The sequence below is a fragment of the Kutzneria sp. NPDC052558 genome (assembly GCF_044547355.1).
GTDB lineage: Bacteria > Actinomycetota > Actinomycetes > Mycobacteriales > Pseudonocardiaceae > Kutzneria.
Map to the genome: position 1 here is coordinate 1 of NZ_JBIUAG010000029.1, position 54269 is coordinate 54269.

The following is a 54269-nucleotide window of genomic DNA, read 5'->3' on the forward strand; positions in this document are numbered from 1 at the left end:
CCGCCTGCCTCGATACGCAAGAAGCTTATGCCATCGCCCCCCTCCACACAAAATCCACCCTCCGATTGTCGAAGTGGAAAGTCTGTGTTGCCAGTCGCTTTCGCAGGTTACCGGCTTTGTGTTGTTGGAGGGGGAGTTTCGGTCCGCTGTGGAATTGTCAAAGAACGAGTGCGACGGGGGGCGGTAGGGCGGGGTGGGACTGCGTGGTGGTCAGTACTGGTGGGGTTGGGTGGTGTAGTGGCGGCCCTGGGGAGTGACCCAGTGCAGGGTGCCGTCCTCATCCAAGGTGACGGTGTGGTTGCCGTGTTTGATGTGGTGGTGGTGTTGGCAGTAGCCCTTGAGCTGGTCCGGGTTCGTCTTGCCTTTCGGCCAGGGGATGGTGTGGTCGATTTCTTGGATGGGGTTGATGCAGCCGGGGGCGCAGCAGGTGCCGCCGTCGCGGAGTTTGGTGAACTCGCGGCAGCGGGCTGGGGGTTTGTAGAGGTGGGTGGCCATCGCAGCGGCCCGCTGGTACTCATCGAGCAGGACCCCGCGCCACGGGCCGAGCATCGCCAGTTCGCGGGCGGAGTCGGCGGCGATGGGGCCGTAGCCATCCAGCAGGCCCGGGTCCTCGGTCAGGCCCATCAACGTCTCCATGGACAGGGTGACGTGGACCTGGACTTTGCGGTCGATGCCGTAGCCCAGGAACCGGTCCAGGAAGGCGTCGACTCGTTTCTGGTCGGTGGTGCGGCAGTCCTTGCACAGGGCGCGGGCATCAGCGGTGGCGATGTCGTAGCACTGGCGGGCGTCGATCGCGGACATGCGGATCCGCAGCTCGGCCATGCCGTTGGGCAGGGGGTAGAACTCGATCCGGCGTTCCTTGTCGCGGGCCTTCTGGCGGCGCTGCTCGTAGCCGAGCGGGTCGGCCTCGGCGACCAGCTTGGTGGTCCGGCGGGCCAACTGGGTGCGGGTCAGCTCAGCAGCAACATCCACCAGCTGGTCTTCGATCTGGGGGATCGTGGCGGGGTCGAGGTGGACCACCCGCTCGTCCACGGTCTCCAGGCGGCGCAGGTCGATCTCCCCGCGTCGCAGCTGCTCACACAGCCGAGGCAGCCGGTCCAGGACCTGGGCGCGCTCCTGCTGTCGGAACAGGGACTGTTCGGACTCGTGGGTGGCCATGGACATCTCGGCCAGGTCGTCGAAATTCCGGAGAATGCACAGCCGAGCGTGGTCGGCAACCGCCGTGATCTTGCGGGCCATGACGAACGCGGTGACTTGTTGCTCGGGTGTGAGGGTGGAGAGATCCGCGCCAAGGAGCAGGTCCAGTATCGCTCCCGAAGGCTCAGCGGATTCCAGCTCTCGGGTGATTTCTTCCATGCCTCAATCATACGCCCGGTCAAGATCCAAATCGAACCACTAATGGGTGAAGTCCCGTTTCATGCATAATCGCGACGACCCCCTAAACAGCATCACGACCCCACAAACAGCATCACGACGACCCCACCCACAGCACCACGGCGACAATGATCTACACCTTCAGGCTCCGGAGGGTGGATTTTGCGCGGAGGGGGGCGATGGCATAAGCTTCTTGCGTATCGAGGCAGGCGGAGCCTGCCCGATAGCGCCTTGATACGCCATCGCCCAGAGGTCTCCGCGCAAAATCCACCCGGAGTCACTAACCAAACTGCCCCCGGAGTAGCCTGGATAACGCCCCCCTCAAACACCCCTCACCCCATCCCCAATCCGCCGCTTCGACCACCAAGGTCACATCGGCGGCACGAGCGTGAAATAGCGGTTGAGCACCGCGCGGGTTCCGACTATGCCGTGAAGGTCGTCGGCGGGGATTCGGCGCCAGAGGAAGAGCATCAGGTCCGAGGCGGTGCCGAACAGTTCGACGTGGCGGGGCTCGGTGGGGTCGATGAGGCGGACGGCGTCGCCGTCGAACTGCACGGTCCAGACGTCCGGGCCGTCGGTACGGCGGAAGCGGAGGGTTTCGCCCAGCCCGGCCGGGGCCTCGGATTGGGCGCGCCGGAACGCGGCCATGACGGTGAAGGTGTGCTCGATGGCGTCGGCGGCGAGGTCGCCGTCGATCGGCTGGGCCGCCCCGATGGCGTTCTCGGCGTCCCAACGGTGCACGGCCGCTTCGATGGTCTGCATCCGTGACCAGAAGCCGACGGTCCCCTCCGGCGACCACGTCCACACCGGCTCGTCCGGGTCGCGGCTGCTGAACAGCGTTTCCAGCGTCGAGGCCCCGTCTGCGAACCAGTCGACCAGGCCTGGCGGCACGGGACCCTGGTTGGGCGCATGCTCCGGCGCGGGCCAGCCGCTGGTGTCGGCGGGCAGGTTGAGGATGGCGCGGTCGGCCGGGTCGGGGGGCGCGGCCAGCCGCCGCTCGATGATGTGGATCACGAATCGTTGCACGCGGCCCAGGTGTGCCAGCAGGTCCGACGTCGACCAGCCGGGGCAGGACGGGACCGGGGGAGCGCCATCGGCGCCCGCCCGGCGGATCGCGTCCTGGAAGGCCGCGATCTCCCGTCTGAAGTGGGGGACGTAGTCCATGGACATCACTCTGCCACTCGCGCGGTCTCCAACTCGCGCAGGCAAACGGCTCGGCGCGCGGTGATGTCCTGGGGTCGGGTCAGCGCTCGCGGAGCGCCGGAAGCAGTTCCTGCTGGGCGAAGGTGAAGAAGTCGTCCTGGTGGTCGCCGCCGATCTGGACCAGGGCCACGTCGGTGAAGCCGGCGTCGAGGAACGTCGACACGGCGTCGACGATCGGCTTGACTTCCGGTCCGCACGGGATCGAGGCGGCGACGTCCTCGGGGCGCACGTGCTGGGTGGCGCCGGCGAAAGCGGTCGGCCCGGGCAGTTCGGAGTTGACCTTCCAGCCGCCGCTGAACCAGCGGAACTGCTCGTGGGCGCGCTGGACGGCCGCGGCCTCGTCCCGGTCGAAGCAGACGGGCACCTGGCCGATGATCCGGTCGGCGTCCGGCGCGGCCTGCCGCCAGGCCTGGCACAGCGCCTCGTCGGGCTCGACGGCGATCATCAGGTCGGCGCTGGGCGCGAACAGCTCCACCGACTGCTGGCCCGACACCGCGACGCCGACCGGCACGCGCTGCTCGGGCAGGTCCCACAGCTTGGCCGAGTCGACCCGGAAGTGTCGCCCGGCGAAGTCGAGGTGGCCGCCGTTGAACAGGCGGGAGATGATCTCCAGCGCTTCGCTGAGCATCTCGTGCCGCACGTTGACCGGCGGCCATCCCCGGCCGGTCACGTGCTCGTTGAGGTTCTCCCCGGAGCCGAGCCCGAGCGTGAACCGGTTGTCGGACAACAGTTGCACGGTCGCGGCCTGCTGGGCGACGACGGCGGGGTGGTAGCGCATGGTGGGGCAGGTGACGTAGGTCATCAGCCGAACGCGTTCGGTGGCCTGGGCGACCGCGCCGAGCACCGCCCACGCGTTGGGGGCGTGTCCCTGCTCGGCCAGCCATGGGGAGTAGTGGTCGCTGATCACTTCGAAGTCGAAACCCGCCCGCTCGGCGCGGACCGCGTGTTCGACCAGGTCACGCGGGCCGGCCTGTTCGGTCATCAGGGTGTAGCCGATCATGATCAGTGTCTCCTCCGATGGCGAGGGTGTGGTAGCCGTACGTCATTTCGCCGCGATCCCGCGCTTGCGCTGCGCGGCGGTCGCGCCCACGGTGATGGCGATGACCAGTGCGACGACGGCGATGCCCAGGTGCAGCCAGGAGTCGGCCTGGTTGAACTGCCAGCCGTCCGGGGTGCGCTGGCCCTGGATGTTGGCCCCGTAGAGAAAAGCGGCGCCGTAGGCCAGCAGTTGCAGCACGGCGAAGGGAAGGACGAGTCGGCGGCGCACGCTCACCAGCACGGCGAGCAGGCCGGTGATGGCGAGGGCGATCGCGTGCAGTTGGTTGATCTGGAAGCCGGCGACGACGGCGACGTCCCCGGGCGGGGTCGGCACGAACCCCGCTACGACGCCGAGCAGCATCAGCAGGATCCCCTCTGCCAGCAGGATGAGCCGGCTCGCGTCGGCGCGGCTGCGGAAGCTCGTCTCGGTCATGACGGGGGCTACCCGCTTCCGTTCGGGTTATCCGGGTTGTGACGGGGTAGTGCCAGTGGAGGGGAAGCCGACGTCGCCCCGACCAGTGGACTACGACAACGCGAAGGATGCCGGCGATGACTCGGGAACAGAACGTGCGGACCCTCCGGCTGCTGCTGGACCTGGTGAACAGGCAGGCGTTCGACCGCCTCGACGAGGTGTACGCCTACGACCTGGTCGACCACGACCCGGCGCCGGACCACGGCGGCGGTTTCGAGGGCCTGCGGCGGTCGTTTGTCGGTTTGAGCGAGTGCTTTCCGGATCTGCACCTGGAGGAGGACGTCGTCATCGCCGACGGCGAGTTCGTGGCGATGGTGTACCGGCTGAGCGGGACCCAGCGCGGCCGCTTCCACGGCGTGGCCGCCACCGGACACCGGGTGGAGACCCGGGGCATGGTGATGGCGCGGTTCGCCGACGGGAAGATCGCCGAGCGCTGGGGCGCCGTCGACGATCTGGCCATCCTGGGCCGCCTCAACGTCTCCGTCCCGTCATGAGCGCTCGCCGTCGAACGTCTTCGGCCAGGCGAACCACAGCAGGGCGAACAGCAGCCCGATGACCCCGCCGAGCACGGCGCCGACGATCCCGCCGAACACGACGTAGCCGATCAGCAGCACGGCGCCGGACATGGCCGCGGCCAACAGGATCAGGCCGATCACGACGAATCTGCTCGCGTGGTTGACGATGGACTCGCGGGCGCCCCGTCGGAACAGCAGTCGGTGCCAGGCGGCCGGGGCGATGAGGAAGCCGACCGAGGCGGCGGTGAGCAGCACGACAACCACGTGCGTGACGTGCACGAAGTCGCCGGCCTTGCGGTAGCTGTCGGTGAACACGACCGACAGCAGGAAACCGAACAGGACCTGCACGCCGTTCTGGGCGACGCGCAGCTCCTGCAACAGTTCGCCGACGTTGCGGGCCAGACGCTGCTGGGTGTCCCGTTCCGGGCTGCTCTCGCTGGTCATGGGCCTCCTCCGGGGTTGCCGGCCGGATACCCGCTGCGCGTGGCTTCTCACCCGCTGGGGAGGCGGGCGGCGCTCGCTCGGGCGTTTCGGATCGTTCGAACCGGGCAATTCCCTGACCGGGCCCCGCCGCCCACCGATCCGCTCCGACCGGCGACGGCGGGGCTTGTCGACTTTCGGGAGGAGTCAACCGTGACCACCGACGCCATCGTGTTGCTGAAGGAAGACCACAAGACCGTCGAGGGCCTGTTCAAGAAGTTCGAGCAGGCCGGCGACCGAGCGTTCGTCACCAAGCGGCGGCTGGTCGACTCCATCGTCAGGGAGCTGACCACGCACGCCTACATCGAGGAGACGATCTTCTATCCGGCCGCCAGGGAGGCGGTGCCGGAAACCGAGGATCACGTGCTGGAGAGCGTCGAGGAGCACCATGTGGTGATGTGGATGCTCTCGGAGCTGGACAAGCTGGCGCCCGAGGCGGAGAACTTCGACGCCAAGGTGACGGTGCTGATCGAGAACGTCCGCCACCACGTCGAGGAGGAGGAGCAGGACTGGTTCCCCCAGGTGCGCAAGGCCATGGGGCGCAAGCAGTTGCAGGAACTGGGCGCACGCATGGCCGACGCCAAGGCGGCCGCGCCGAGCGACCCGCTGGCAGTGGGGAGCGCGTGACGAATCGCCCCATGAGGACCGGAGTCGGCGTCACGATTTCTGTGGCGTGACGGTGTATTTCGGGTCCTCGGCCGACTGCACGCCGGCTTGGAACACTCCGAGCCGGGTGCAGACGGAACCGGCCAGCAGGGCGGCGCCGGCGACGGCGGCGGCGAGGCGACTGCGGCGGCCCAGCACGGCGCCGGTGACCGCGCCGCCGATCGTCAGCACCTCGGCGGCCTTGAGCAGTTTCCCGGCGGCGCCCTGGTGGTGGGTCTCGGCGATCATGCCCAGGCTCGACCGCATCCGGTGCATGGCAACGGTTTCGAGAGCCGCGCCGAACACCGCCGCGCGGCGGGCCGGACCGGCCTCGGCGGGGCCGGCGGTGATCATGCCGAGCCCGGCGGCGGCCGCTGCGGCCGAGCCGACGAACACGAACGGCATCTCCCGGTAGCCGCCGTGCCAGGCGGGCGTCGCGGTGTCGGAGATCAGCACCGCCGTGTACGAGGCGACCGCCGGCCCGAGCAGGGCCGCGCCGACGGTGGCGGCGCGGCCGACGCCGGGGAACAGGCCGGTGACCGAGGTCGCCGCCGCCACACCGGCCGCCGGGCCGTAGCCGGCGAGCAGCCAGGAGCCGACGCTCATCGGCGAGGTCGGCTTGAGGACCCGGAGCATGTTGACGAACCGGGCCGGCCGGCCGAGGTCGTGCACCAACGCCGCCGCCGAGGCCGAGATTGCCCCGAGCGCGGCGATCTTCCCGGCGCGTGCCAGCACCGGCCGGCCGGTGAGGTCGGCCCCGGCGGCGAGCACCGAGGACGCGCCGGCCAGGCCGCCGAGGAACAGGTAGCCGCCGATGTCGACCGGGGACCAGACGGCCGCCTTCACCACCGGTCGGCCGTAGTAGGAGTCCGGCGTGGCCGGCTGCCGGAACGGGCTGTGGTCCCTCATCGCCGGCCTCCGAAGAACGTCGCCGCCAGGCCGGCCAGCAGAGTCGCCGCGGCCACGCCCGCGTGCCGCCACATCGACGGCAGATCCCGGGTCGTGACAACGGGATCCGGCGGCAGTCCGTACACCTCGGGCTCGTCCAGCAGCAGGAAGAACGCGCCGGCCCCGCCGACCCCGTCGTCCGGGCTCTCGCCGTACAGCCGGGCCTGCTCGACCCCCTGCGCACGCAGTTCTTCGACGCGGGCGGCGGCCCGGTCGCGCAGCTCGTCGAGCGGGCCGAACTGAATGGACTCGGTAGGGCATGTCTTGGCGCAGGCCGGTTCCTGGCCGGCGCCGAGCCGGTCGTAGCACATCGTGCACTTGAAGACGCGGCCGTCGTCCTCCCGCTTGTCGATCACCCCGTAGGGGCAGGCCGGCACGCAGTAGCCGCAGCCGTTGCAGACGTCCTGCTGCACCACGACGGTGCCGAACTCGGTGCGGAACAGCGCGCCGGTCGGGCACACGTCCAGACAGGCGGCGTGGGTGCAGTGCTTGCACACATCGGAGGACATCAGCCACTGGAAGTCCGGAGTGGACTGTCCGATCGTCGGCATGCCCAGGTCCACGGCCGGTTTCTCGACGAACGCCACGTGCCGCCAGGTGTCGGCGCTCAGCCCGCCGGTGTTGTCGAAGGAGTTGCCGGTGAAGGAAAGGCCGTCCTCCGGCACCGCGTTCCACTCCTTGCACGCCACCTCACAGGCCTTGCATCCGATGCAGACGCTGGTGTCGGTGAAGAAGCCCATCCGCTCCATGCTCACACCTCCATGCCGGTGTGGTCGGTGATGCCGGCCTGCCGCTGGTATTCGCGGACGAGATCCAGGCGGGCCCGTCCGCGCGGGCGGCGGCCGGGCTGGATGTCGGCGGTCAGCGCCTTGTCCTCCTGGATGTGCGCGTTGGGGTCCAGGGCGATGGCGGTCAGCTCGTTGGCCGCGTCGCCGGTCGTGAGGCCGTTGGGGCCCCAGTGGTACGGCAGGCCGATCTGGTGCACCTCGCGCCCCTGCACGGTCAGCGTGGGGACGCGATCGGTCACCAGCACCCGCGCCTCGATGGCGTTGCGGGCGGTGACGATCGTCGCCCACCCGCCGTGCTCGAGGCCGCGTTCCTCAGCCAGCCGCGGCGACACCTCGCAGAAGAACTCCGGTTGCAGCTCGGCCAGATACGGTGTCCACCGGGTCATGCCGCCGGCGGTGAAGTGCTCGGTGAGCCGATATGTCGTGACCACGTAAGGGAAAACCGGCGACCCGGTGGGGTGGTAGCGGTTGTGTTCGCTGTCGAGCACCAGCCGGCTCGGGTCGCGCTGCTGCGGGTAGAGGGCATTGACGAACGGCGAGTCCTGGGGCTCGTAGTGGGTGGGCAGCGGGCCGTCGTCCAGGCCGGCCGGGGCGTACAGCCAGGCCTTGCCGTCACCCTGCATGATGAACGGATCCCGGCCGCCGAGGGCGTCCGCGCCCCGGGCGTCCTCAGGCGGCTCGTAGTCGGGCCGCTTGTCGGCGTCGAAGTCGGGCACGTCGTGGCCGGTCCACTTCCCGCCGTCCCACCAGATCAGGCGTTTCCTTTCGCTCCAGGGCTTTCCGTCCGGATCGGCGGACGCCCGGTTGTAGAGGATCCGCCGGTTGGCCGGCCACGCCCACGCCCACTGCGCCGCGATCCAGTCCTGCTCGTGGCCGGGCTTGCGGCGGGCGGCCTGGTTGACGCCGTCAGCGTGCACCCCGCAGTAGATCCAGCAGCCGCACGAGGTCGAGCCGTCGTCCTTGAGTTCCTTGTAGGAGCCCAGATGCCTGCCGTCGGCGTCGAAGCCGTTGATCTCGGCCAGCACCGCGGCGGCGTCCGGCTCCGCCTGCTCGCCCAGCAGCGGGTAGTCCCAGGTGAGGTCCAGCACCGGGCGGTCGCGGGGATCGGTGGACCCGGCCAGCTTCTCCCGGATGATCCGGCCGAGGTGGAACATGAACCACAGGTCGCTGCGGGCGTCGCCGGCCGGCTCGACGGCCTGCTCGTGCCACTGCACCCAGCGGTTGGTGTTGGTGAACGTGCCGGACTTCTCGGTGTGCGCGGCGGCCGGGAAGAAGAACACCTCGGCCCCGATGTCGGCGGTGCGCAGCTCGCCGGACTCGATCTCGGGGCCGTCCTGCCACCAGGTGGCGCTCTCGATCAGCGAGAAGTCCCGCACCACCAGCCACTCCAGGTTGGCCATGCCCAGCCGCTGCATCTTGGCGTTGGCCGAGCCGACGGCCGGGTTCTCGCCCATCAGGAAGTAGCCCTTGCAGTTGCCGGCGATCTGCTCCATGACCGTGTCGTACGTGGCGTGCGAGCCGGTGATGCGCGGCAGGTAGTCGAAGCAGAAGTCGTTGTCCGGCTGGGCTTTGTCGCCCCACCAGGCCTTGAGCAGGCTCACCAGGTAGGAGCGCATGTAGGCCCAGTAGCCGGTCTCGGCGGCGTCGGCCTCGACGAAGTCGTCCAGCGTCTCGTCGGCGTGCGCGTGGGGCATCGGGATGTAGCCGGGCAGCAGGTTGAACAACGTGGGGATGTCGCTGGAGCCCTGGATGCTGGCGTGCCCGCGCAACGCCTGGATGCCGCCGCCGGGCCGGCCGATGTTGCCCAGCAGCAGTTGCAGGATCGAGGCGGTGCGGATGTATTGGGAGCCAACGGTGTGCTGGGTCCAGCCGACGGCGTAGGCGAAGGCGCTGGTGCGGTCGCGGCCGGAGTTCTCGGTGAGCGCGTCGCAGACGGCATGGAACTTCTCGATCGGCGTGCCGCAGATCTCGGAGACCAGCTCGGGCGTGTAGCGGGCGTAGTGGCGTTTGAGGATCTGGAAGACACAGCGCGGGTTCTGCAGCGTCGGATCGGTCTGCGGCCTGCCGGTCAGGCCGACGCCGCCGGAACCCCGGCCCTCGGCCTTGCCGGCGCGGTGCTGGCTCTCACCGCCGCTGCTGTGCTCGTTGTAGCCCTGGTCGCGATCACCGGTGGCGGCGGTCATCTCCACGCCCTCGTACTGCCAGGTGTCGAAGTCGTAGTGCCGCGTCTGCTCGTTGAAGCCGGAGAACACGCCGTCGAGGTCCTCGGTGTCGCGGAAGTCCTCCCGCACGATGGTGGCGGCGTTGGTGTAGTTGACCACGTAGTCGTGGAAGTGCTTGCCGGTGCTGAGCACGTGGTTGATGACGCCGCCGAGGAAGGCGATGTCGGTGCCCGGCCGGATCGGCACGAACAGGTCGGCCAGCGCGCTGGTCCGGCTGAACCGGGGATCGACGTGGATGATCTTCGCGCCGCGGGCCTTGGCCGCCATCACCCACTGGAAGCCGACCGGGTGCGCCTCGGCGAAGTTCGAGCCCTGGATGACGATGCAGTCCGAGTGCTGGAGGTCCTGGAGGAACATCGTCGCCCCACCCCGGCCGAACGAGGTGCCGAGGCCGGCGACGGTGGCGCTGTGGCAGACCCGGGCCTGGTTCTCCACCTGGACCACGCCCAGCGCCGTGAGGAGCTTCTTGATCAGGTAGTTCTCCTCGTTGTCCAGCGTGGCCCCGCCGAGGCTGGCCAGCCCCATCGTGCGCGCCACCCGGACGCCGTCCTGCTCGTCCTGCCACCCCTGCGCCCGCGCCTTGAGCACACGGTCGGCGACCATCTCCATGGCCTGGTCCAGGGGGATCTCCGCCCAGTCGGCGGCGTGCGGGGCGCGGTAGAGCACCTTGTGCCGACGGGACTCGCCGGTGGTGAGCTGGAGGCTGGCCGCCCCCTTGGGGCACAGCCGGCCGCGACTGACCGGGGAATCGGGATTGCCCTCGATCTGCACGACCTTGTCGTCCTTGACGTACACGTTCTGGCCGCACCCCACCGCGCAATACGGGCATACCGACTTGGCCACGCGGTCGGCCGTCTCGGTCCGGGCGGTCAGGCCACGCGTGGCGGGGGAGGTGACTGCCGAACCGCGGCCCAGCGGGTCGTCGCCGTGCAGCTGCCGGTACACCGGCCAGGACCCGATCCACCGGCGAACGCCCACTGTTGGCTCCTCGGGTTCGACAACCGATGACTCCGGCTACCCGGCGCGCCGGCGGACTATGCGGGCAACGCTGCCCGGGATCCGGTCACGCCGGGTGCAGCGCGGCGCTCACGGTCTCCTCGAGCTGCCCCCAGCTCTGCTCGAACTTGGCCACGCCTTCCTGTTCGAGCTGGTCGGCGACCTTGTCGACGTCGATGCCGTAACGGGTCAACAGGTCCAGCAGATGCCGGGCCTCGTCGTAGTGCGGCCGGATGGTGTCGCCGAGGACGCGGCCGTGGTCGGCGAAGGCCTCCAGGGTCGCGCCCGGCATGGTGTTCACGGTGTCCGGCGCGACCAGTTCGGTGACGTACATGGTGTCGGGGTAGGCGGGGTCCTTGACACCGGTCGATGCCCACAGTGGACGTTGCGGATTCGCGCCCAGCTCCGCCAGCGCGCGCCAGCGGTCGGAGGCGAGCAGGTCTTCGTAGGCCTGGTACGCCACGCGTGCGTTGGCGATCGCCGCTCGGCCGCGCAGTTCCTGCGCCCGCGGGTCGTTCGTGCGGTCCAGCCGGGCGTCGATCTCGGTGTCGACGCGGGAGACGAAGAACGACGCGACCGACCGGATGCCGCCGAGGCTGATCCCGGCCTCGTGGGCCCGTTCCAGCCCGGTCAGGTAGGCGTCGACGACCGCGAGGTACCTGGCCACGGAGAAGATCAGCGTCACGTTGACGCTGATGCCCGCCGCCGTGGCCTCGGTGATCGCCGGCAGGCCCTCGTCCGTGGCCGGAATCTTGACGAACAGGTTCTCCCGGTCGACGGCTCGCCACAGCAGCCGGGCCATCTCCACCGTCGCGTCGGTGTCGTGGGCCAGGCGGGGAGCCACCTCGATCGACACCCGGCCGTCCTTGCCGCCGGTGCGCAGGTAGGTGTCGACGAGGGCGTCGCAGCCGGCGCGCACGTCGTCGGTGGTGATGGTGAAGATCGCCTCGTCCGCGCTGACCCCGAGCTTGGCGAGCTCGCGCAGCTGGTCGTCGTAGCGCTCGCCCCGGGACAGCGCGGAGGCGAAGATGGTGGGGTTGGTGGTGACGCCGACGACGTGCCGGTCGGCGATCAGCGAGGCCAGCCGGCCGCCGGCGAGCAGCTCCCGGGACAGGTCGTCGAGCCAGACGGAGACGCCCTCGGCCGACAGGTCGGCCAGTGGGTCATGGATACCGGTCATGGCTATGGGCTGCCCCGGACAGTCGGGCCGAAACCGCCCCTCCCTACGAGACGAGCTGGCGGCGCCACACCGAGGTGCCCACCGCCGACCCGCGGGGCCAGGCCCTGCACGACTTCGCGCCGTTCCTCGGCGACCTGCTGCTCAAGACCGGCCTGACCAGCAGCCTGGCCGTGCTCAAGGGTTCGATGGTGGTATTCACGCATCGCGTGCACGGCCACGGCGGGGCGTGGACGCCCAGCGACGAGAACGGCTGCGAGCGGGCCGCCGACACCGCGGCCGGCCGGTTGCTGCTGGCCTACAGCACCGAGGCGTCGCGGCGCCAGTTCGACGATTGGGGCGACAATTCGGATCAATCCGCACAATTGGTCCGGCACTTGCGCAAGATTCAACAGCAGCCCTACTCGGTGCGGGTCGGGGCCACCACCACCTGCCTGGCCGTGCCGCTGTACCGCAACGACGAGGCCCCCGACGTCGCGCTCGTGGTCAAGGGCCGCAGCAAGGACTTCGACCAGCGCCACGTCCTGTCGCAGCTGCTGCTCGTGGCCGACGCCGCGGCCAAGTCCGTGCGGGCCCGCTGCTAGTCGGGTGAGTGTCGCTCAGCCGCCGGCCGGCGCGTCCCGATCGGGATCGGCCATTGCTGGACTGCCGTCCTGACGATAGTGTGGACACGTGTCCAGTCAGATGTGTACGAAGCGATGAGGTTCCAGCATCCCGACCGCCGGCCGGCCGTGGTCACCGGGGCGTCCTCGGGTATCGGCGCCGCCGCCGCGCTGGCCCTGGCGGCCGCCGGGTGCCCGATCGCCCTGGGCGCCCGGCGCGTGGACCGGTGCGCCGAGGTGGCCGAGCGGATTCGGGCCGCCGGCGGCGAGGCCGTCGTGCACGCCCTCGACGTCACCGACCCGGACTCGGTCAAGGCCTTCGCCGAGCAGTCGACCCGGTCGCTCGGCGACATCGAGGTCGTCGTGAGCAACGCCGGCGGCCTCGCGGTGGGCGCGGTCCACGAGGTCGACACCGACGAGTTCGGCCGCGAGATCGACGTGAACCTGATGGGCGCGCACCGGTTGGTCCGCGCGTTCGTGCCAGCCATGGTGGGCCGCCGGCGCGGCGACATCGTGTTCGTCTCCTCCGACGTTGCGCGACGGGCCCGGCCGTTCACGTCGGCCTACACCGCGTCGAAGTGGGGCCTGGAGGGCATGGCCCACGCGATGCAGATGGAGCTGGAGGGCACCGGCGTGCGCGCGTCGATCGTGCGTCCCGGGCCGACACGCAGCGAGATGGGCACCGGCTTCTCGGCCGAGGAGTTCGAGTTCCTCATCGCCAAGTGGCAGGTGTGGGGCCACGCCCGCCATCCCCGGGCGCTGCGGGCGTCGGCCATCGCCGACGCCATCGTGTCGGTGGTGTCCGCGCCGCGGGGCGTTCACCTCAACGCGGTCGAGATCTCGCCCGAAGCCTCCGTCGTCGACCCGGAAGAGCCGTGACCCGTGGGCCGCGCCTGGCCTGGTGCGAGGACGGCGACACCGATCCGTGTCGCTCAGGTGGGCACCGGGAACGCCGGCCGGCTGGCGCTGGCCTAGCTCATCGAGGACCCGAGGTTCGACCTCACCGGGGTCTGCGTGTCCGCCGAGGCCAAGGCCGGCCAGGACGCGGCCGCGCTCGCCGGCCTCGACGCCGCCACCGGCGTAGAGGCGACGCTCGACCTCGCCGCCGTGCTGGCCGCCGAACCGGACTGCGTCGTCTACTGCGCCTTGGGAGACAACAGGCTTGCGGCGGCCCTGGCCGACTGCCGGCAGATCCTGGCGGCCGGCTGCAACGTCGTGGGAACCGCGCCGACCGTGCTCGTCCACCCCTGGGGCGTTCTTCCCGACGAGTACGTCGAACCCCTGGAATCCGCCGCACGGGCGGGCGGTGCGAGCCTGTTCGTCAGCGGCGTGGATCCGGGATTCGCCAACGACCTGATCCCGTTCGCGCTCACCGGCACGTGCCGGCTGGTCGAACAGGTGCGTTGCCTGGAGATCGCCGACTACGCGAGCTACGACGGCGCAGCCGTGCTGTTCGACGTCATGGGCTTCGGCGCGCCGCCGGAGCGGACGCCGATGCTGCTGCGTCCCGGCGTGCTCAGCCTCGCCTGGGGCGTGACCATCCGCCAGCTGGCGGCCGGTCTCGGCGTCGAACTCGATGACGTTGTCGAGTCCTACCAGCGTGAGCCGGCGCCGGAAGCCTTCGACGTCGCCGCCGGCCACATCCCCGAGGGCGGGCTCGCCGCCCTCCGGTTCGAGGTCTGCGGCATGGTGAACGGACGGCCCGCCGTCATCGTCGAGCATGTGACGCGATTGCGCGGGGATCTCCGTCCCGACTGGGCTCAGCCGGCCCGGCCGGGCGGCTCCTACCGGGTCGAGATCGTGGGAGAGCCCTCCTACACGGTGGACATCTGTCCCAGCAGTCGCTTCGGCGACCACAACTACGCCGCCATCCTGGCGGGTGTGGGCCGGGTCGTGAACGCGATTCCCGCGGTGGTGGCGGCCGAGCCCGGCATCCGCACGACGCTCGATCTGCCGCTGGTCACCGGCAACGGGCTGTTCGTCGACAACGAGAGGTGAAGGTCATGGGACGTGTTGGCGGCAAGGTCGCCCTGATCAGCGGCGGAGCGCGGGGCATCGGCGCGGCGGACGCCCGCCTGCTCGTCGCCGAGGGCGCCAAGGTGGTGATCGGCGACATCCTCGACGACGAGGGGAAGGCGCTGGCCGAGGAGCTTGGGCCCGACACGCGCCACGTCCATCTCGACGTGACCCGACCCGACCAGTGGGCGGCCGCGGTCGACGCGGCGGTGGGGGAGTTCGGGAAGCTGGACGTCCTGGTCAACAACGCCGGCATCGTCAACGGAAGCTCGCTCCAGAAGTTCGACCTCGGCCAGTGGCGGCGGATCATCGACGTGAACCTCACCGGCACGTTCCTGGGCATGCGGGCCGCCGCCGACGCGATCATCGCGGCCGGCGGCGGCTCGATCGTCAACGTCTCGTCCATCGAGGGCCTGCGGGGGACGCCCTGGGCCCACGGCTACGTGGCGTCGAAGTGGGCGGTGCGCGGCCTGACCAAGTCGGTGGCCCTGGAACTGGCGCCGCACGGCGTGCGGGTCAACTCGATCCACCCCGGCCTGGTCCGCACGCCGCTGACCGAGGGCATCCCGGACGACATGATCACCATTCCGCTCGGCCGGCCCGGCCAGCCGGCGGACGTCGCCAACTTCGTGCTGTTCCTGGCCAGTGACGAGTCCTCGTACGCGACCGGCGCCGAATTCGTCGTGGACGGCGGCGCCGTGCAGTGCATCCCGCACAAGGCGGGATAGCGACGGGGACGAGGCCGCGGCCACCGGTCTAGGAGTCCGTGTCTCCTGTCCACTGCCGGATCACCTCGGCCAGCGCCGCGGTCCGCGAACCAGGCGGTGTGGGCTGCGCACAACGACTTCGGCCGAACATCTGGGCCGGCATCGTCTGGGCCGGCATCGTGTGGGCCGGCATCGTGTGGGGCGGATCGGCGAAGAGCCGCCGATGACGAAGCTGTTGTTCTTCGAGGGCGTCGTCCATCGACAGCACGGGAGTGAGGCAGGCGTCGGCGCCGGCGAACCGCGCGCACCAGGTGTCCCGTGGCTCGGCCTTGAAGGTCTGGGCGAATATCTGCCGCAGTTCGGGCCAGCGGCGGCGGTCATCGCGGTCGGGAAGCGCGGCGGCGTCGAGTCCGAGGCCGGCCACGAGGATCTCGTAGAACTTGTGTTCCAGGGCTCCGACCGCGACGAATTCCCCGTCGGCGCACTCGTACACGCCGTAGAAGGGGGCGCCGCCGTCGATGAGGTTGGCTGACCGCTGCGGCTCCCACACGCCCATGGCGCGCAGGCTCCAGATCTGCTGCGCCAAGGTGCTGATCCCGTCGACCATGGCCACGTCCAGCACCTGCCCGAGCCCGGACCGCGTTCGCTCGTGCAGCGCGGCGAGGATGCCGGCGAGCAGGAACAGCGAGCCCCCGCTGAGATCGCCGATCAGGTTGAGCGGCACCGACGGCCGGTCAGGTTCGCCGATCGCGGCCAGCACCCCGGTGACGGAGACGTAGTTGATGTCGTGGCCCGCGGTCGCGGCGCGCGGACCGTCCTGGCCCCAGCCCGTGATGCGCGCGTAGATCAGCTGTGGGTTGACGGTGGTGACGGTCCGCGGGCCCAATCCGAGCTTCTCGACGGTTCCCGGCCGGAAACCCTCGATGAGCACATCGGCGAACCGAAGCAGGTCAAGGGTTTCCGCCACGTCGTCCGGACTCTTCAGATCCGCCGCGACCACCGTCCGGTTCCGCAGCTGCGCGTCCCCGACCAGGTCCTGCGGTGTCCCGTCGGCGGCCTTGCGGACGATGCGGACGACGTCGGCGCCCCAGTCGCCGAGCATCATCGCCGCGTGCGGCCCCGGTCCGAACCCGGCCAGTTCCACGACCCGGACTCCTGCGAGTGGTCCCATGGTCACCCCTCGACAAGTCGTTGCCGCACCGCGAACCGGTGGATCTTCTCGCTGGCGTTGCGCGGCAGCGGCGTGTCGGTCAACGTGATGTGTTTGGGCACCTTGAACTTCGGCAGCACCGTGCGCAGGTGCCGGCGCAGCTCCGCTTCGGTCAGATCGCAGTCCGCGAACGGGTGGCAGACCATCGCGAGTTCCTCGCCCATGGCGTCGTCGGGGACGCCGACGACGGCCACCTCCTTGACCCCGGGATGCAGGTACGCGGCGTTCTCGACCTCGACGGGCGCGATGTTCTCGCCGCCGCGGATGACGATCTCCTTGCTGCGCCCGCTGATGTGGAGGAACCCGTCGTCGTCCAGGTGTCCGAGATCGCCAGTGCGCAGCCAGCCGTCGCTGGTGAACGCGTCGCGGGTCAGCGCGTCCGCTCGCCAGTACCCCGGCGTCACCGTGACGCCGCGCAGCTGGATCTCGCCGTCTCCGGACAGCGCCGGCGATCGATCGTCGAGCGGCTCGACGCGGATTTCGATGATGGGGGAGGGGATCCCGCACGACAGGGGTTTGAGATCGAACACCGCGCCGCTCATCGTCGCGCCCACGGTGGTGGTCTCGGTCAGGCCGTAGCCCGCGGCCCGCGCGACGATGCCCAGTTTGTCGCGCAGCAGGTCGGGCAGGTCGACCGGGGTGGCGGCGCCGGCGGCGGACACGCGGATGAGCGTCGAGAGGTCGTGGCGCGCGACCGCCGGGTGGGTCAGCAGGTCCTTGACTATCGCGGGCACACTCGACAGCGTCGTCACGCCCTCGGTCTGGATGAGCGTCAACGCGGTCGCGGCGTCCCACTTGCGCATGAGCACCACCTTGTGCCCGAGCACGCACGGCAGCAGCAGGCCGCTGAACAGCCCGGTCGCGTGGAACAACGGCACCGTGATCAGCTGCGCCTCGCCGCCGGGGCTGCCCAGTCCGCCGGCTCCACCGAGCCGCATGTTCACGAACCCGGTGAGAAGCATGTTCATCAGGGTTTGACCCGCGACGACATTGCGGTACACGACGCCCTTGGGACGGCCCGTGCTGCCCGAGGTGTAGAGCAGCATCGCCACATCCGCGGGGTCCGCGACCACCCGCGGGACGGCCCCGTCCGAGCCGGTGGTGATCAGCTCGCGGATCGGCGGCAGAGTCAGGCCGGACCGCGCGGCGGGCCCGTCGACCGCGCTGAACAACACCGGAATCGCGGCGGCGACCGGCGAATCGGCGATCAGCTCGGCTCTGCGCAGATCCACGGCCAGCACCGATGCGGCGCAGTCGTCCAAGGTGTACTCGAGCTCCGCCCGCGAGCCCCAGCTGTTGATCAGGACGACCACCGCGCCCACCTGCACGGCCGCGGCGAAGACGATCAGCCAGTCGGGACAGTTGCGCATCGCGATGGCGACCCGGTCGCCTGGCGCCACGGCGAGGCGGTCGTGCAGCACGGTGGCCAGCGCGTCCACGGCGGCGAAGAACTGCTCGAAGGTCCAGCGTTCGTCCTCGAAGACCAGGAAGTCGGCCGCGCCGCGGCCGCGTCCCGCGTCCAGCACATCGAGGACGGTGGCCGGCGCGTTCGTGTAGGCGCGGTAGGTGCTGCCGTCAAGCTGAGTCTCGCTCACCTCGAACGCCGCGCCCGATGCGGTCAACTCCGCGATGATGTCGTGCACCAGTGCCGCGGTGACGGTCGGTTGGCTGGTGTCCGGTGCGGTCATCGCCTTGCTCTCCCTTCGATCGTCAGGAGGGGCCGTCGTCCGCGCGGAACGCGGCGAACGCGTCCGCCAGGTCGCCGGTGCAGGTGCACATGACCTGGGTCCGGTTCTCCACGTCGAGGGCGTGCCGGAGGCTGGGGGCGTCGACGTTCTGCCACATGGTCTCCTTGGTCATCCACACCGCGAACGGCGGGTGGCCGGCGATCTCACGGGCCTTGTCGATCGCGCGCTCGACGAGTCCTTCGCCGTCGACCACCTCCAACACCAGGCCGATGGCAGCGGCTTCGGCCGCGTCGAAGACCCGCCCGGTGAGCATCAGCTCAGCGGCCCGGGAGGCGCCCACCAGCCGCGGGAGGTGATAGCTGGTGCCCATGTCGCACGCCGAGACGCCGTAGCGGATGAACACCGCGCCGAAGCTGGCGTTGGCGCTGGCATAGCGGATGTCGCACGCCAGCGCGAGCGCGAAGCCGCCGCCGACGGCGGCGCCGTTCACGGCGGCGATCACGGGCTGGCGCAGGCGATGGATCTTCTCGAACGCGGAGGCCATCAACTCCTGCGCGGCCATCGTGACGACAACGGGCGCGGCGGCGCGAGCCTGGAGCGACGCGTGCGGGGTGGCATCGGTGTCGGTGAAGTCCTCGGCCGCGGCCTTGATGTCGGCCCCGGCGCAGAACACCGTGCCGTTGCCGGTCACCACGACGGCGCGGACCGCGGGGTCGCCGTTGATCGAGTCGAGGGTTCGGTGCAGCGCGGCCAGCGTCTGGGAGTCCAGCGCGTTGCCGCGTCGTGGTCGGTCGATGGTCAGGACGGCGATGGCGCCGCCGTCGAGACGCTCGACCGTGATCGCGGAGGACATCAGCAGGCCGCCGTCGGTGCTGGCTTGTCCACTATCGCATCCTTCCCATCGATTTCGCGGCTTTCCTCGATCGCACGGAAGCGACGACGCCGCCGTCGACCAACAGATCGGCGCCGGTGATGAAACCCGCGTGCGGCCCGAGCAGGAACGCGGCCGCGTCGGCGATGTCGTCGGGGGTGCCGGCCCGGCCGGCGGCGGAGTCGTCGATCATCCGGCGCATGACATCGCCCTGCTCGCCCGCCAACTCCTCGTGGCTCATCGCGGTGAAGACGATGCCGGGGCTGATGGAGTTCACCCGCGCCCGTCGCGCGCCCCAGCGCACGGCCGCGTGCTGAACGCGCAACATGTTGCCGCGCTTGGCAATGCCATAGGCGGCCGCGGGGTGGTCGATCCGATCGGGCCCGAGGAACTCCAGGGCGAGCAGTTCGGAGGTCGGCGTGATGGCCAGGGCTCGTTCGTGCTCCTTCGGCAAGGGCGGCAGGAGGTGACCGGCCATGCTCGCCACCACCACGGCGGCGCCGCCGGGTGCGACGACCCGGGCGAATTCGTCCAGCACGAGCGCGGTGCCGACCAGGTCGACGCGGAGGATGACGTCGACCGGCGCCTGGGCCGGCGACAGGGCCGCCGTGTGCGCGATGGCGGTGACCGGGCCGAGTTCGGCCGCCGCGTCCGCGAGGGCGGCTACCGACTCCGGCGTCGACACATCCACGGCGCGAACGTGCACACTGTGGCCTTCGCCGCGAAGCGCCTGGGCCGCCCGGTCCAGCGTCTCCGGGTTGGCGTCGCCCAGCAGCAAGGTCTTTCCGCTGCCGAGCCGGCGGGCGATGGCCAGGCCCATGCCGCCAGTGCCGATGATCACGACGATCTCTCGCCGCATGACGCCCCTTCCGCTGATCAAGAGACCGGACCTGGACACGTGGTCGACGATCCCGGGATCCGAAGCCACCGCCCGAGGGAGAAATCTCGGCCGACTGCGATACGCCGCACGTCCGGAACGGTGGTTGGACAGTTGTCTGGACAGTACTGCGGTCCACTGCCCGTCACAAGAGTCCACTCAGGAGCAGCGGGCCATCGCGCCGTCGAGGCCGGTGGTGACGAAATCCAGGCAGGCGCCGACGTAACGCTCGCGGGACGCGTCGTCGTCGGCCGGCGCCATGGCGAGCACCTGCGTCAGCGTGGCGAAGGCGATCGCGAAGCGCAGCAGCCGATCGCCGTCCGGCACGTCCGGGTAGGCGCGGGACAGCAGCCGCACCTGCATCTCCCGCATCTCGGGCCAGATCCTGGACGAGTCACGCCAGGTCAAGGTGGAAACCACCTTGAGCCAGCGCGGGCCTCGCACCGGGTCCGCGGTGACGGCCGCCAGCAGCGGCGTCGCGGCCAGGTCGACCAGCTCACGCGACGTGGGCGGCTCCGCGCGGTCCAGCAGCGCCTTGGCCTCCACGGCGATGGCCTCGTTGACTGCCGTGCCGAGCCGGCCGATGACCGCGTCGAGCAGCGTCTGCTTCGAGCCGAAGTGGTAGTGCACCGCGGAGGGCGCCAGCCCGGCGTGCCGGTTGACCTCGCGGATGGAGACCGAATCCACGCCACGTTCGGCGAACAGCTGCTCGGCCGACTCGACCAGCCGCGCCCGGGTCCGGTCGCCGTCCCAACCGGTGCCGCCCTTCGACAACGAGCCACTCCTCCCGAACCGACCACACAGGTCACCAGTATCACCCACATCCCGGCACAGCGACGTCGACCGCGCCGACGAAGCCCGTCGGCTCGGTCAGGGGCGCGTAGAAGTCCAGGTTCGCCGTCGCCACCACGTACAGCGTCCGGCGGTGCGTCCCGCCGAGGGCGACCGCCAGCGGGTGGCCGCCGTCGATCGGGAACGCGTCGGTGAGCCGCCCCCGCGCGTCGATCCGAACCACCCTGGCCCCGATCGGATCGGCGATCCACAGCGCGCCTTCGACGTCCAGGGCGATGCCGTCCGGCACGCCGAAGGGGAGCTGACTGCCGGGCGCGGGCGGCACCCGCACATGCTCGCCGTGATCCACCACCGCGCCGGCGTCGTCGAACCGGAGGAAATACACCCGGCCGGCAGCGGGTTCGGCGACGTACACCGTCTTCTCGTCCCGGCTGAGCACGATCCCGTTGGGGCCCATCAGGTCCGGGCCGACGGTGTCGACCTTGCCGTTCGGACGCACCCGGATGACCGGCACCGCGCGCGGCGGCTCGCCCTTCCAGTGGTCGTTGCCCAGTTGCGTGACGTACGCCGTGCCGTCGCGGGCAACGGCCATGTCGTTGCAGAACGACGGCGAGTACGGGGAAAGGTCGGCGACCACCTCGACGCCGTCGCCGATCGCGAGCAGCCGCCGCCCCGGCATGTCCACCGCCAGCAGCCGGCCGTCGGGGGCGAAGCCGATGCCGGACGGTTCGGTGTCCAGCCGGGCGAATTCCTCGCCCGAACCGTCCTCGAGGTACCGTCGCACGACCCGGCCCGTGATGTCCACGACCCACAGGCGACCGTCGTGCCAGCGCGGCGACTCGGGAAAGAACAGTCCGTCAGCGAATCTCAGGATCTCAGCCACGTTGCTGAACCCCTTTCACGGTGGGCCGTCAGACGCCGAGCGCTCGTCCGATCGCGTCGCGGTGCCGCGCCGGGTCGCCGAACATCAGCTCCGAGCTCTTGGCGCGCTTGAGGTACAGGTGTGCCGGGTGCTCCCAGGTGAACCCGATCCCACCGTGGATCTGGATGTTCTCGTTCGCGACCCGGGTGTAGGCGGTCGAGCAGAACGCCTTGGCCAGGCCGGCCGCCAGCCGGAGGTCGTCCGCGTCGGTCGCGGAGGCCGCGATCGCGTGGTAGGCGACAGCCTTCGCCTGTTCCACCAGCACGAGCATGTCCGCGCACCGGTGCTTGACCGCCTGGAAGGAGCCGATCGCGCGGCCGAACTGGAACCGGCTCTTCGCATGGTCCACGGCGAGTTCCAGCACCCGCGCCGCCCCGCCGGCCTGTTCCATGGCGAGTGCGGCGGCGGCGTGGTCGAGCACGGTGCGCATCACCTCCCCGGCGAATGCCGGGTCGCCGACCGGCGTGGCCGCAACCGCGTGAAAACTCATGCGCGCCAGCCGCCTCGTCCGGTCCAGCACGGGAAGGCTCTCCCGCACCAGTCCGGGCGCGTCCGTGTCGACGGCGAACATGCCGAGGCCCTGCGGCGTTCGCGCCAGCGTGAACACCACGTCCGCGTCCATGCCGTCCAGCACATAGCTTTTCGTCCCGGTGAGCGACCATCCGGGTGTCGCGGCGAGCGTGACGGCATCCCAGCCCTCGTCCTCGGCGACGGCGACCGTGGCGACGAGTTCGCCGGACACGATCGCCGGCAGATACCGTTGCTGCGCGGCCCGATCGCCGCTGCCGAGCAGCGCCTGGCGCGCGAGCACCGCGGTGGCGAAGAACGGCGCGCACACCAGCGCGCGGCCCATTTCCTCCAGCACGACGCCCAACTCGACGGCGGAACCGCCCGCGCCGCCGAACTCCTCCGGCACCGCGAGCCCCAACAGCCCGAGCTGCTTGGCCATCAGCCGCCATGCGTCGCGGTCGAACCCGGAGTCGGCCGCCATCCACTCACGGACCCGGGCCTGCGGGGAAGTGGCGGCCAGGAACTCGCGCACCGTGGCCCGCAGGGCCTCGTGTTCTGCCGACAGGACCAGTGTCACGACGCGCTCCCCGGTGTCGGGCGCGCGCGGCGCGGCCGGTTCTCGGACGTCATCCTCGCCGCCTTCGTCTATCGGGGAATCTCGTTCCAGGGCACGTCCTTGTCGAGCCGGACCTCGCCGGGCAGGCCGAGGATCCGCTCGCCGACCGTGGTGCGCATCATCTCGGACGTCCCGCCCTCGATGGTGAAAGCCCTGGTGCGCAAGTACTTCTTCGACGGGGACCGCAGGTCGTGGCCCTCGGCCCGGCGCATCGGGTAGCCGTCCGGGTGCAGCAGGCCGGCCGGGCCCTGGAGATCGAGGATGGCCTCGGCCACGCGCTGGCCCATCTCGGCGGACGCCAGCTTCGCGACGGCGCCCTCCGGCCCCTGGACGCCGGCGTTGCTCATCGCCGCGGCCCGCTGCACCGACAGCCGGACCGCCTCCGCCTCGACCCAGAGCCGTAGCACGCGGTCCCGCACGGCCGCGTCCACCGCCGGCTCGGTCCGCTTCCGCTGCCGCCACGCGTCCAGCAGCTCGGCCGGCTGGGACACGTCGGCGCCGCCGATGGCGGCACGCTCGTTGGCCAGCGTGGTGATCGCGACCCGCCAGCCGTCACCCTCGGCGCCGAGCAGTTGGGCGGCGGGGACCCGCACCTGGTCGAGGAAGACCTCGTTGAACTCGGCCTCGCCGGTCAGCTGGTACAGCGGCCGGACCTCGATGCCCGGCGATCGCATGTCCACGAAGAAGTACGACAGCCCACGGTGTTTGGGCCGCGTCGGATCGGTTCTGGCCAGCAGCAGCCCGTAGCGGGCCCGGTGCGCCAGGGTGGTCCAGACCTTCTGGCCGGTGATCACCCAGTCATCGCCGTCGCGGACCGCCCTGGTCGCGACGCCCGCGATGTCCGAGCCCGCGCCCGGCTCGGAGAACATCTGGCACCAGACGTCCTCGCCGGTGAAGATGCGCCGCAGCAGTCCCGGCCGGAACTGCTCGGCGGCCCACTCCCGCAGGGTGGGGGCGGCCATGCCGAGCCCGATCGGGTTCACCACCAGGTCGAGCGGCGGGATCCCGTTGGCGTGGAAGGCGTTCGCGATCACGGCCTGCGCGGCCCGGTCCAGCCCCAGCCCGCCGAGGCCGACCGGGAAGTGCGCCCAGGCCAGTCCCGCGTCGAACTGCGCGCCGCGGAACCGGACCCGGTCGGCGTGGTAGTCGTGGGTGGCGAGCAGGTCCTCGACCCTGTGCTCCAGCTCCACAATGGACTCCTCTGGAGTGTCCGCGGAACATCGGGAAGTCGTCGGTCGGTGATCCATGTCACGTTAACAAGAGCACTTGATTGAGTCAACTGATTGGATCACTTGATACAGAGGGCGTGGAGCGGCGCCCGCGTCGCCGGCGGCGACCTGGCGCCCGCGGATCACCGCGTCACCGCGCGCACCGGCAGCGCGGCGAAACCGCGGACGTTGGTGGAGTGCACGCGCACCGCCCGGGACTCATCGATGTCCAAAGAGGACACTCGGGACACCAGTTCGGTGAGGGCGACCCGGGCCTCCAGTCGGGCGAGGTGCGCGCCGAGGCAGAAGTGGGGGCCGCCGCCGAAGCTGGCCAGTTGCGTCGGCTGGCCGCGGTCGATGTCGTAGGTGTCGGCGGCGGGGAAGACGCGGCTGTCGCGGTTGGCCGACCCGAGCAGCAGCAGGAGTCGCGCACCGGCCGGCACGGTCCGACCGTGGTACTCGACCTCCGTGGCGACGGTGCGCGCGATGAGCTGGCTGGAGGTGTCGTACCGCAGCGTTTCCTCGATCCAGTCGGGGATTCGCCCCGGATCGGCGAACGGCTTGGCCAGCTGGTCGGGATGCCGCCAGCCCCAGTACACGGCGTTGCCGAGCAGCTTGGTCGTGGTCTCGTTGCCGGCGACCACCATCAGGAACAGGAAGCCGATGATCTCCTCGTCGGTCAGCCGGTCGCCGTCGATCTCGGCGTCCAGCAGCGCGGAGGTGAGGTCCTCGGTGCGGGTCCGCCGCCGTTCGGCCAGCATCTCCAGGTAGTACCCGACCAGATCCAGCGCGGCCGTCATCGCCGCCGGCGGCACGTCGAGCACGCCCTCCTCGCGGTGCATCACGACGTCGGCCAGGCCGCGCAGCCGGTCGCGGTCGGCCGGCGGCACGCCGATGAGCTCGGAGATCACGTCCATCGGCAGCTTGCCGGCGAAGTCGGCGATGAAGTCGAACTCGCCCCCGGCGAGCGCGGCGTCGAGGTGCTGCCGAGTGAGTTCCAGGACGCGGTCTTCGAGGCGTTGCACGCGGCGCGGCGTGAAGCCCTGGGACACCAGCAGCCGCAGCCGCATGTGCCGTGGATCGTCCATGGCGAGGAACGACATGGTCCTGTGCGCGTTCGGCCCGTACGCGGCGGGGTCGAGCGAGACGCCGTTCGCGCTGGACAGCCTGGCGCTGTCGCGGAAGGCGGCCAGCACGTCGTCATGCCGGGACAGGGCCCAGAAGTCCAGTTCCTCGTTGCGGTACAGCGGCGCCTCGTCGCGCAGCCGAGCGTACGTGGGGTACGGATCCTCGTGGAACCGGTAGTCGTACGGATTGAACTCGATCGCCCGAATCTCGCTGGACATGTGTCTAGACGCTAGTGCAGGTGTGGCGACGCCGCAACCTTGTCGATGGTGTGGACAGCTGTCTAGACTGGTGTTCATGGGCCTCGTGAAGGAGTGCCACCGGCTCCGGGTCGCCGAGGTGGTCGCCGAGACCGCGGACGCCGTCTCCCTGGTGTTCGAGCTGACGGCCCGGCAGCGGGAGCGGTTCGCCTACCGGCCGGGCCAGTTCCTGACGCTGCGGCTGCCCACCGCGGCCGGCCCGGTCGCCCGCTGCTACTCGCTGGCCAGCTCGCCGGACACCGACCCGCTGCCCAAGGTCACCGTCAAACGGGTCCCCGGCGGGGCGGCGTCGAACTGGATCTGCGACAACGTCCGCCCCGGCGTCGAACTGGACGTGCTCGAACCGTCCGGCACGTTCACGCCCGGCTCGCTGGACGACGACCTGCTGCTCGTCGCCGGCGGCAGCGGCGTCACCCCGGTCATGTCCATCGCCAAGTCGGTGCTCGCGGCGGGCGCCGGCGCCATCGTGTTCTGCTACGCCAACCGCGACGAGCAGGCGGTGATCTTCCGCGACGAGCTGCGCGAGCTGGCTGCCGGGCACGCGGACCGGCTCGTGCTGCTGCACTGGCTGGAATCGCTCCAGGGCGTCCCGACGCCGGACGGCCTGACCGCGCTGGTGCGTGGGCGGCGGTTCGCCGAGGCGTTCGTCTGCGGCCCCACTCCGTTCATGGACATCGTCCGGACGGTGCTGCGCGACCTCGGCCTGCCGCGGTCCCGGCTCCACGTCGAACGGTTCACCTCCCTGGCCGGCGATCCGTTCCAGAGCGCGATCGCGGCCCAGGGATCACGCCGGACGGCGGCGTTGACCGTCGAGATCGGCGGCGGTCGGCGCGAGCTCGCGTGGCCGGTCGACACCCCGTTGCTCGACGTGCTCGCCGCGAACGGGGTGAGCGCGCCGGCGTCCTGCGGCGAGGGAGTGTGCGCTTCCTGTGAATGCCGTGTCGTGCGAGGAGAAGTACGTATGATCAACAACCAGGCGCTCGCCGACGAGGACATCGCCGACGGCTACGCGCTGGCCTGCCAGGCCCTGCCGGTGACGGAGACCGTCCATGTCGCTTTCTGACACGCAGATCCCGGTCGAGCTGATGGCCAGGGCGGTCGCGGCGAGCGGCTTCATGCCGGTCCACGAGGGGCTGGCGCTCTACGCGGCGGTCCGGGACCACGTCGGCGCCGGGCTGGTCGTGGAGATCGGCAGCTACTGCGGCAAGTCCACGATCTTCCTCGCCGCGGCGGCCCGGCTGACCGGGGCCACGATCGTCACGGTGGACCACCACCGTGGCTCGGAGGAGCACCAGCCCGGCTGGCAGTACCACGATCCGTCGCTGGTCGAGCCGCTGTCCGGCCGGCTGGACACGCTGTTCCGGTTCCGGCGGACGATCGCCGAGGCCGGGCTGGAGGAGCAGGTCGTGGCGGTGGTCGGCCGATCGGCCGCCGTCGCGTCGTTCTGGCGGAGTCCGCTGACCATGCTGTTCGTCGACGGCGGCCACACCGACGATGCCGCGCGGGCCGACTACGAGGGCTGGGCGCCGTGGCTGGTCGCCGGCGGCGTGCTGGCCATCCACGACGTCTTCGAGGACCCGAGGGACGGTGGCCAGGCGCCGTACCGAATCTTCCGGCGGGCGGTCGACGGGGGAGAGTTCGAGCAGTTCCGGCGGGTCGGCTCGCTGCGACTGCTCCGCCGGGTCAGCGGTCGCCTCGGGGCGCCAGCCCGCTGAGCCGGCAGCCGCACACGCTGTCGTCCACCGGCAGACCGGTCGGGAGCCCCTCGGCGCGGAAGATGCCGCTCCCGTCGGTGGTCCGGGACAGGGCGTCCGCCGCCAGCACCACCGCGGCGGCGGTCCATGTCGTCCGTTCGACCGGCCACCGCTTGCCGTCCGAGAACACCAGTCCGGTCCAATAGGACCCGTCGCGCTCGCGGAGGTGCTGCATCGCCGCGAAAAGCTCGCGCGCGGCGCGCTGCTCGCCGAGCGCGTCAAGCGCCAGCACAAGTTCGCAGGTTTCGGCGCCAGTGGCCCAGGGCTGGTCGTTGACGCAGCGCACGCCGATGCCGCCGACCACGAACTCCCGCCAGCCGCGAGCAATCCTCATGCGGCCGGCCCGGCCGCGCAGCACGCCCCCGAGCACCGGGTAGTACCAGTCCATCGAGTACCGGGACTTCGGCTGGAACGCCTCGGGATGGACCTCGACGACGTGGGCGAGCCGCCCCAGGCCGACCTCCCAGTCCGGCTGCTGCTCGCCGACGACCTCGGACAGCGCCAACGCGCAGCGCAGGCTGTGGTGGATGCTGGCGCAGCCGGTCAGCAGCGCCGCCGGCACGGCGGAACCGTCGGCCGCGCGGGCCCAGTGGACCTCGCCGCGGGGCGTCTGGAGATCGAGCACGAAGTCGATCGCCTTGCGCACCACCGGCCACATCCCGGCCGCGAACGCGGTGTCGCCGGTGACCGTGTAGTGGTGCCAGACGCCGACGGCCAGGTAGGCGCAGAAGTTGCTGTCCGCGGCGGCGTCCTCGACCCGGCCGTCGGTGATCTTCATCGGCCACGACCCGTCGGCCCGCTGGCTGCGCCGCGACCAGTCGTAGGCCGCCTCGGCCTCGGCGATCAGCCCGGTCGCGGACAGCGCCATCGCGGCCTCGACGTGATCCCACGGATCGGTGTGGCCGCCGTCGAACCAGGCAATCGCGCCGGAGGACTCCTGGGCCCGTGCGATGGCACGCCCGGTGCGGAGCACGTCGGCGGCGGACAGCACGCCCGGCACGGCGGGAACGTCACGCCGCGCCATCGACCACCGCCGGCTTGCGCAGGTACAGGACGACGCTCTTGCCGATCAACGGATCGAGCAGCCGCTCGGTGACGCGGGTCGGCCACGGCCGCCGCATCAGGTCCCACACCAGGAGCCGGTGATAGGCGCGCACCAAAGGGTTTTTGTCCTTGGCGACGCATTTGAGCCACCAGTACGGGGCGTGCAGGGCGTGCGCGTGGTGGCGGTGCGCCAGCCGCAGCCCGGTGTCGCTGAGCTTGGCCACGAGTTCGTCGGCGCGGTAGATCCGGACGTGGCCGCCCTCCACCTCGTGATAGGCGTCCGAGAGTGCCCAGCAGATCCGCTCCGGCAGCCAACGCGGCACGGAGACCGCCACGATGCCGCCCGGCTTCACCACTCGGGCCAGCTCCCACATCGCCTTCTCGTCCTCGACGATGTGCTCCAGCACCTCGGCGGCGATGACGCAGTCGAAGGTGGCGTCCGGAAAGTCGAGAGCCAACGCGTCGCCGACCACCGTGGTCGCCCGGGCGCCCGGGGGAGCCTCGCCGGCCTCAGCCATCGCGGCGAACATGGCCGCCACGCCGTCGAGTTCCGCCGCGCTCTGGTCCAGGGCGACGACGTCGCCGCCGCGCCGGTACGCCTCGAACGCGTGCCGGCCCGCGCCGCAGCCGACGTCGAGCACGCGGCAGCCCGGCCGGACACCGAGCCGGTCGAAGTCCATCGTCAGCATCGCGGCTTGCCTCCCGTTCGCTCGATGGCGGCGGCGTATCGCTCGGCCGTCGCCGCGGCCACCGAGGTCCAGCTGTACTTGCGCAGCGCGCGACGGCGGCCGGCCTCGCCCATGCGGGCCCGGCGGACCGGGTCGTCGAGCAGCGCCGCGAGGCTGCGCGCGAGCGCCTCGGCGTCGCCCGGCGGGACGAGGACCGCGCATTTGGCGTCCGGGCCGACCACCTCGGGCAGCGCGCCGGCCCGGCTCGCCACCAGCGGGGTCCCGCAGGCCATCGCCTCCACCGCGGGAAGCGAGAATCCCTCGTACAGCGAGGGCACGCACGCCACCTCGGCCGAGGCCAGCAAGGCGGCCAGCTCGCCGTCGGAGATGCCGCTGACCGTGCGGACGACGTCCTCGATGGACAGTTCCGAGATCAGCCGGCGGCTCGGCCCGCCGTCGGCGAGCCGGGCGACCAGGACCAGTTCGATCTCGCGCTCGGTGCGCAGCTTCGCCACGGCCTCCAGCAGATGCCTTACGCCCTTGACCGTCGAGTCGGCACTCGCGACCGCGACGATGCGGCCCGGCGCCCGCGGTGATCTCGGCGGCGTGAACACCGCGGTGTCCACGCCGAGCGGCACCACCTGGATGCGGTCGGCCGGGACGTGGAAGTCGGCGGCGATGTCGGCGGCCGATGCCCGCGACACGGTGAGCAACTCGGGCAGGCGACGAGCGACCCTCGCCTGCATGCGGGCGAAGCCGTACCACCGGCGCAGGGTCAGCCGGCGGGACCCGGTCGCCGCGGCGAGCTCCGTGGCCCGATCCCGCGTGATGGGGTGGTGGACCGTGGCCACGAGCGGAAAACCGGCACGGGACAAGGAAAGCAGGCCGTAGCCGAGGCACTGGTTGTCGTGCACGACGTCGAACTCCCCGCGGCGGGCACGCAGCAGCTTGGCGACCCGGAGGCTGAACGTCAGCGGTTCGGGGAAGCCGGCCGTCCACATGGTGGCGACCTCGATCAGGTCGACGACGCCGCGCAGCTCGCCGAGGCTCGGCGTGCGGAACGGATCGGGTTCGCGGTACAGGTCGAGGCTGGGCGCCTTGGTCAGGCCGACACCGGGATCGAGCACCGGGTACGGCTGCCCGGAGAACACCTCGACCTGGTGGCCGAGCTCGGTCAGGCCGTGGCTGAGGCGCCGGACGTAGACGCCCTGCCCGCCGCAGTGCGGCTCACTTCGGTAGGACAGGAGCGCTACTCGCACTGGTCCCTCCGGGCTCTCGGGTTGCGCGAACGGCAATGTAACACCATCATTGGACAAGTGTCTAGAAACATGTCCGACCAGGTTGGCGACGAGCGCGCGGTCGAGTCCACCCGGCGGCGGCTGACCAAGCGCCAGGCCGACACGGTTCGCGGCCTCACCGATGTCGCGGTCGAGGAGCTGCGTGAGGTCGGCTACGCCGGTCTCACGATCCGTGGCGTCGCCGCGCGCCAGGGCGTCGCGCCGGCGACCGTGTACGCCTACTTCTCCTCGAAGAACCACCTTGTCACGGAGATCTTCTGGCGCCGGTTGCGGGAGCTGCCGGAGACGGCCACGGCGGGGTCGCCGGTGGAGCGCGTGGTGCGCGCGCTGCGGGACATCGCGTCGCTGGTGTCGGCGGAGCCGGAGCTGGCGGCGGCCTGCACGGCCGCGATGCTCGGCGACGATCCCGATGTCCGGTATCTGCGTGAGCGCATCGGGTTGGAGTGGCGCCGCCGGCTGGGCGCCGCGCTCGGCTCGGCGGCGCGGCCGGAAGTGTTGCCGGCGCTGGAGATCTCGCTCGGCGGCGCGCTGCTGCACGCCGGCCTCGGCTACGGCTCGTACGACCGGATGGCCGACCTGCTGGAATCCTCGGCCCGGCTCATCGTGCGCTGACATCGTCCTTGTCAGTGCCGCCCGGACGGTTCTATGGTGGACACATGTCCAGTCGGATGTCAGGAGAGATTCCCGAGGTGTCCCGGGCCCATCCCGACGACCCGCACGGCCATCTGCGGGAGCTGCGCACCGACCCGATCGCGCTGCTGCACCGGGTGCGGGCCGAGTGCGGCGACATCGGCCGGTTCCGGCTCGCCGACCGGGAAGTGGCCCTGGTCAGCGGGTCCCGGCTGAACGAGGCGTTCTTCCGCGCCCCGGACGAGGTGCTCGACCAGGGCGAGGCGTACCCGTTCATGACCCCGGTGTTCGGCAAGGGCGTCATCTTCGACGCGACGCCGCAGCGGCGGCGGGAGATGCTGAAGAGCTCGGCCCTGCGCGGCGAGCAGATGCGCGGCCACGCCGCCACCATCGAGGCCGAGGTCGACCGGATGGTCGCGGACTGGGGCGAGGCGGGCGAGATCGACCTGCTCGACTGGTTCGCCGAGCTGACGATCTACACCACGTCCGCGTGCCTGATCGGCAAGTCCTTCCGCGAGGAGCTGGACTCCCGGTTCGCCCATCTCTACCACGACCTCGAACGCGGCACCGACGCACTGGCCTTTGTGGACCCCTACGCCGAGATCGACAGCTTCCGCCGGCGCGACCAGGCGCGGCGGGAACTCGTCGACCTGGTGCAGGACATCATGAATCGGCGCGAGGCCCGCGGCGCGGCGCCCCGCGACGAGCGCGACCTGCTCGACGTGCTGATGTCGCTGCGCGGCGAGGACGGCGAACCGCAGTTCTCCGCCGACCAGATCACCGGCATGTTCATCTCGATGATGTTCGCCGGGCACCACACCAGCTCCGGCACCGCCGCCTGGGCGTTGATCGAGCTGATGCGCCACCCCGACGTGCTGCGCGAGGTCGTCGCCGAGCTCGACACGCTCTACGCCGACGGCTCCTCGGTGTCCTTCCAGGCCCTGCGGTCGATCCCGGCGCTGGAGTCGGCGCTCAAGGAGACGCTGCGGCTGCATCCGCCGCTGATCCTGCTGCTGCGGGTGGTCAAGGAGGACATCCGGTTCGACGAGTTCGTGATCCCGGCCGGGATGATGGTCGGCGCGACGCCCCGGGTGTCCAACCGCGTCGCCGAGGACTTCCCGAACCCGGAGAGCTTCGACCCGGGCCGGTACCTCGATCCCCGCCAGGAGGACCTGGTCAACCGGTGGACGTGGATCCCGTTCGGCGCGGGGCGGCACCGCTGCGTCGGCTCGGCGTTCGCGATGATGCAGCTCAAGGCGATCTTCTCGGTGTTGTTGCGGGACTTCGAGTTCAGCATGGCGCAGCCGCCGGAGTCCTATCGGGACGACTGCTCGAAGATGGTCATCCAGCTCGAACGGCCGTGCCGCGCCCGCTACCGCCGACGGCCGGGGCGGTGACCCGATGCGGGTGACGGCCGATCTCGACCTGTGCCAGGGCCACGCCATGTGTGTGGTGGAGGCGCCCGATGTCTTCGCCTACGACAAGGCCGAGAACAAGGTGCGGGTCCTCGACGAGCGACCCGACGAGTCCCGGCGCGCAGCCGTGCTCGACGCCGTGAGGTACTGCCCGACCGGGGCGCTCTCGCTCGACGACGGAACGGAGAACACCGCATGAACCCGCCGACCCGCGCCGTGCTCGCGGGGTTCTGGGCCTCCTGGCTGGATGCCAACCGGGAGGCCGAGCGGACGCGGAACTGGGCCCCGCTCGCCGACTTCTACGCCGAGGACGCCACGTACGGCTGGATGTACAGCCCGGACGAGCACTTCATGGCCGTCGGCCGCGAGGAGATCCGCCGCCACGCGCTCGTCGCCGAGATGGCCGGCATGGAAGGCTGGCACTACGACTACATGGCCACCGTCATCGACGAGGCCACCAGCATGATCGTCGGCTTCTGGAAGCAGCGCAGCGGCGTTCCCGACGATGCCGGCGGCGAGTACGAGGTGCTGGGCATCGGCGGCAGCTGGTTCGGCGTCGGCCTCGACGCGGCCGGCGGGCTCAGCATCAGCTGGCAGCGCGACTGGTTCGACTTCGGCTCGACCGCGCACACGTTCATGGAGATCGCCGGCTCCGGCCGGGCGCCGCGGGGCCTGCTGGACCGGATGGCCCTCGACGGCCGCAAGCAGCCAGGGCACTACCGCCGCAAGGACCTGCCGTCGACCGTCTGGCCGCCGCCGGTCGAGGAAGGCCGCTACGTCATCCGGGAGGACCAGTGACCGTGCCGCCCGCCAAGCTGCTCGTCGACGGCAAGCTCTGCGCCGCGAGCGACGGTTCGGCCTTCCCGATCCTCAATCCCGCCACTGGCAAGGAAATCGGCCGTGCCCCGGACGCGACGGCCGGCGACGTGGACGCCGCGATCGCCGCCGCCCGCCGGGCCTTCGACGAGACCGACTGGCCGAACGACCACGCGTTTCGCGTCCACTGCCTGCGCCAGCTGCACCGGGCGCTGGTCGAGCACGGCCCGGCGATGCGCGAGCTGACCACCGCGGAGGCTGGCGCGCCGGCGTTCCTCACCACCGGACCGCAGTACGACATGCCGGTCGACACGCTGCGGTGGACCACGGATCTGGCCGAGTCCTACGCGTGGGAGACCGATCTCGGCTTCGCCGAGCCGATGGGAATCCGCACGCTGCGCACGATCCGGCGCGAGCCCGTCGGCGTGGTCGCCGCGATCACCCCGTGGAACTTCCCGAACCAGATGAACCTGACCAAGCTCGGGGCCGCGCTGGCCGCCGGCAACACGGTGGTGCTCAAGCCCGCGCCGGACACTCCGTGGGTCGCCTGCGAGCTGGGCCGGCTGATCGCCGAGCACACCGACATCCCGCCGGGCGTGGTCAACGTCGTGTCCCCGCGCGACAACGCGGTTGCCGCGCTGCTGACCACCGACCCCCGGGTGGACCTGGTGTCGTTCACCGGATCCACCGCCACCGGCCGCATGATCATGGCCGCGGCCGCGCCGACGTTGAAGAAGGTTTTCCTTGAGCTGGGTGGGAAATCCGCGGCGGTCGTGCTCGACGACGCCGATCTGGCCGCCGCCGTCGGGATGACCGCCTTCGGCGTCTGCGTGCACGCGGGCCAGGGCTGCGCGCTGTCCACCCGGCTGGTCGTGCCCCGCGCTCGCTACGACGACGCGGTGCAGATCGCCGCGTCCACCATGGCCGGGATCGGCTGCGGCGACCCGAGCGACGCCGGCACGATCTGCGGCCCGGTCGTCTCGGCGGCGCAGCGCGACCGGGTCAAGTCCTATTTGGACATCGCGGTGGCCGAGGGCGGGCGGTTCGCCACGGGCGGCGACGTCGACCGCAAGGACGGCGAGCTCGCCGGCGGGTTCTGGATCCGGCCCACGGTGATCGCCGGCCTCGACAACACGGCGCGGGTGGCCCGCGAGGAGATCTTCGGCCCGGTGCTGGTGGTCATCCCGCACGACGGGGACGACGACGCCGTCCGGATCGCCAACGACTCGCCGTACGGCCTGTCCGGCGCGGTGAACTCGGGCTCGCCGGAGCGGGCGCGGGCGGTGGCGGCGCGGATCCGCACCGGGACGCTGTCGGTCAACGGCGGCGTCTGGTTCGGCGCGGACGCCCCGTTCGGCGGCTACAAGCAGTCCGGCATCGGCCGCGAGATGGGCGTCGCGGGGTTCGAGGAGTACCTGGAGACCAAGCTGGTGGCCGAGGCCGCCTGAAGCGGAGTGCGGATGCGGTTCGAGGGCAAGGTCGCCGTCGTCACCGGCGCGGCGCAGGGCATCGGCGAGGCGTACGCCCGGGGGCTGGCCGCGGAGGGCGCGGCGGTCGTGGTCGCCGATCTGAAGGACGGCCAGGCGGTGGCCGAGGCGATCACGGCGGCGGGCGGCGACGCGATGTTCGTCCGCTGCGACGTGTCGTCGGCCGAGTCGGCGGGTGCGCTGGCGGACGCGGTCGTCGACCGCTACGGCGGGATCGACCTGCTGGTCAACAATGCCGCGATCTACGGCGACATGGAGTTCGACCTGCTGCTCACCGTCGACTGGGACTACTACCGCCGGTTCATGGCGGTGAACATGGACGGCGCGCTGGTCATGACCCGGGCGGTGTACCCGTCCATGAAGCGGCGCGGCGGGGGAGCCATCGTCAACCAGAGCTCCACCGGCGCCTACCTGTACTCCGGCTTCTACGGCCTGGCCAAGTCGGGCGTCAACGGCCTCACCCTGCAACTGGCCCACGAGCTCGGCGGCATGGGCATCAGGGTCAACGCGATAGCCCCCGGCCCGACCGACACCGCGGCGACCCGGAAACAGGCCGGCGAGGCCGCCGCCGAGCTCGTGAAGGGCATGGCGATCAAGCGGCTGGGCCGGCCGGACGACATGGTCGGCGCCTGCCTGTACCTGTTGTCCGACCAGGCTTCCTGGGTGACCGGGCAGATCATCGCGGTGGACGGGGGACAGATATGCCGGCCGTGACGGGCTTTGTCGGGCTCGGCAACATCGGCCGGCCGATGGCGTCACGACTGGCCCGGGCCCGCGACGACCTGGTCGTGTTCGACGTCGCCGCCGAGCCGGTGGCCGAAATGGTCGGCGCGGGGGCCAAGGCCGCCGACAGTGTCTCCGAGCTCGCCGGCCTGGTCGACGTGCTGTGCGTGATGGTCCGTGATGACAACCAGGTGCGCGAGGTGGTCGGCGAGGCGCTGGGCGCGGCCCGCGACGGGCTCACCATCGCGATCCATTCCACGGTCGCCCCCGATACGCCCGCCGACCTGGCCGACACCGCGGCCCGGCACGGCGTCCGCATCGTCGACGCCCCGGTGAGCGGCGGCGCCATGGGCGCGGCGGACGGCACGCTGGCGATCATGGCCGGCGGCACGGCGGATGCCTTCGCGGCCTGCCGTCCGGTGTTGGCGGACATGGCCGGCCTGGTGGTGCACGCCGGCCCGATCGGCGCCGGCACCCGGATGAAACTGGCCCGCAACCTCCTGCACTTCGTGGCCTTCACGGCCGCGACCGAGGCGCAGCGGCTGGCCGAGGCGGCCGGACTCGACCTGGTCGCCCTCGGCGCCGTCGTCCGGCACACCGACGCGATCACCGGCGGACCGGGCGCGATCATGCACCGTGCGACCACCAGGCCGATCGACCGCGGCGACTTCTGGCACGGCGTGTTCGACCATGTGCGGACGCTGGGGGAGAAGGACCTGGCCTTCGCGATCGCCCTGGCCGACGAGCTCGGCGTGGACGTGCCGCTGGCGCGGCAGGCGATCGGCCGGCTCGCGGCCGGTCTCGGCCTGGAGGAGACCGGATGACCGACAAGTTCGACGACCTGCCCGCGATCCGTCGTGCGGGCCTGGAGCGGATGGAGCAGGTCTACGGCTTCGACATGGCGGACGCGCCCGGGGACTTCTTCCGCTACACCGCCGACCACCTGTTCGCCGACATCTGGAACCGGCCGGGCCTGACCGACCGGGACCGGCGGCTGCTGCTGATCGGCGCGCTTGCCGCCACCGGCGCGGCCGACGTGCTCGGCATTCAGGTGCCGGCGGCGCACGCCAACGGCGAGCTGTCGGCCGAGCAGCTCCGAGAGATCGTCATCTTCCTCAGCCACTACGCGGGTTGGCAGAACGGGGCGCGGTTGAACACGATCGTGGAGGACACCATCGCCAAGTCGCGGAAGCAGCGATGACGGCGCTGCCGGAGGTGTTCGACGCGGCGGTGCTCGCCGACGCCGAGTCGTACGACGTGGTCGTGGTGGGCTTCGGCATCGCCGGCGGGTGCGCCGCGCTGGAGGCGGCGCGGGCCGGCGCGCGGGTGCTGCTGCTCGAACGGGCGGCCGTGCACGGCGGCACCACCTGCATGGCCGGCGGCCACTTCTACCTCGGCGGCGGCACCGCCGTGCAGGAGGCGACCGGCCACCGCGATTCGCCGCAGGCGATGTACGACTTCCTCGTGTCCACCTCGCGCGACCCGGATCGAGCCAAGATCCGTGCCTACTGCGAGGGCTCGGTGGCGCACTTCGACTGGCTTGAGGCGCTCGGGTTCGCGTTCGAGCGGTCCTACTTCTCGGGCAAGGCCGTGATCCAGCCGGGCACCGAGGGCCTGATGTTCACCGGCAACGAGAAGGTGTGGCCGCACATCGCCGTCACACCGCCCGCGCCGCGCGGCCACAAGGTGCCGGTGCCGGGCGACACGCAGGGCGCCAAGCTGGTCATGGACCTGCTCCGGGACCGGGTCGAGGACATCGGGATCGAGGTCCGCTACGAGACCGGCGCCACCAACCTCGTCACCGACGGCGACGGCGCGGTGGTCGGCCTGGCGTGGCGGCGGTTCCAGACCACCGGCCTGGTGCGGGCCTCGGCGGTGGTGCTCGCGGCCGGCGGTTTCGTGATGAATCCCGAGATGGTCGCCGCGCACACCCCGGCCCTGGGCGCGAAGCTGTTCACCCTCGGCTCCACTCACGACGACGGCCTGGGCATCCGGCTGGGCGCGTCGGTCGGGGCCGCGCTCGAACGAATGGACGAGCCGTTCATCACCGCGCCGTTCTATCCGCCGTCCCTGCTGGTCAAGGGCCTGATCGTGAACAAGGACGGGCAGCGTTTCGTCGCCGAGGACAGCTACCACGCCCGCACCTCGTACCACGTGCTGCGGCAACGGGACTCGGCCGCGTATCTGGTCGTCGACAGCAACCATGCCGAACGCCCGGCCATGCCGCTGGTGCCCTTCATCGACGGCTGGGAGACGGTCGAGGAGATGGCCGCCGGGCTGGGCCTGCCCGTGGACGCCTTTCGGTCGACCCTGGACCGCTACAACGCCCACGCCGCACGCGGCGAGGACCCGGACTTCCACAAGCAGCCCGAATGGCTGGCGCCCCAGGACTCGGGGCCTTGGGCCGCCTACGACCTGAGTCTCGGCAAGGCCCTCTACGCGGGCTTCACCCTCGGCGGGATCAGCACCACAGTGGACGGACAGGCCCGCCGGGCCGACGGCTCGGCGGTGCGCGGCCTGTATGCGGCCGGGGCGTGCGCCTCCGGCATCGCCCAGGACGGCCAGGGCTACTGCTCGGGGCTCCAGCTCGGTGAGGGCTCGTTCTTCGGCCGGCGGGCGGGCCGGCACGCCGCCACCGGTGCATGAGTGTCTGGTCAGGTTTCCAGAGGGGTGTGTTGTTACGATCGACGCATGGAGCCGGTGCGTCGTATCGTGGACGGTCGTCGGGCGGACACCGTGCAGCGGTTGCTGGACGCGGCGCTGGAGGAGGTCCGCGAGGTCGACTACGGCGATCTCACGGTCCGCACGGTCGCCAAGCGGGCCGAGGTCTCGCCGGCCACCGCGTACACCTACTTCTCCTCGAAGGACCACCTGATCAGCTCGGTGGTGTGGCGGGAGATGCAGGACGTGCTCGGCTCGGTCGCCGAGGCCGCCTCGCTGGCGGAGATCGTCAACGGCATCACCACGTTCTTCGCCGAGGAGCCCGAGCTCAGCCGCGCCTGCACGACCGCGCTGCTGGCCGACGATCCGGAGGTCGCTCGCCTGCGGGACGAGATGACCGGCGTCGTCGTGCGGGCGTTCGCTCACGCGTTGGGCGAGGTCACGCGGACGACGATGGACGCGGTGTCGATGGCGTTCGTCGGCGGAATGGTGTTGGCGGGCCAGGGATACCTCGGCTTCGACGAGATCGCCGACCGCCTGACCGCCATCGTCGGCCAGCTCAGCCCGGCCCCGGCGAAGCGGACGCGCAAGCGCTGAGCCGAGACGTCGAGCGGGAGGTGCCGGATGTCGGCGAACCGGCCGCTGACCTCGCCGATCTCCCCGGTCCCGGTCCCGGTCGAGGCCAGGGCCTCCCGCGCATCGGGTGTTGTGACCGGCTGCCCGTGGCGATGTCGCCTGAACCGGAAAGCACTGCGGTCCAGCACGGCCTCACCCGATAGCGGATGCGCCGTTCCCTCTTCAGGGTGACCTCGACAGTCCGTGCAAGACACTCAACGCACAAACTGGTCTTCCATTCCCCCGTTCGATTGAGGGCCGGCTGCTCGGACTTCGAGTTGCGGATGGACCCTTCCCGCCCTAATCTGTCGCCGAACCATGAAATGAGGTAGCCCGTGGCTCACGCAGACGTCCGGATCGAGCAAGGCTCTGACAGTCACGAGAAGGCTCCCACCCCACCGTGGCGCGCGGCCATGAGCGGACTGGCGCTACCGGTCTTCTTCGTCGTCATGTTCTCCCTGTGCTATATCAGCGCGTTCCACAGTCCACAGCCGAACCATATGCCCGTCATTCTGGTCGGCTCGACCCAGGAAACGCAGGCGGTTGTGGCGAAGGTCGCGGCGTCGAACGGGGGCAAGTTCGATTTCACCGAAACCACGGACCCGAACATCGCGCAGTCCCAGGTCATGTCGCGGGAGGTTGTCGGGGCCATCGTGCTGGGCGACCAGGCGAAGACCTACGTCGCGACCGCGGGAGGGCCCACCGCCGCCACCGTGGTGCGCGGCCTGGCCGCCTCTCTCACTCCCCAGGGCACGACACCGGAGGTCGTGGACCTGCGCCCGTTGCCGGCCGGCGACCCGGGCGGCACCTCGCTGTTCTATTTCGTGATCATCTGCACGCTCGCCGGGTATCTCACGATCACCGTGCTCTCCCAAGCCGCACCCGGCCTGGGCATCGGCGGCACAATAGGATTTCTGGCGATCATGGCCGTTGTCGCCCCGGTGCTGGTGTACCTGATCGGAGGCGTCGGTTTCGGCGCCTACAGCGGCTCGGCCTCGGCCATCTGGTCGATGCTCGGCATCGGCGCGCTCTACGCTTTCCTCATCGGACTCGTCGCCATGGACTGCACTCTGCTGCTGGGCCCCGGCTCGATCTTCGCAATGTTGACGATATTCGTCTTCATCAACTTCCCGAGTTCCGGCGGCGCGATTCCGGCGTCGATGCTGCCGTCGTTCTGGGCGTTCTTCAACCATTTCTGGGCCGGGGCCAGCGCGGTGAACGCCGTTCGATCCGTGCTCTATTTCGACGGCAGCGGAGCGGGACAGGCGCTGCTGGTGCTGTGGGCATGGGCGGCGGCATGGCTGCTTCTCCTGGTCGCCCCGGTGGCGATGCGCGTCAAGCGGCGCCGAGCCGGCGCACTGGAGAATGCGGTCGCCCCGTTGTAGCCCACAGTCGACGACGCTCTCGATCGCACCGAACGCCCGCGTCCACGGCGTGCCGTTCGGTCAGGAACGGCACAACGCTCGCCCTCTCCGCGACCGATCGCCACTCCCGCTCATCGCTCGACCGTCGCCAGGCGCCGGCCTCCGCGCATCGCACTGCGAGGGGCGCGGCCTGTCCGACGTGCAGCTGGTGGCGACCGGGCAGGGCCTGTTGGTCGCGGGCCATGAGACGACGGCGAACATGATCGCCAAGATGACGGCCATGCTGCTGGCCGACCGCACCCGGTGGGAACGGCTGCTGGCCGATCGCTGGTGCGCTCGGCCGTGGAGGAAGCGTTCGCCCACTCGTGGCCATCGTGTCTCCAGGCGGATTCAGAAGCTCGTCAGCGCGCGCAGCCGGTCGGCCCGCGAGCGCAGCACGACGTCGGCATCGGCGGAGATGTGCTCGAACCCGTGTGGACAACCCGGATGCACGTGCAGCTCGACGGACGTGCCGGCGAGGGCGATGCGGCGGGCGTACTCGATCGACTCGTCGCGGAAGATGTCCAATTCCCCCACCTCCACATAGGTCGGTGGCAGGCCGGACAGGTCGCGGGCCCGCGCCGGGGCGGCGGCCGCGGCCACGTCCGGGCCACCGATCGCGGCGCCGAGCAGGGCGTGCCAGCCGGTGTGGTTGTCGTCGTAGGACCAGGCCGCGAACGGGGCCAGCGCCGGATCGGGCTCGGTGTTGCGGTCGTCCAGCATCGGGTAGACGAGGATCTGTCTGGCCACCGGCAGGCCACGGTCCCTGGCCAGCAGGACAGTCCCGGCGGCCAGTCCGCCGCCGCCGCTCTCGCCCATCACCGCGATCCGGGCGGGATCGACGCCCAGTTCGGCGGCGTGCTCGCTCAGCCAGGCCAGGCCGGCGTAGCCGTCCTCGACCGGCGCGGGGTGCGGGTCCTCCGGCGCGCGACGGTAGTCGACGGCGAGCAGCGGGACCCCGCTGTCACCCGCGTATGCGGCGATCAAGCGGTCATGCAGCGCCACCGTGCCCGCGATCATGCCGCCACCGTGCAGAAACACCGCCGCCGATCCGGCGCCCCCGCCTTCGGGCAGGTACCAGCGGGCCACCACCTCCACGCCGTCGTACGATCCGATCCGATACTCCGCCCGCGTGACGTCGGCCCGCTCGGGCAGGTTTGCGTCCATTGTGGACAATGTGTGCTCGATGTTGTCCCGCAAGGCCTTCCAGTCATCCCGGCGGGCCGGCTCGGGTCGAACCAGCCCGTCATGGGCCATCGCCGCCCGCACACTCGCCATCAGCTGCGCGTCATACGCGAAGGGCATGCGCTTCTCCTTATCCCGTAGCCGGACCTCACGCGTCGCCTTGAGGAGTTTCACGGTCTGCTCAGCGGCGTCCAGGTCGCGGTCGACAACGAGGACACGGGCGCCTTCGCGGGCGTAGGTCAGGCATGCCGCGCGCCCGGAGTCTGGCCGCCGCCCACGACGATCGCCACTCGGCCGGCCAGCTTGCCGCGCGAGGTGAGTGGCGTGCTCACGAATCCTCCATGGACGTCCTAATTTACGAAACGTATAGTAACGTATATGGGCGATTCGGAGTCAGAACCAGCACCGCGAGGTCGACCCCGCACCGCCGAGAAGGACCGCGCGATCCTCGCGGCGACCTGCGAACTGCTGCTGGCCCGCGGCTATGGGCGGCTGTCGATGGAGGCGGTGGCGGTGCACAGTGGCGTGGGCAAGCCGACCCTGTACCGACGCTGGCCGAGCAAGGCGGCCCTGGTGGCGGACGCGGTGGTGACGGGGTTGTCGGTCCGCGCAGCGCCAACCGCCGTCAGCACCCCCCTGGACACCGGCGACATCGCCCGCGACCTGCACGAGTGGGTGGACGCCTACACCAGCGTCACCATCGATCCACACAACGCCGCCCTGATCCAGGCCCTGATCGCCGCCTCCGCCGAGAACCCGACCGAGGCGGAGTCCCTCTACGGACACCTCACCTCTGCGCGACGCCAGGCCCTGGCCGGCCGCCTGGGCGCCGCCGTGGCCAAGGGTCAGGTCCGCGCGGACGCCGACCTCGACATGATTGCCCAGACACTGATCGGCTCGGTTGTCATGCAACTGCTCCACGGCCACGCCGACCGGGCACGTGAGCACGCGCATGGACTGTTGGACGTCGTCCTGCGCGGCCTGCGGCCGGACGGCTGAGACCTCTCAGTCGAACACCGCGTGGTTGATTGACGTGAGGAGTGAACCTTCATGGAGTACGTGAACGTGGGCCGAAGCGGGCTCACGGTTTCCCGGGTCATCCTGGGCTGCATGAGCTACGGCGCCCCGCAAGCCAACGGCGGCGGCTGGACGCTGGGGCTCGACGACGCTCGGCCGCTCTTCCGCGAGGCGATCGAGGCGGGCATCACCACCTTCGACACCGCCAACGCCTACGGCGGCGGCAGCAGTGAGGAGATCACCGGGAAGCTGCTCGGCGAGCTGGCCAAGCGGGACGAGGTGGTCATCGCGACCAAGGTGCACTTCGCGATGGGGCCTGGGCCCAACGGGGCCGGACTGTCCCGTGGCGCGATCATGACCCAGATCGACAACAGCCTGCGGCGGCTCGGCACCGACTACGTCGACCTCTACCAGATCCACCGGCACGACCCCAGGACGCCGATCGAGGAGACCATGCAGGCCCTGCACGATCTCGTCCGGGCCGGCAAGGTCCGCTACATCGGGGCCTCCTCGATGTGGACATGGCAGTTCGTCAAGGCTCAGTGCCTCGCGGATCTCCACGGGTGGACTCGGTTCGTCTCCATGCAGGACCAGTACAACCTGATCCAGCGCGAGGAGGAACGGGAGATGCACCCCTACTGCGTCGAGGAGAACATCGGCGTGTTGCCGTGGAGCCCACTCGCTCGCGGCAAGCTGAGCAGGGACTGGGAGGCGTCCACCGCGCGTGGCGACGTCGACACCCGGGCGCCTGTTCTGTACGGACAGGCGGTCGCCGCCGATCGGAAGGTCGCCGCCACAGTCGCTGAGGTCGCACAGGAGCGTGAGGTCTCGCGGGCGCAGGTCGCCCTGGCCTGGATGTTGCACAAACCGGCTGTCACCGCGCCGATCTTCGGCGCCACCAAACCTGGACACATCGCGGACGCGGTCGCGGCGACGCGGCTTTCGCTCAGTGACAAGGAGATCGAGCGCCTTGAGGCGGACTACGTGCCACACCGGCCGACCGGATTCTGACGTGGGGCATGTGGCCGGTCACTCGGACTGGTTGCCGACGTCCGCCGTGTCGCCGGCGCCCGGGTTCGCAGTGCGCTGAGTGACTCGTTGGCGATCGCGGCCCTCACGGCAGCTCCGGATACGTGATGCCGTCGACGCCGGGCACGACGATGGCGGTCGGGTCGTTGCCGTGGCGCACCAGTTGGTCGGCCATGTAGTCGGTGACGCCGCTGGCCAGCAGTTGGCGCGGGTCCTCGAGCGCGAGCCGCTGGCGGGCGATCATCACGGTCCAGTCGTGTGGGCCGGTGATCCGCGGCATTTCGGTGATCTGTGTGGTGTCCTTGGTCAGGTCGGGGCCGTAGACCGGTGGTGGCACGAAGCGTGGCGAGTCGGGGAACAGCACCGGGGCCAGTTCGACGGCGGCCATCACTCGGGCGATCGTCCAGCGCAGTGGCTGTTCGACGGCGGCGATCTCGTGGTTGTTGGCGCCGTTGGGGTCGGGGAACGCGGGGGCGTGGGGGGCGATGAAGATGCGTTCGTCGGCCAGTCGGCCGCGTGAGGCGATGCGCAGGATTCGGCCCAGGCTGTTGGAGCCGAGTGTGACTCCGGAGGTGGGTCGGCCCTGGCGGCCGACCAGCATCAGGATGACGTGTTCCCAGTCCAGGCCGACCGAGTCGAACCAGCGGATCATGCGGGCCGAATTGTTGGCGCCGACCAGCGCGAAGGTGCCGATGACGACTCGACCGAAGCCGATCGGCAGCTCGTCGGCGCCGCTGCCGGTCATCAGGTCGTCCCGCAGGGTCTCGGCGGAGAAGCACTCCGGGTCGGCGAGTCCTCGGCGCAGGTAGCGGGCCGTGACCGCGCAGCCGTAGTCCACCATCCGGAAGATCGATTCTTCCCGACCCCCGAACGCTTCGGCGTGGATGTCCTCGCGCCACAGGTCGACGGTGTTCGCGGCGCGGACGGCGTCGATGTCGGAGAGCAACCGAGCGGCATCCCGCAGCGCGACCTCCTGCCGGCCGAGTTCTTTCAGCCGGATCAGGCTGGCGATCGCCGGCGCGAGATGCGAGACGCCGGCGAGTTCCTTGAAGCCCAGGGTGGTGTGCCGGAACCCCTTGGTGATCGGCGGCGCGTCGTTGCCCGGGAACAGCCCGACATGGCGGTTGGTGACGGCCAGCAGCGGATGGCCGTAGTTGTCCTCGTACGAGGCCCGGCTCAGGTGGTCGCCGGTGCTGTCCCGCTCCGGCGCGCCGGGATTGGTGTAGGTCCGGAACAGCCTGACCATCTCGGCGCTCTCGTGCACTGCGGTCATGCCCCCTCCTTCTCAGTCACAGCCGGCCCGTCGGGTCGAATCGGTAGATCGTGGACTCGGAGGCGAAGCCGACCCGCGCGTTGAGGCCGCTGGAGGTGGCGACCCCGATGCCGCCGTCGGGCAGCGGGAAGTGGGTCACGTCGCAGGCGCCGCAGGTGTCGAACTCCTGCACCACCGCCAGCTTCCCGGCGACCAGGCGGTAGACCTGGGACTTCATCGGCGGATGCGGGTTCTGCGGCCCGCCGGCGATGAAGTTGACCCGCACCACGAACGTGCCCTGGTCGGTTTCGATCACGGTCAGCTCGCGGCCGCCCTCGCCGCCGTCGAGCACCTGGTGCTCGACGAACTTCCCGCCGTCCCACCGCAACAGCAGCGAGTCGTGCCTGATGTTGGCCACCGCGAGATAGGTGCCGGTGTCGTCGGTGAGCAACTCGTAGGCCCGGCCGCCCATCTCCACCAGATCCTGGTGGTGCACGAAGCGGTCGCCGGTCCAGCGGTAGAGCGCGCCCGGCCGCTGATGGTCGGCGTGCGCGAGGTAGGTGGCGCCGTCGATCTCGAAGGCCTGGAAGTTGTAGCCGCCGCGGGACGGGATGTCCTGGAACGGCTGGAACTTCTCGCCGTCCCAGCGGAACACGTGTGAGGGCACGTCCTGCTTGCCCGGCCGGTTCTGGGCCAGAGCGAGAAAGTGCTGGCCGTCGATGGTGAAGTGCCGCCACTGCTTGGCGCCGTAGCCCAGGATCATCTGGAACGGCTCGAAGTGGTCGTCCTCCCAGACGTAGATGGGCTGGCCCTGGTTGAAGTTGTAGGGCCCGCTGCCGCTGCGGATCGAGGCGATCGCGAGGAAGTGCCGGCCGTCGATGGTGAAGAACTCGGCGTCCTCGCCGCCGTTTCCGGGCAGCGTGCCGGAAAGCGCCCACTGGTCGCCCTCCCGCTTGAACAGCAGCACGTCCGTGTTGGACGTGCCCCCGTTCATCCCGGCGGGCGTTCCCGGCGCGTCATAGGCGAGTTGGCCCACGGCGATGTAGTCGTCACCGCCGACCTGGAACCAGCTCACGCACCGCGCGCCGGACGCGGGGACACGCTGGATCTCCTTCAGGTACTGGCCGTTCTGTGCTGCGGTCATGGAAGACAACCTCCGATGCGTTCTACTTCAGGGATTCGTGTGGTCGTCACTGAGGCGGTTGCCAGACGATGTCGGAGACGGCCACCTGCTTGGTGAGGTAGCCCTCTCGCTGGTAGAGGTCCAGGGTCTGCCGGACCGCGGTGCGGTCGACACCGTCGGCCGGGAAGCTGGGGAGCTCGCTGACCTTCACCGGTGTGTGCGACAGGGGAGTCTGCCCGGAGTACTGGGCGATCTCGTCCTGGTGCGAGGCGGCGTAGGCGTAGGCCTGGGTCACGCCCTGCATGAACCGTTGCGCCACATCGGAGTTGCCGGCCAGGAACGGCAGCGCCGCGACGAACGGCGAGGCCGGCGAGCCGCCGAGGTCCAGGTCGCCCTCCACGTAGTGCAGGACCTTGACCCGGCCGGTGGCCAGCGCCTGGCTGAGGAACGGCCCGTAGAGCCGGCCGGCGTCGGCCCGCCCGCTGGCCACCACGTCGGCGATCGACCCGGACGGGACCGAGACCAGTCGCATGGCCCGGTAGTCGCCGCCGAGTCCGGTGACGGCGAGTTGGTCGAGCGGGTCGCGGTCGGGGCTGGAGTTGGCGAAGGTGCGCATGCCTCGCATGTCGGCGGCGGTGCTGCCGCTGGCCACGACGATGGCCACCGACCGGTTCTGCCCGGTGTGCTCCTGTGCGGCGAGGCCGACCATTCTGATCGGCAGGTCGCTCTCGACGGCCGAGACCAATGGGCCGAAGCTCACCATGCCGAAATCGCTCTTCCCGCTGAGCAGGTCCGGCACCATCGTGCCCGCGTCGGTGTGCGGGGCCAGGGTGAGCTGGAGACCGAGCTTGCGGAACACACCCTGCTGCACAGCCAGGTACATCGGCGCCGACGTCGCCGCCGAAGGGCTGACGCCGACGGTGATGGTCCGCAAGCCGTCGGCGGTGGTCGTGAGGTTGTTGGACGAGCATCCAACGACCAGCGCCAGCGCGGCCACGGCGAGGGCTCCCCAGGTGCGCGCGGTCATGCTGCCTCCGCCTCTCGGGTGCGGACCGACTTCAGGACCTCGGTGCGCAGGGCGATCATGGCCGGGCCGGCGGTCGGCTGGTCGGCCGACGGGGGCAGGTTGGTCGTCTGGACATAGCTCACCGTTGAGCCCTCCCGTGCAATCCGCTGTGCCATCTGAGCGTCCTGCGCTGGATCGCCGATCGCGCCGACGAACTGTGACAGCGTGGGCAGGATGCTTCGGTTGAGCGTGATCGCGGCCAACTCTCGCCGGCCGAGCACGCGCATTACGAGGACTGCCCTGCGCGCCAGCAGGTTGCGGTCCCACCAGTTCGTCGTCGCGGTGTGCGGGCCAACCGCGAGTTCGGTGTTGTCCGTACTTGTCGGCACCGGCTTCACGTCCTTCCGGCCGGGCTGTCCAGACCTTGATGGCAGGCACGACATGCGAAAGGCGCATTCGTCCATTCGTGAGACCTGACGGCAGAGTGCCCGTGCGGTCGGCGATGTGCGACGGCGACTTTCGCTTGCCCGTGGCGCAACAGGGACTTCCGGCTCCCGCCGGCTCTCCTGCTCTCTCGTCACAACGTCCGTATATCGCGTGATTGTCGACGAGATTAGGCGACTATCTCTCCGGCAAGAATCCACTGTCAAGGTGGGGGCAGATCGCACAGTCTGGCCGATATGACAGTTCGTCATGCACAGTCGGCCTGGTCCTGCTTGACATTCGCGGCACGTCGGGTTCATCGTGGAGTCCTTGGTATTGTTCACAATCCCCTCCGTGATGTCGGTTTTTTCCGCGATTGTGTGGTAGAGGCGGTCGGTCGTGGTTGAGACGTCCCCTGATGACCAGGTCCTTGTGGATCATCCTTCGCGATCGGTGCTGGACCTCATTCGGCGCGGAATCCTTGAGGGCCGTTTCGTGCCAGGACAGCGCCTTGTCGTGGCGGAACTGTGCGCACGCTATGGCGGGTCCCGGGACACGGTGCGGGCCGCGCTGACCGAACTCGGCCACGAGCGGCTGGTCGAGCTCGTGCGCAATCGCAGCGCGGTGGTCCAGTCGGTGAGCCTGACCGAGGCGATCGAGATCACCGAGGTGCGGATGTGCCTGGAGGCTCTGTGCGCCGCCAAGGCCGCCGAGCGCATCACCGAACCCGACGTCCAGGAGCTCCGCACGCTCGCGCAGGACATGCGCCGGGCGGCCGCGGGCCAGGACGCGACGACGTACGCGGACCTCAACGCGGTCCTGCATCAGCGGATCCGGGACATCGCCGGCCAGGCCGTGGCCGCCAGCGCCCTGACCCGGCTGCGTGCGCAGACCGTCCGGCACCAGTACCGGATCACGTTGCGCCGGGGCGGGCCACAGCACTCCCTGTCCGACCACCTCGCCCTGATCGACGAGATCTGCGCCCGGTCGCCGGACGGCGCCGATCGGGCGATGCGCCGCCACTGGGCGAACGTGATCGACGCCCTGCGCGCCCTGGAACCCGAGCTGGACAAGGACTGACCGCAGGCGTCGTCGCGGCGCCAGCGCCGACCACATCCGCACGAAAGGCAGGCACCATGCCCAAGGCAAACGTGTCCCAACGCATCCACGCCGGCGCGGTCGACGACTTCGAGGACGGCGAGCGCCGCCTGGTGGACCACGCGGACCGGACCATCGGTGTCTTCCGCGTCGGCGAGCAGTTCCGGGCCTACGCCAACCTCTGCCTGCACCAGGGCGGCCCGGTCTGCGAAGGCCGGTACTTCCCCCGGCTGCGGGCGATCTTCACTGACGACGGTCGCACCGCGGGCGAGAGGCACGACCGGTCCGAGCCGCATCTGGTGTGCCCCTGGCACGGCTGGGAGTACGACCTGCGGACCGGCGAGTTCTGCGGTGACCGCCGGCTGCGGCTGGCGAGCTATCCGATCCAGATCGAGGAAGGACAGGTCTATGTCGTCGTCGAATAACCAGGATCGCCTGGCCGAACTGCTGTCCCTGGATGTGACGGTCGACGGGCTCCGCGTGCTTGCCGAGTATGTCGTGACCGCCTACGGCGCACTGGTCGACGCCGAGGGCGAGTCCGTGTCGATCCTCTCGGCCGGCCACCAGGTGACCGCGACCGACGCGGCCCGCGCCGCCAGCGCGTTGCTCAGCGCGGTGAACCTGGAGGTGTTCGAACTGGCCATGTGGGAGAACTTCGGCGGCCGGCCTGGCGCCCTGCCGCCCACCGTGCGCATCCCCGACCGGAAGGTGGACAACAGCCGTGGATGAGTTCTACGACCGGGGACGCGTGCCGGTGCGCAACCTGCTGGCCAACGCCCGTCGTCAGGCCGACGACCGCGGATTCCACGAGTTTGCGATAGTCGACGTCGACTCCCACCACTTCGAGAACGGCCGCTGGCGCGAGATCGCGCCGTTCATCGAGGACGACCAGATCCGCGACTGGGTGCGGGCGATGACCTCGCGCGGCAAGCAGGACTCGGCCCGCAGCGGCAACGTGGTCACGGCGCAGCTGGGCAACCAGGAGGTCTCGGGCCGGATACTGCGGGCCGGCCAGCAGCTGCCCGGCGCGATCGAGGCCGCCGCGCGGCCGAACCACCACCCCGACATGGCCAGGATGCTGTGGGCCATGGACATGATGAGCATCGACTACTCGATCATGTTCCCGTCCTCGATGCTGCACCTGTCCCTGCATCCGGCGCCGGAGGTCGAGGTCGTCCTCGCGCGGGCGTACACGCGCTGGCTCACCGAGGAGCTGCTCACCCAGGACGACCGGGTCAAGACCTTCGTCTACCTGCCGTTCAACGACGCCGCGGCGAGCCTGCGGGTCGTCGAGGACTTCGGGGACACGCCGGGCGTCATCGGCTTCATGGTCACGTCGGTGCGCTACCGGCCGGTGCACGCCAACGAGTACGCGCCGGTGTACTCGGCGATCCAGGAGACCGGGAAACCGCTGGCCTTCCACGCGGGCTACAACTGGCACGAGCAGAGCTTCGCCCAGCTCAACAAGTTCATCTCCGCGCACGCGCTCGGCTTCACCTTCACCAACATGGTGCATCTGACGAACATGCTGGTGAACGCCATTCCCGAGCGGTTCCCCCGGCTCAAGCTGATGTGGCTGGAGTCGGGCCTGGCCTGGCTGCCGTTCCTGATGCAGCGCCTGGACAACGAGTACCTGATGCGCACGTCGGAATGCCCCGGACTGACCAGGATGCCCGGCGACTACCTGCGCGACATGTGGTTCTCCACGCAGCCGATGGAGCGCACCGCGCCCATGTCCATGCTGGAGGAGACCTTCAAGCTGATCGACGCGGAGAACACGCTGGTGTACTCATCGGACTACCCGCACTGGGACTTCGACGTCCCCAGCGTCATCCACGATCTCCCGTTTCTCACCGACCAGGCGAAGCGGAAGATCCTCGGCGGCAACGCCTGCCAGCTCTTCGGCCTCCCGACGGAGAAACGGGCCCCGAAGTCGGCCGCGGACGTGATCATGCCTCAGTTCGACGCCGTCGAGACCAGCCCGACGCTCAGCTGAGGAGCAACCGGTCATGGCAACTGCCACGTCGCTGACGCTGCGCCTGGCGACCGCGATAGCGGACACCGCGCTCGCGCACGCGCGGGAGCTCGGCTGCGCGCCGCTCACCGTCGCCGTGCTCGATCCGGGAGGACACCTCCAGGTGCTCAAACGTGAGGACACCAGCGGCATCCTCCGACCCGACATCGCGTTCGCCAAAGCCTGGGGATGCCTCGGCATGGGGCTCGGCGGCCGGGCCCTGGCCGAGCGTTGCGCGGTGAACCCGGCCATCTACGGCGTGTTCTCGACCATCTCCGGCGGACGCCTGATGCCGGCGGCCGGCGGTGTCCTGGTGCGTGACGGGTCGGGCGCCCTGCTGGGCGCGGTCGGGGTCAGCGGGGACCGGCCCGAACGCGACGAGGAATGCGCGGTGGCCGGCGTGACGGCCGTGCACCTGGTGGCCGATGTCGGTGTCTGAGGCCCGTCCATGGAGAGGCCGGTGATCGCTGTGCTCGACGCTTGGTCGCCTACGCGAGCGGGAGCCGCACGGCCACACTGCGGTACATGGTCTCGAAGCGGTCGAGCGTGCTCTCCATCGTGTGCTGTGCGATGAGCACGCGGCCGGCCGCACCCATGCGGACCCGCGCCGAGGGGTCGACCAGCAGGCGGCGTAGCCGATCGGCGAGGGCCGCGGTGTCTCCCGGCGGATAGAGCCACCCGGTTTCACCCGGCCGCACGAGATGGGGCAACGCCATCGCGTCGGCGGCGACGACCGGCTTGCCGGCGGCGAGGGCGTCCATTGTGGCCAGGCTCTGGAGTTCGGCGACTCCCGGCATGCAGAACACGTCCGCACGCAGATAGGCGGCGATGAGCGCGTCCTCGTCGATGTGTCCATGGAAGGTCACATCGCCGGCGATGCCCAGTCGACCGGCCAGGTTCTGCCATGCCTGCCGGCATTTCCCGTCGCCGACGATCTCGACCCGCACGCGAACGTCACCGCGTAGGCGGTGCACCGCGCGAAGGAGTTCGCCCACGCGTTTCTCCTCGTCCAAGCGGCCGACGAACAACACGTGGGGCACCAGGCGGTCCGAGGCCGGCGCCGGGGTCGGAAACCTGGTCAGGTCGATCCCGCACGAGACCGCGACCGCTGACGGAACCCCGTTCTCGGCAAGCAGTCGAACGGCCTGCTGCGTCGGGGCCGTGACGACCTGCGCGGCGCGCAGCACTCGGCGCAGATCCCACCAACCCAGGCGGGACACCGCTGCTCGAAGCGTCTTCGGCACGGGCAGATAGCCGTGCAGGTTCTCCGGCATGAAGTGGTTTGTCGCCACGACGGGGATGCGGCGGCGGCTCGCCGACGCCGCCAGCGCGCGGCCGACGACGAAGTGCGCCTGGATGTGCACCAGGTCCGGTGCGAGTTCGGACAGCAGGTCCTGTGCGGCCCGAAATGCCAGCATCGGGCGGCATATGCGGAACGTGGGATGCACTGGTGTGCCCACGGAGGCGATGCGGTGCACGGTGATGCCCGTGTGCGACTCGGTGAGTGACCGCGCATCCGTTGACGGGCACAGCACGTGCACGTCATGGCCGCGCCCGGCCAGGCCGACCGCCAGCCTCGACGCGAAGTTCGCTGCGCCGTTGACGTCCGGCGGATACGTGTCGGCCCCGATGACGATTCGCAGCCGCGGTGGCGCGGCGTCCTCGTCGACCAGGGGAGCCGATGCTGTCGAGGTCATGGCGGCAAAACTACTACAGCAATGTAGTACTTAGCTGTGCGTGCGCTGTCGATCGGGCATGCGGCCATGTCGTTGTCGGAGAAGGCCTTGAGCGGTTCATGCCGCGTTCAGGTCGGGTACATCCGCGTCGCCTAGAACTTCTACGACTTCGTAGTAGTTGGCGACGGGAGCGACGCATGCGCAGAACGACGTTGGTGGCGGCCCTCGTGACGAGCCTGGTGGCCGCCGCGGCCGGGCCGGTCGCGGCGGCCCCGTCGCAGCGGCACGTGCTGCTGATCTCGGTGGACGGCCTGCACGCCACCGACCTGGCCTGGTACGTGCGCCAGCACCCGAACTCGGCGTTGGCCAGCCTCACCCGCGACGGTCTCGACTACTCGCACGCCAGGACCCCGGTGCCGTCCGACTCCTTCCCGGGCATGGTCGGCCAGCTCACCGGCGGCGGCCCGGCCACCACCGGCATCTACTACGACGCCACCTACAACCACGCGCTGCTGCCGGCCGGCACCACCAACTGCGCCGGCGCGACGCCCGGGGCCGAGGTCGACCTCACCGAGGACCTGGACAAGGACAAGACCAAGCTCGACGCCGGCCAGGGCCTGGCCGGATTGCCGAATTCCATCCTCGGCATGACCGGAGCGCCGCAGTCGCTGATCCAGCAGTCCGCGCTGCCGGTCGACCCGTCGACCTGCCGGCCGGTGCAGCCCGGCCAGTACCTAAAGGTCAACACCGTGTTCGAGGTGGCCCGCGCCGCCGGCCTGCGCACGGCCTGGTCGGACAAGCATCCGGCGTACGCGATCCTGAACGGGCCGTCCGGCGTCGGCATCCAGGACCTGTTCACGCCGGAGATCAACAGCAGTGTCGGCAGCGGCGACTGGACCACCGACAACAACGCCACGCGCCAGTACGACCACTACAAGGTGCAGGCCGTGCGCAACGAGATCGACGGCTTCGACCACTCCGGGACCACCCGCCTCGGCACGCCCGCGGTCTTCGGCCTCAACTTCCAGACCGTGTCGACCGCGCAGAAGCTGCCGGCCGGCGGCTACCTCGCCGACGGCACGCCCGGCCCGCTGCTGGCGAGCGCCCTGGACTCGGTCGACCGCGAGATCGGCTCGCTGACCGCCGAACTGGCCAGGCGTCACCTCGCCGACCACACCACGATCATCCTGTCGGCCAAGCACGGCCAGTCGCCGACCGATCCGTCCGCGCTGACCCGCATCGCCGACGGTCCGCTGCTCGACGGCCTGAACGCCGCCTGGAAATCCGCGCACCCGGGCAGCGGCGACCTGGTCGCCTACTCCACCGACGACGACGCGATGCTGTTGTGGCTCAACGACCGCTCCGCCGCCGCGTTCGACTTCGCCCAGCGTTACCTGCTGGCGCAGAACGGCGCCGGCAACGACATCACCGGCGCGGCCAAGCCGTTCACCGCGTCCGGGCTCTCGTCTGTCCATAGTGGACTGTCCTATTTCCACACCTCGGCCGGTGATCCCCGCGTTCCCGACCTCGTCGGCGTCGTGCAGTACGGCGTGGTCTACACCGGCAAGAAGTCCAAGATCGCCGAGCACGGCGGGGCCGCCCCCGACGACCGGGACGTGGCGCTGGTCGTGTCCGGCGCGGGCGTGCGCGGGCATCACGCGGTCGACGCTCCGGTGTCGACCACGCAGATCGCGCCCAGCATCCTCTCGCTGCTGCGGCTGAACCCGAACGCGCTGGCGGCGGTTCGGGCCGAGCACACCCAGGTCCTGCCGGGCCTGCGCTGACGCCGTCCGCGGGGGCCTTCGCGCCGGCATCCGCTCGAACTACTACAGTGATGTAGTAGTTCGAGCGAAAGCGAGCGCAGATGTCCGCACCCACCTACCCGGAGATGATCGTCGTCGGCCTGCTCCAGGGCGTCAGCGAGCTCTTCCCGGTCTCCAGCCTGGGCCACTCCGTGCTGCTGCCGGCGCTGATCGGCGGCGGTTGGGCCGCCGACCTGGACATGTCGGCCAACGGCTCCGCGTACCTGGACACCCTGGTCGCCATGCACGTGGCGACCGCGGCCGCGCTGGTGGTCTTCTTCTGGCGCGACTGGGTGCGGATCGTCGGCGGCTTGCTCACCTCCGTTCGCGACCGCCGGATCGCCACACCCGACCAGCGGCTGGCCTGGCTGCTGGTCGCGGCGACGATCCCGGTCGGCGTCGCCGGCCTCGCGCTGGACAGCGTGATGCGCCAGTACCTGGGCAAACCGGTGCCGGCGGCCGCGTTCCTCGTGCTCAACGGCGTGGTGCTGTTCGTGGTCGAGCGGCTCTACCGCCGGCAACGTCGGACCACGCAGGACGCCGAGGCGACGATGGTGATGGCGGCGGTGTCCACCGAGGTTGCCAGCGACGCGCGGCTGTCCCGGCTCGGCTGGTGGGAGGCGATCGGCATCGGCGCGTGCCAGATCTTGGCTCTACTGCCCGGAATCAGCCGCTCCGGCGTGACCATCGCCGGTGGCCTGCTGCGCGGGCTGCGCCACGACGACGCCGCCCGCTTCGCCTTCCTGCTGGCCACGCCGGTCATCGCCGCCGCCGGGCTGCTCAAGCTGCCGGAGCTGGCCCGGCCGGAGATGCACGACGCGATCGGGCCGACCATCGTCGGCAGCGTTGTCGCCGGGGTCGGGGCGTA

The 54269-nt window shown here is 70.4% G+C and carries 55 protein-coding genes and 1 pseudogene (1 of these 56 running past the window's edge); 29 read left to right on the forward strand and 27 right to left on the reverse strand.

Annotated features, from left to right (window positions below):
• Positions 1–210 precede the first annotated feature (210 nt).
• From ACIG5F_RS37495 to ACIG5F_RS37510, 4 genes are all read right to left on the reverse strand, one after another.
• Entirely contained in the window at positions 211–1356 is a 1146-nt protein-coding gene (locus tag ACIG5F_RS37495) for a DUF222 domain-containing protein (RefSeq protein ID WP_396524762.1), read from the reverse strand.
• 387 nt (positions 1357–1743) lie between these two features.
• The gene (locus ACIG5F_RS37500) at positions 1744–2538 is read right to left on the reverse strand and encodes a maleylpyruvate isomerase family mycothiol-dependent enzyme (protein WP_396524763.1); all 795 of its coding nucleotides are present in this window, start codon (positions 2536–2538) and stop codon (positions 1744–1746) included.
• Positions 2539–2617: 79 nt separating this feature from the next.
• Positions 2618–3580 carry an LLM class F420-dependent oxidoreductase gene (locus ACIG5F_RS37505; RefSeq protein ID WP_396524890.1) on the reverse strand — a complete coding sequence of 321 codons (963 nt, stop codon included), beginning with the start codon at positions 3578–3580 and terminating at the stop codon, positions 2618–2620.
• A 39-nt stretch (positions 3581–3619) separates the two neighbouring features.
• Entirely contained in the window at positions 3620–4048 is a 429-nt protein-coding gene (locus ACIG5F_RS37510) for a DUF4383 domain-containing protein (protein ID WP_396524764.1), read from the reverse strand.
• A 116-nt stretch (positions 4049–4164) separates the two neighbouring features.
• Here ACIG5F_RS37510 and ACIG5F_RS37515 point away from each other — a divergent pair, with 116 nt between their 5' ends.
• Entirely contained in the window at positions 4165–4581 is a 417-nt protein-coding gene (locus tag ACIG5F_RS37515; RefSeq protein WP_396524765.1) for an ester cyclase, read from the forward strand.
• Here ACIG5F_RS37515 and ACIG5F_RS37520 read toward each other — a convergent pair.
• Positions 4576–5046: a DUF6328 family protein gene (locus ACIG5F_RS37520; RefSeq protein ID WP_396524766.1), complete on the reverse strand. Its 471-nt coding sequence runs from the start codon at positions 5044–5046 to the stop codon at positions 4576–4578. The two genes, ACIG5F_RS37515 and ACIG5F_RS37520, sit on opposite strands and share 6 nt — an antisense overlap.
• Positions 5047–5235: 189 nt before the next feature.
• Between ACIG5F_RS37520 and ACIG5F_RS37525 the strand changes: the two genes are divergently transcribed.
• Positions 5236–5709, forward strand: coding sequence for a hemerythrin domain-containing protein (locus ACIG5F_RS37525; protein ID WP_396524767.1), 474 nt, complete (start codon positions 5236–5238; stop codon positions 5707–5709).
• Between the two features lie 30 nt (positions 5710–5739).
• Here ACIG5F_RS37525 and nrfD read toward each other — a convergent pair whose 3' ends face one another.
• From nrfD to tal, 4 genes are all read right to left on the reverse strand, one after another.
• Positions 5740–6636 (reverse strand): NrfD/PsrC family molybdoenzyme membrane anchor subunit, encoded by an 897-nt coding sequence (gene nrfD / locus ACIG5F_RS37530; protein ID WP_396524768.1) that lies wholly within the window; start codon positions 6634–6636, stop codon positions 5740–5742.
• Complete coding sequence (locus ACIG5F_RS37535) at positions 6633–7424, reverse strand: 4Fe-4S dicluster domain-containing protein (protein ID WP_396524769.1); 792 nt, start codon at positions 7422–7424, stop codon at positions 6633–6635. The genes nrfD and ACIG5F_RS37535 overlap by 4 nt, the downstream gene beginning before the upstream one ends.
• Positions 7425–7426: 2 nt before the next feature.
• Positions 7427–10663 carry a formate dehydrogenase gene (gene fdh / locus ACIG5F_RS37540; RefSeq protein WP_396524770.1) on the reverse strand — a complete coding sequence of 1079 codons (3237 nt, stop codon included), beginning with the start codon at positions 10661–10663 and terminating at the stop codon, positions 7427–7429.
• An 85-nt stretch (positions 10664–10748) separates the two neighbouring features.
• Positions 10749–11861: a transaldolase gene (gene tal, locus ACIG5F_RS37545; RefSeq protein ID WP_396524772.1), complete on the reverse strand. Its 1113-nt coding sequence runs from the start codon at positions 11859–11861 to the stop codon at positions 10749–10751.
• A gap of 74 nt (positions 11862–11935) precedes the next feature.
• Between tal and ACIG5F_RS37550 the strand changes: the two genes are divergently transcribed.
• From ACIG5F_RS37550 to ACIG5F_RS37565, 4 genes are all read left to right on the forward strand, one after another.
• On the forward strand, positions 11936–12442 hold the full coding sequence (locus tag ACIG5F_RS37550) for an IclR family transcriptional regulator C-terminal domain-containing protein (protein WP_396524773.1): 507 nt from the start codon (positions 11936–11938) through the stop codon (positions 12440–12442).
• 114 nt (positions 12443–12556) lie between these two features.
• Complete coding sequence (locus ACIG5F_RS37555) at positions 12557–13339, forward strand: SDR family oxidoreductase (RefSeq protein ID WP_396524774.1); 783 nt, start codon at positions 12557–12559, stop codon at positions 13337–13339.
• 135 nt (positions 13340–13474) lie between these two features.
• Complete coding sequence (locus ACIG5F_RS37560) at positions 13475–14458, forward strand: diacylglycerol kinase (RefSeq protein ID WP_396524775.1); 984 nt, start codon at positions 13475–13477, stop codon at positions 14456–14458.
• 5 nt (positions 14459–14463) lie between these two features.
• The gene (locus ACIG5F_RS37565; RefSeq protein WP_396524776.1) at positions 14464–15204 is read left to right on the forward strand and encodes a glucose 1-dehydrogenase; all 741 of its coding nucleotides are present in this window, start codon (positions 14464–14466) and stop codon (positions 15202–15204) included.
• Between the two features lie 28 nt (positions 15205–15232).
• On the opposite strand, the gene ACIG5F_RS37570 is transcribed toward ACIG5F_RS37565, so the two are convergent.
• The 9 genes from ACIG5F_RS37570 to ACIG5F_RS37610 form a co-directional block, all read right to left on the reverse strand.
• Complete coding sequence (locus tag ACIG5F_RS37570) at positions 15233–16354, reverse strand: CaiB/BaiF CoA transferase family protein (RefSeq protein WP_396524777.1); 1122 nt, start codon at positions 16352–16354, stop codon at positions 15233–15235.
• 2 nt (positions 16355–16356) lie between these two features.
• Positions 16357–18081, reverse strand: a complete 1725-nt coding sequence (locus tag ACIG5F_RS37575; RefSeq protein WP_396524778.1) for a class I adenylate-forming enzyme family protein — start codon at positions 18079–18081, stop codon at positions 16357–16359.
• 22 nt (positions 18082–18103) lie between these two features.
• Positions 18104–18934 (reverse strand): enoyl-CoA hydratase/isomerase family protein, encoded by an 831-nt coding sequence (locus tag ACIG5F_RS37580; protein ID WP_396524779.1) that lies wholly within the window; start codon positions 18932–18934, stop codon positions 18104–18106.
• Between the two features lie 31 nt (positions 18935–18965).
• Entirely contained in the window at positions 18966–19811 is an 846-nt protein-coding gene (locus ACIG5F_RS37585) for an SDR family oxidoreductase (RefSeq protein ID WP_396524780.1), read from the reverse strand.
• Between the two features lie 177 nt (positions 19812–19988).
• Complete coding sequence (locus ACIG5F_RS37590; protein WP_396524781.1) at positions 19989–20603, reverse strand: TetR/AcrR family transcriptional regulator; 615 nt, start codon at positions 20601–20603, stop codon at positions 19989–19991.
• 40 nt (positions 20604–20643) lie between these two features.
• Complete coding sequence (locus ACIG5F_RS37595) at positions 20644–21504, reverse strand: SMP-30/gluconolactonase/LRE family protein (RefSeq protein ID WP_396524782.1); 861 nt, start codon at positions 21502–21504, stop codon at positions 20644–20646.
• A gap of 28 nt (positions 21505–21532) precedes the next feature.
• Entirely contained in the window at positions 21533–22630 is a 1098-nt protein-coding gene (locus tag ACIG5F_RS37600; RefSeq protein WP_396524783.1) for an acyl-CoA dehydrogenase family protein, read from the reverse strand.
• A gap of 68 nt (positions 22631–22698) precedes the next feature.
• Entirely contained in the window at positions 22699–23859 is a 1161-nt protein-coding gene (locus ACIG5F_RS37605) for an acyl-CoA dehydrogenase family protein (protein ID WP_396524784.1), read from the reverse strand.
• Positions 23860–24020: 161 nt separating this feature from the next.
• Entirely contained in the window at positions 24021–25223 is a 1203-nt protein-coding gene (locus ACIG5F_RS37610) for a cytochrome P450 (protein ID WP_396524785.1), read from the reverse strand.
• Between the two features lie 76 nt (positions 25224–25299).
• Here ACIG5F_RS37610 and ACIG5F_RS37615 point away from each other — a divergent pair, with 76 nt between their 5' ends.
• Complete coding sequence (locus tag ACIG5F_RS37615; protein WP_396524787.1) at positions 25300–26325, forward strand: 2Fe-2S iron-sulfur cluster-binding protein; 1026 nt, start codon at positions 25300–25302, stop codon at positions 26323–26325.
• A complete protein-coding gene (locus ACIG5F_RS37620; protein WP_396524788.1) occupies positions 26312–26977 on the forward strand; it encodes a class I SAM-dependent methyltransferase in 666 nt (221 codons plus the stop codon). Before ACIG5F_RS37615 ends, ACIG5F_RS37620 begins: the two co-directional genes overlap by 14 nt.
• Here ACIG5F_RS37620 and ACIG5F_RS37625 read toward each other — a convergent pair.
• The 3 genes from ACIG5F_RS37625 to ACIG5F_RS37635 are packed head-to-tail and all read right to left on the reverse strand — an operon-like array spanning position 26946 to position 29987.
• Positions 26946–28040, reverse strand: a complete 1095-nt coding sequence (locus ACIG5F_RS37625; RefSeq protein ID WP_396524789.1) for a prenyltransferase — start codon at positions 28038–28040, stop codon at positions 26946–26948. The two genes, ACIG5F_RS37620 and ACIG5F_RS37625, sit on opposite strands and share 32 nt — an antisense overlap.
• Positions 28027–28749 (reverse strand): class I SAM-dependent methyltransferase, encoded by a 723-nt coding sequence (locus tag ACIG5F_RS37630; RefSeq protein WP_396524790.1) that lies wholly within the window; start codon positions 28747–28749, stop codon positions 28027–28029. The genes ACIG5F_RS37625 and ACIG5F_RS37630 overlap by 14 nt, the downstream gene beginning before the upstream one ends.
• Positions 28743–29987: a glycosyltransferase family 4 protein gene (locus ACIG5F_RS37635; RefSeq protein WP_396524792.1), complete on the reverse strand. Its 1245-nt coding sequence runs from the start codon at positions 29985–29987 to the stop codon at positions 28743–28745. Before ACIG5F_RS37635 ends, ACIG5F_RS37630 begins: the two co-directional genes overlap by 7 nt.
• Positions 29988–30056: 69 nt before the next feature.
• Here ACIG5F_RS37635 and ACIG5F_RS37640 point away from each other — a divergent pair, with 69 nt between their 5' ends.
• The 12 genes and pseudogenes from ACIG5F_RS37640 to ACIG5F_RS37695 form a co-directional block, all read left to right on the forward strand.
• On the forward strand, positions 30057–30638 hold the full coding sequence (locus ACIG5F_RS37640) for a TetR/AcrR family transcriptional regulator (RefSeq protein WP_396524793.1): 582 nt from the start codon (positions 30057–30059) through the stop codon (positions 30636–30638).
• Positions 30639–30682: 44 nt separating this feature from the next.
• Positions 30683–32053, forward strand: coding sequence for a cytochrome P450 (locus tag ACIG5F_RS37645; protein ID WP_396524794.1), 1371 nt, complete (start codon positions 30683–30685; stop codon positions 32051–32053).
• Between the two features lie 4 nt (positions 32054–32057).
• Positions 32058–32270, forward strand: coding sequence for a ferredoxin (locus tag ACIG5F_RS37650; RefSeq protein WP_396524795.1), 213 nt, complete (start codon positions 32058–32060; stop codon positions 32268–32270).
• Positions 32267–32869, forward strand: coding sequence for a nuclear transport factor 2 family protein (locus ACIG5F_RS37655; RefSeq protein WP_396524796.1), 603 nt, complete (start codon positions 32267–32269; stop codon positions 32867–32869). The genes ACIG5F_RS37650 and ACIG5F_RS37655 overlap by 4 nt, the downstream gene beginning before the upstream one ends.
• The gene (locus ACIG5F_RS37660) at positions 32866–34335 is read left to right on the forward strand and encodes an aldehyde dehydrogenase (protein WP_396524797.1); all 1470 of its coding nucleotides are present in this window, start codon (positions 32866–32868) and stop codon (positions 34333–34335) included. Before ACIG5F_RS37655 ends, ACIG5F_RS37660 begins: the two co-directional genes overlap by 4 nt.
• A gap of 12 nt (positions 34336–34347) precedes the next feature.
• On the forward strand, positions 34348–35088 hold the full coding sequence (locus ACIG5F_RS37665; RefSeq protein WP_396524799.1) for an SDR family oxidoreductase: 741 nt from the start codon (positions 34348–34350) through the stop codon (positions 35086–35088).
• Positions 35076–35921 (forward strand): NAD(P)-dependent oxidoreductase, encoded by an 846-nt coding sequence (locus ACIG5F_RS37670; protein WP_396524800.1) that lies wholly within the window; start codon positions 35076–35078, stop codon positions 35919–35921. Before ACIG5F_RS37665 ends, ACIG5F_RS37670 begins: the two co-directional genes overlap by 13 nt.
• Positions 35918–36298, forward strand: a complete 381-nt coding sequence (locus ACIG5F_RS37675; protein ID WP_396524801.1) for a carboxymuconolactone decarboxylase family protein — start codon at positions 35918–35920, stop codon at positions 36296–36298. The genes ACIG5F_RS37670 and ACIG5F_RS37675 overlap by 4 nt, the downstream gene beginning before the upstream one ends.
• On the forward strand, positions 36295–37743 hold the full coding sequence (locus ACIG5F_RS37680) for an FAD-binding protein (protein ID WP_396524802.1): 1449 nt from the start codon (positions 36295–36297) through the stop codon (positions 37741–37743). The genes ACIG5F_RS37675 and ACIG5F_RS37680 overlap by 4 nt, the downstream gene beginning before the upstream one ends.
• Positions 37744–37788: 45 nt before the next feature.
• Positions 37789–38355: a TetR/AcrR family transcriptional regulator gene (locus ACIG5F_RS37685; protein WP_396524803.1), complete on the forward strand. Its 567-nt coding sequence runs from the start codon at positions 37789–37791 to the stop codon at positions 38353–38355.
• A 431-nt stretch (positions 38356–38786) separates the two neighbouring features.
• Positions 38787–39758 (forward strand): hypothetical protein, encoded by a 972-nt coding sequence (locus tag ACIG5F_RS37690; RefSeq protein WP_396524804.1) that lies wholly within the window; start codon positions 38787–38789, stop codon positions 39756–39758.
• A 169-nt stretch (positions 39759–39927) separates the two neighbouring features.
• Positions 39928–40062: pseudogene (locus ACIG5F_RS37695) on the forward strand (cytochrome P450); the annotation flags it as partial.
• 65 nt (positions 40063–40127) lie between these two features.
• Here the strand turns inward: ACIG5F_RS37695 and ACIG5F_RS37700 are convergent.
• Entirely contained in the window at positions 40128–41081 is a 954-nt protein-coding gene (locus ACIG5F_RS37700) for an alpha/beta hydrolase (protein ID WP_396524805.1), read from the reverse strand.
• 258 nt (positions 41082–41339) lie between these two features.
• Between ACIG5F_RS37700 and ACIG5F_RS37705 the strand changes: the two genes are divergently transcribed.
• Together ACIG5F_RS37705 and ACIG5F_RS37710 are read left to right on the forward strand one after the other, a co-directional pair.
• Positions 41340–41960, forward strand: coding sequence for a TetR/AcrR family transcriptional regulator (locus ACIG5F_RS37705; protein WP_396524807.1), 621 nt, complete (start codon positions 41340–41342; stop codon positions 41958–41960).
• A 51-nt stretch (positions 41961–42011) separates the two neighbouring features.
• The gene (locus tag ACIG5F_RS37710; protein ID WP_396524808.1) at positions 42012–42989 is read left to right on the forward strand and encodes an aldo/keto reductase; all 978 of its coding nucleotides are present in this window, start codon (positions 42012–42014) and stop codon (positions 42987–42989) included.
• A 103-nt stretch (positions 42990–43092) separates the two neighbouring features.
• On the opposite strand, the gene ACIG5F_RS37715 is transcribed toward ACIG5F_RS37710, so the two are convergent.
• From ACIG5F_RS37715 to ACIG5F_RS37730, 4 genes are read right to left on the reverse strand one after another with little or no spacing between them, the layout of a single operon-like run.
• Positions 43093–44280 (reverse strand): DUF5624 domain-containing protein, encoded by a 1188-nt coding sequence (locus tag ACIG5F_RS37715; RefSeq protein ID WP_396524809.1) that lies wholly within the window; start codon positions 44278–44280, stop codon positions 43093–43095.
• A gap of 16 nt (positions 44281–44296) precedes the next feature.
• Positions 44297–45403: a hypothetical protein gene (locus ACIG5F_RS37720; protein WP_396524810.1), complete on the reverse strand. Its 1107-nt coding sequence runs from the start codon at positions 45401–45403 to the stop codon at positions 44297–44299.
• 46 nt (positions 45404–45449) lie between these two features.
• Positions 45450–46409, reverse strand: a complete 960-nt coding sequence (locus tag ACIG5F_RS37725; protein WP_396524811.1) for an ABC transporter substrate-binding protein — start codon at positions 46407–46409, stop codon at positions 45450–45452.
• Positions 46406–46852 (reverse strand): hypothetical protein, encoded by a 447-nt coding sequence (locus tag ACIG5F_RS37730; protein WP_396524812.1) that lies wholly within the window; start codon positions 46850–46852, stop codon positions 46406–46408. The genes ACIG5F_RS37725 and ACIG5F_RS37730 overlap by 4 nt, the downstream gene beginning before the upstream one ends.
• A 412-nt stretch (positions 46853–47264) precedes the next feature.
• On the opposite strand from ACIG5F_RS37730, the gene ACIG5F_RS37735 reads away from it, so the two are divergent.
• The 5 genes from ACIG5F_RS37735 to ACIG5F_RS37755 are packed head-to-tail and all read left to right on the forward strand — an operon-like array spanning position 47265 to position 50362.
• A complete protein-coding gene (locus tag ACIG5F_RS37735) occupies positions 47265–47891 on the forward strand; it encodes a GntR family transcriptional regulator (RefSeq protein WP_396524813.1) in 627 nt (208 codons plus the stop codon).
• Positions 47892–47947: 56 nt separating this feature from the next.
• Positions 47948–48334, forward strand: a complete 387-nt coding sequence (locus ACIG5F_RS37740) for a Rieske (2Fe-2S) protein (protein ID WP_396524814.1) — start codon at positions 47948–47950, stop codon at positions 48332–48334.
• Complete coding sequence (locus ACIG5F_RS37745; RefSeq protein WP_396524815.1) at positions 48318–48638, forward strand: hypothetical protein; 321 nt, start codon at positions 48318–48320, stop codon at positions 48636–48638. The genes ACIG5F_RS37740 and ACIG5F_RS37745 overlap by 17 nt, the downstream gene beginning before the upstream one ends.
• Entirely contained in the window at positions 48631–49905 is a 1275-nt protein-coding gene (locus ACIG5F_RS37750; protein WP_396524816.1) for an amidohydrolase family protein, read from the forward strand. The genes ACIG5F_RS37745 and ACIG5F_RS37750 overlap by 8 nt, the downstream gene beginning before the upstream one ends.
• 13 nt (positions 49906–49918) lie before the next feature.
• Positions 49919–50362: a heme-binding protein gene (locus ACIG5F_RS37755; protein WP_396524817.1), complete on the forward strand. Its 444-nt coding sequence runs from the start codon at positions 49919–49921 to the stop codon at positions 50360–50362.
• Positions 50363–50411: 49 nt separating this feature from the next.
• On the opposite strand, the gene ACIG5F_RS37760 is transcribed toward ACIG5F_RS37755, so the two are convergent.
• Positions 50412–51620 carry a glycosyltransferase gene (locus ACIG5F_RS37760; RefSeq protein ID WP_396524818.1) on the reverse strand — a complete coding sequence of 403 codons (1209 nt, stop codon included), beginning with the start codon at positions 51618–51620 and terminating at the stop codon, positions 50412–50414.
• Positions 51621–51796: 176 nt separating this feature from the next.
• On the opposite strand from ACIG5F_RS37760, the gene ACIG5F_RS37765 reads away from it, so the two are divergent.
• Positions 51797–53383 carry an alkaline phosphatase family protein gene (locus ACIG5F_RS37765; RefSeq protein WP_396524819.1) on the forward strand — a complete coding sequence of 529 codons (1587 nt, stop codon included), beginning with the start codon at positions 51797–51799 and terminating at the stop codon, positions 53381–53383.
• A gap of 80 nt (positions 53384–53463) precedes the next feature.
• On the forward strand, positions 53464–54269 hold the 5' portion of the coding sequence (locus ACIG5F_RS37770) for an undecaprenyl-diphosphate phosphatase (protein ID WP_396524820.1). Its footprint extends 118 nt past the window's final position; the window shows 806 of its 924 coding nt (coding positions 1–806); it begins with the start codon at positions 53464–53466; its stop codon lies beyond the right edge, outside the window.

What these genes read in the sequence shown, in the direction of transcription:
- ACIG5F_RS37495 (WP_396524762.1), bottom strand. Translation starts at nt 1,356, where the DNA reads ATGGAAGAAATCACCCGAGAGCTGGAATCCGCTGAGCCTTCGGGAGCG.
- ACIG5F_RS37500 (WP_396524763.1), bottom strand. Translation starts at nt 2,538, where the DNA reads ATGGACTACGTCCCCCACTTCAGACGGGAGATCGCGGCCTTCCAGGAC.
- ACIG5F_RS37510 (WP_396524764.1), bottom strand. Translation starts at nt 4,048, where the DNA reads ATGACCGAGACGAGCTTCCGCAGCCGCGCCGACGCGAGCCGGCTCATC.
- ACIG5F_RS37515 (WP_396524765.1), top strand. Translation starts at nt 4,165, where the DNA reads ATGACTCGGGAACAGAACGTGCGGACCCTCCGGCTGCTGCTGGACCTG.
- ACIG5F_RS37520 (WP_396524766.1), bottom strand. Translation starts at nt 5,046, where the DNA reads ATGACCAGCGAGAGCAGCCCGGAACGGGACACCCAGCAGCGTCTGGCC.
- nrfD (WP_396524768.1), bottom strand. Translation starts at nt 6,636, where the DNA reads ATGAGGGACCACAGCCCGTTCCGGCAGCCGGCCACGCCGGACTCCTAC.
- ACIG5F_RS37535 (WP_396524769.1), bottom strand. Translation starts at nt 7,424, where the DNA reads ATGGAGCGGATGGGCTTCTTCACCGACACCAGCGTCTGCATCGGATGC.
- tal (WP_396524772.1), bottom strand. Translation starts at nt 11,861, where the DNA reads ATGACCGGTATCCATGACCCACTGGCCGACCTGTCGGCCGAGGGCGTC.
- ACIG5F_RS37555 (WP_396524774.1), top strand. Translation starts at nt 12,557, where the DNA reads ATGAGGTTCCAGCATCCCGACCGCCGGCCGGCCGTGGTCACCGGGGCG.
- ACIG5F_RS37565 (WP_396524776.1), top strand. Translation starts at nt 14,464, where the DNA reads ATGGGACGTGTTGGCGGCAAGGTCGCCCTGATCAGCGGCGGAGCGCGG.
- ACIG5F_RS37570 (WP_396524777.1), bottom strand. Translation starts at nt 16,354, where the DNA reads ATGGGACCACTCGCAGGAGTCCGGGTCGTGGAACTGGCCGGGTTCGGA.
- ACIG5F_RS37575 (WP_396524778.1), bottom strand. Translation starts at nt 18,081, where the DNA reads ATGACCGCACCGGACACCAGCCAACCGACCGTCACCGCGGCACTGGTG.
- ACIG5F_RS37580 (WP_396524779.1), bottom strand. Translation starts at nt 18,934, where the DNA reads ATGTCCTCCGCGATCACGGTCGAGCGTCTCGACGGCGGCGCCATCGCC.
- ACIG5F_RS37585 (WP_396524780.1), bottom strand. Translation starts at nt 19,811, where the DNA reads ATGCGGCGAGAGATCGTCGTGATCATCGGCACTGGCGGCATGGGCCTG.
- ACIG5F_RS37610 (WP_396524785.1), bottom strand. Translation starts at nt 25,223, where the DNA reads ATGTCCAGCGAGATTCGGGCGATCGAGTTCAATCCGTACGACTACCGG.
- ACIG5F_RS37615 (WP_396524787.1), top strand. Translation starts at nt 25,300, where the DNA reads ATGGGCCTCGTGAAGGAGTGCCACCGGCTCCGGGTCGCCGAGGTGGTC.
- ACIG5F_RS37620 (WP_396524788.1), top strand. Translation starts at nt 26,312, where the DNA reads ATGTCGCTTTCTGACACGCAGATCCCGGTCGAGCTGATGGCCAGGGCG.
- ACIG5F_RS37625 (WP_396524789.1), bottom strand. Translation starts at nt 28,040, where the DNA reads ATGGCGCGGCGTGACGTTCCCGCCGTGCCGGGCGTGCTGTCCGCCGCC.
- ACIG5F_RS37630 (WP_396524790.1), bottom strand. Translation starts at nt 28,749, where the DNA reads ATGCTGACGATGGACTTCGACCGGCTCGGTGTCCGGCCGGGCTGCCGC.
- ACIG5F_RS37640 (WP_396524793.1), top strand. Translation starts at nt 30,057, where the DNA reads ATGTCCGACCAGGTTGGCGACGAGCGCGCGGTCGAGTCCACCCGGCGG.
- ACIG5F_RS37645 (WP_396524794.1), top strand. Translation starts at nt 30,683, where the DNA reads ATGTCCAGTCGGATGTCAGGAGAGATTCCCGAGGTGTCCCGGGCCCAT.
- ACIG5F_RS37650 (WP_396524795.1), top strand. Translation starts at nt 32,058, where the DNA reads ATGCGGGTGACGGCCGATCTCGACCTGTGCCAGGGCCACGCCATGTGT.
- ACIG5F_RS37655 (WP_396524796.1), top strand. Translation starts at nt 32,267, where the DNA reads ATGAACCCGCCGACCCGCGCCGTGCTCGCGGGGTTCTGGGCCTCCTGG.
- ACIG5F_RS37665 (WP_396524799.1), top strand. Translation starts at nt 34,348, where the DNA reads ATGCGGTTCGAGGGCAAGGTCGCCGTCGTCACCGGCGCGGCGCAGGGC.
- ACIG5F_RS37670 (WP_396524800.1), top strand. Translation starts at nt 35,076, where the DNA reads ATGCCGGCCGTGACGGGCTTTGTCGGGCTCGGCAACATCGGCCGGCCG.
- ACIG5F_RS37675 (WP_396524801.1), top strand. Translation starts at nt 35,918, where the DNA reads ATGACCGACAAGTTCGACGACCTGCCCGCGATCCGTCGTGCGGGCCTG.
- ACIG5F_RS37680 (WP_396524802.1), top strand. Translation starts at nt 36,295, where the DNA reads ATGACGGCGCTGCCGGAGGTGTTCGACGCGGCGGTGCTCGCCGACGCC.
- ACIG5F_RS37685 (WP_396524803.1), top strand. Translation starts at nt 37,789, where the DNA reads ATGGAGCCGGTGCGTCGTATCGTGGACGGTCGTCGGGCGGACACCGTG.
- ACIG5F_RS37690 (WP_396524804.1), top strand. Translation starts at nt 38,787, where the DNA reads ATGAGCGGACTGGCGCTACCGGTCTTCTTCGTCGTCATGTTCTCCCTG.
- ACIG5F_RS37700 (WP_396524805.1), bottom strand. Translation starts at nt 41,081, where the DNA reads ATGCCCTTCGCGTATGACGCGCAGCTGATGGCGAGTGTGCGGGCGGCG.
- ACIG5F_RS37705 (WP_396524807.1), top strand. Translation starts at nt 41,340, where the DNA reads ATGGGCGATTCGGAGTCAGAACCAGCACCGCGAGGTCGACCCCGCACC.
- ACIG5F_RS37710 (WP_396524808.1), top strand. Translation starts at nt 42,012, where the DNA reads ATGGAGTACGTGAACGTGGGCCGAAGCGGGCTCACGGTTTCCCGGGTC.
- ACIG5F_RS37715 (WP_396524809.1), bottom strand. Translation starts at nt 44,280, where the DNA reads ATGACCGCAGTGCACGAGAGCGCCGAGATGGTCAGGCTGTTCCGGACC.
- ACIG5F_RS37720 (WP_396524810.1), bottom strand. Translation starts at nt 45,403, where the DNA reads ATGACCGCAGCACAGAACGGCCAGTACCTGAAGGAGATCCAGCGTGTC.
- ACIG5F_RS37725 (WP_396524811.1), bottom strand. Translation starts at nt 46,409, where the DNA reads ATGACCGCGCGCACCTGGGGAGCCCTCGCCGTGGCCGCGCTGGCGCTG.
- ACIG5F_RS37730 (WP_396524812.1), bottom strand. Translation starts at nt 46,852, where the DNA reads ATGGACGAATGCGCCTTTCGCATGTCGTGCCTGCCATCAAGGTCTGGA.
- ACIG5F_RS37740 (WP_396524814.1), top strand. Translation starts at nt 47,948, where the DNA reads ATGCCCAAGGCAAACGTGTCCCAACGCATCCACGCCGGCGCGGTCGAC.
- ACIG5F_RS37745 (WP_396524815.1), top strand. Translation starts at nt 48,318, where the DNA reads ATGTCGTCGTCGAATAACCAGGATCGCCTGGCCGAACTGCTGTCCCTG.
- ACIG5F_RS37755 (WP_396524817.1), top strand. Translation starts at nt 49,919, where the DNA reads ATGGCAACTGCCACGTCGCTGACGCTGCGCCTGGCGACCGCGATAGCG.
- ACIG5F_RS37760 (WP_396524818.1), bottom strand. Translation starts at nt 51,620, where the DNA reads ATGACCTCGACAGCATCGGCTCCCCTGGTCGACGAGGACGCCGCGCCA.
- ACIG5F_RS37765 (WP_396524819.1), top strand. Translation starts at nt 51,797, where the DNA reads ATGCGCAGAACGACGTTGGTGGCGGCCCTCGTGACGAGCCTGGTGGCC.